We start from the raw sequence: 54,854 nt of genomic DNA, 5'->3' as shown, positions 1-54,854 counted from the left end.
CGGTATTTTGTTCGGTCCGCTTCGGCAATGTGCTCGGTTCACGCGGTTCCGTTATTCCTATTTTATTTGAGCAGTTGATGGCAGGCGGTCCGCTCACCATTACGGATAAAAACATGACGAGGTTTTTTATGTCGATTGATGACGCCGCAACGCTCACCCTGCAATCTGCGGCGATCACAAAGGGCGGAGAAACGTTTATTTTTAAAATGGAGTCCCTGAGGCTTGAAGAACTGCTTCACGGGTTTGAAGAATATGCGTTCCGGCACGGACTGCCGCGCCCCGCCGCTGTTGAAGTGGGAAAACGCCCCGGTGAGAAGCTTCATGAAGAACTGACCTCTCCTCATGAGACGGAATCTTTATATGAATGGGGCAATCTTTACGCGATATTGCCGGATCCCGCCAAACATCCGGAATTTCAGAAGGTCAATCTCCCCAGATATCAATCCGATCAGGCGCCGCTCATCACAAAAGACACAATCGTAAAGATTATTGAACAATTACATGAAGAAAAAAAAACATAGAAAAAAGGCCTGTCTGATAGGCAGGCCTCATTGCTGAGCTTTATTTTTCAAATAAATGCAGACAGGCTTCATAGCCCTCTTCCTTCAGCTTGTCTTTCGGAATAAACCGGAGTGCCGCAGAGTTAATGCAATAACGGAGACCGCTTGGCCCCGGACCGTCATTAAATACGTGGCCTAAGTGGGAATCAGCTGTTTTGCTTCTCACTTCCGTCCGGATCATCCCGTGGCTTGTGTCCAGTTTTTCGTCAACCTCTTCTTCCTCAATCGGTTTTGTAAAACTGGGCCAGCCGCAATGAGAATCGAATTTATCCAGAGAAGTAAACAAGGGCTTTCCCGATACGATATCAACATACAGCCCCTCTTCTTTGTGATCCCAGAATTCATTTTGAAACGGCGGCTCCGTTCCGTTATTTTGTGTGACTTCATATTGCATGCGGTTTAATGATTTGATTTTTTCTTCTTTATTAAAAGCCATCTTATCTGTCCCTCCAATGCTCATCCAGAAAGCCTTGACGTCCGGAACCTACACGGTAGCGCCCGTAGTGATCAGGATTTTTCTTATAAAAGTGCTGATGATAGCCTTCCGCTTCATAAAAAGGCTCAGCCTTCAAAATGTCTGTCACGATCGGCTTTTTAAATATGCCGCTTTCTTCAAGCTGTTTTTTTGAGGCTTCAGCGATTTGTTTTTGTTCATCATTATGGTAATATATCGCCGCCCGATATGAACTTCCGCGGTCTGCAAACTGGCCGCCTGCATCAGTCGGGTCGATCTGCTGCCAAAACAGCTCGACAAGCTTTTCATACGGATAAATGTCAGGTTGAAATGTGATTTGAACGGCTTCTCTGTGTCCGGTCGTTTCACTGCACACTTCTTCGTAAGTCGGATTCTCAGTATGACCTCCTGTATAGCCGGACACCACCTTTTCAATCCCGGGCTGTTCGTCAAACGGCTTCACCATGCACCAAAAACAGCCGCCTGCAAATGTGGCGATTTCTTTTTTTTCTGACATACGGGTGCCCTCCTTTGTTCATACGTGGTATTATTATATTATAGCATGTATAAACAGAATAAAAATAATTCTGCTTTCAGGGGAAGCTGAACGAATGCCACGCTGACTACATATTGGAGGTTCATGATTTGAAAGTAAGGACACAAATGATGTATGATATGGAAGCTTTGCTTCGAAAAGTGTTTAAACAAATCAGAAATGAAGTTAATGAAATTCTAGATAAAGAGCTGTCCAGGAACGAATTCACCATTTTGCGGATTCTCAGTGAACAAGGGCCTAAAAAAGTAACGGAATTCGCCCCCATTCTTGAGGTCTCCGCAAGCCATATTACCGCAGTGACCGACGCTTTAGTAGAAAAGGAATGGATCACCCGCATCCGTTCTAAAGAGGACAGGCGAATTATCAGAATCCATATTACGGAAGCCGGGGAGAAAATTGTCGATCATTTCAACCAGAAAAAAACAGAATACTTTTTTAAACGGTTTGACTGCTACTCTGATGAAGAGCTTGCAACGTTAATCAAACTGTTCAGCAAGCTGGACAAAAAACGCTGACACGAAAAAACACAAATCCCTGAAAGGATCTGTGTTTTTTTTATGAAAACTTATTGTTTCGGATGATAATAGGAAAATTCAATTTCATCCGTGTCGAGATTGATTTTATCCGCTTTTACATACATGCCGTTGTCTAAAGGCATTTCCGACAGACGGATCTCGATGCTTTTATCCCCGGAATGAACGTGCACAAATGACGGGAGTTCATAAAAGCTGTCCATATAATTCAGCACAAAGCTGATCGGCAGGCTTAATTCGCCTAATGAAAACTTCGTCACTTTCAACATCACATCTCCGTTCTCCTGTACGGACGGTTCAAATGTGACGACCGCGTTAATGGAGGTTGAGAATGCTTTGATTTTACCTGCCACGTGCACATCGTTATTGATGTCCACTTTGTAGTCAAGCTGATTCGATGCCTTCTCTTTTAAGTACGCATTCACAAACCTGGCAAGAGATTCTTTCGAGCTCGTGATATGAAAGCCGTACTCACTTTTTGTCTGATCTTGTATTTTCGCCTGCTCTCCCGGCATAACCAATAATGTCACAATTACCGCGGCGGCAATCACATTGAGTGCGAGAAGAACAAAAAACAGCGATTTCCACTTTTTCATCATTTCACCCTATTCTGCTGGTAACCCTTGTTTTTCAATGATGCCGTACAATCGATCGGCGATAAGTGCATACCCTTTTGCGTTCGGATGAAAATCATCATCCTTTGAAATCCGTCTGCTGCCGCTTTTTTGACTGAACAAGTCTTCAACATTCACCGCGGCGGCGTGAGGATCTTTTTCCAGCTCTTTTGCGGCGATCTTGTTCCAATCCGTTACAACCCCATTAATTTCTTTTAATTCAGGCAGCGTAAACGTGAATGGATTATACATGCTGACATACACCAGCTCTGCGTTTTCATTATATTTGCGGATTTTTGAAACGATCGCCTTGAATCGTTTTTCAAAAGGTTTCTCTTCCTTTTGGAACGGCTGAACCGTCAGCTGCATCATATTCTGGCGGAGCACCTTCATTAATTCATTACCGCCGATGGTAAAAAAGATATAGTCGGCGCTCTTTAATGATTTCTGAACTTTTTTATTATCAAGCTTTTCCAGCAGGTCAGACGTTTTGTCACCCTGCACCGCATAATTTTTAATATCAACCGTTTTCACATGTCCCTTTTTCTTAAGAGACTCCGCTGCCCTGCCGACGTATCCTGAACCGTCAGGATCTCCTACTCCTTCAGTCAATGAATCACCGACCGCAGCTATGACAATATGATCTTTCGTTTTCGGTTCTTCAGTGTCAGAACCGGTGCGCTGGACAGAACATGCTGATAAAAGCAAAGCCAGTCCGGCGATCAATGAGAACATTCGCAGCTTCAATCTGGTTGCTCCTTCCCCGTCTACTAGTGGAAAGTGTAACATGTTTTTTCAGATTTGAAAATGTCTAATCTGCCAGTTTACTTGAGCTCCTCAGCCGCTCTGACATCTGAGAGGATGTCATCATACGGAACCTTCTGCACGCCGTCATAATCTTTAAGCACCTTGCCATCAGGTCCGACTAAATAAAAAGAGGTTTGATGTATGACCTGGTCCTCTCCCTCAGGCTTTTTGACGATTGCTTTAAAGCTGTTCAGCGCAAAATCTTCAATGTCCTTTTGGCTGTAACCGGTTAGAAAATCCCAGTTGCGAAGTGAGAGCGGGTATTTGGCAGCAAATGCTTTCAGCTGTTTCGGCGTATCCTTTTCAGGATCTACACTGAACGACACAATCCGCACGTCCAGATTCTCAGCCTTCAGTTTTTTTTGCAGTTCGGTCATGTGGGCCGTCATCGGCGGACAGACCGTATTACAATTTGTAAACATAAAGTCGGCAATCCAGACATGCCCCTTCAGGCTTTTCAGTGACACTGTTTTTCCATCTTGGTTTTGATATGAAAACGGTTCAATCTGATAGTTCAGCGGGTCTTTTATCGTTTTCCCCCCGCAGGCGCACAAGAGCAGCAAACAAAAGACGGCAGCGAAGATTTTCATTTTTTTCATTTCCATTCCCCCCCATGGATAAAACGCTTACAGCATTCATCATAAAAAAATTCCCGCACCCTCCCTTATCAAAAGGAAGGCGCTAAGGAATATGCACCGTTATGCGTTATGTTTTAAAATCTCTTGGTTGAAAACGGCCTCGTAATCTTTCCACTTCATACGGCGCTTGACATATTGTCGGAATGAATACACTGTTCTCACACTTTGTGAAGCAAAAACCTCTCTCAAATAAAGCTCAAGGTGCTGATGAATTTGAAAAAAATAATGTTCACCTTCCGTGACAACCGGTATTTCTGTCACTTTTACCTGAATCCCGTCCTGTCGTTTGAACTCTAGGCTTTTGAGTAACAAGATATCAATCCTTCTTTTTCGATTGTTTTCTTTTTATTATATACAATCTGAGAAAGCGTGTCTGTCATTTTGCGCGGCCGTTCTAAAAAAAGTCAGATTAACAGGTGGAACAGATCCTGATCTTTATTCACCTCTACGTAATGAAATCCTTTTTGATTCATCCGGGCAATGAGCGCGCCGTAATCTTCCCGATGCTTGAGCTCAATGCCGACCAATGCGGGGCCGCTGCTTTTGTTATTTTTTTTCGTGTATTCAAACCGGGTGATGTCATCATCAGGCCCAAGCACTTCATCTAGGTATTCGCGAAGCGCTCCCGCCCTTTGCGGGAAATTAACGATAAAATAATGCTGCAGCCCCTCATAAATCATGGAGCGTTCCTTCATCTCCTGCATTCTGCCGATGTCGTTATTCCCTCCGCTGACCACGCAGATGACGTTTTTCCCTTTAATCTCTTCCTTGTACAGATCAAGGGCTGACACGGACAATGCCCCCGCCGGCTCCGCTACGATGGCGCATTGATTATATAATTCGAGAATCGTGCTGCACACTTTTCCTTCCGGGACAAGCACAACGTCATCGACGACGGTTTCGAGCGTTTGAAAGGTTTCGGCGCCGATTTTTTTTACGGCCGCCCCATCGACAAATTTATCAATTTTCTCAAGTTCAACCACTTGTCCGGCTTTTTTCGATTCAAAATAGGAGGCTGCGCCCTTCGGCTCTACCGCTATGATTTTTGTATCCGGCGATATGTTTTTCATGTACGTGCCGAGCCCGGACAGGAGTCCTCCTCCCCCTACGCTTGCAAAAAGAAAATGCGGTTCAACGTCAATGTCATTTAAAATTTCGATGGCAGCCGTTCCCTGTCCGGCCATGACATCGGGATCGTCAAACGGATGAATAAACGTGCGGTTTTCTTTTTCACAGCATTCCGCAGAACTCTTATACGCATCATCGAAAGTGTCACCCGTCAATATGATTTCTACAAATTCTTTTCCGAACAGTTCCACTTGGGATACTTTCTGTCTCGGTGTGGTTGACGGCATAAAAATCTTGCCGTGAATGCCGAGGTGTTTGCATGAAAACGCAACCCCCTGCGCATGGTTTCCCGCACTTGCGCATACAATTCCGTTTTCAGTCTGCTCTTTTGAGAGCTGCCTCATTTTATTATAAGCCCCTCTGAGCTTAAATGATCTGACCACCTGCAGGTCTTCCCTTTTCAAATAGATGTTGCAGCCATACCTCTCAGAAAGTCTGTCATTCCTCTGCAAAGGCGTATGTATCACAACGTCCTTTACATTTTGGTGCGCTTTTAAAATGTCTTTTACCTGGATGAGAGAGTCTTCTTTAAGCAACGGTTTCATTTACAGAGTCCTTTCTTATTTAAATCCCTATTTAATATGCCATTATAACATGAATATTCAAATAATAAGACAATTATTTTAATTTTGTAAATAAAATTAAATGAACCGATACAAGAGAAAAAGATATTTTCGATCGCACAAACGTGTTATACTTAAACCAATTAGAACCAAAAGGAGCCAATTCATGAGTGTAATTGAACAAACTGATCCTTTTTATCAGCTAGCCGGCGAACATCACACCTTTTCAGAAGCGAAACGATTGGCCTCGCAATTTGCTTTATCTGATTTGCCAGTCTTCATAACGGGTGAAGTCGGAACCGGAAAAAAACAAATGGCCAGAGCGATCCACCATAAATCCCGCAGAAACAGCGAACTATTTATTACCGTTCACTGTAGCCAAAGCGAAGAGCGGCTCGAATATGAACTGTTCGGCGCTGAAGGCGCATTAAACAGGGCCCGCCGCGGAACATTATTCTTATATGAAATCGGAGACATGCCGCTCTCGGTACAGGCCCGCCTTCTTTCCGAGCTGGATGCCGGGCTTTCCGCCCGCATCATTGCAAGCAGCACGGCGGATCTTGGTGATACCGGCGCAGAAAATACGTTCAGCCAAGATTTATTTTACAGGCTTCACGTGTTATGCCTTCCGCTCCCTGCTTTATCTGAACGAAAAAGCGATATACCGCTTCTTCTGCAGCATATGCTGACAGCCTCGGGGCAGCATGTTCATATCGATCCGTCCGTTTATCCGCTGTTTGAGCGGCACACCTTTAACGGCAACATCAGAGAACTTCAAAATGCGGCGTACTATATGGCCGCGGCAGCATCCGGCAACACGATTTATCCCGATGATGTCCCGCTGTATATCAAAAACAGCCAGAAAGCGAAAACAGCTAAGAAAAAAGAAAAACGGCTGACATTGATGGAGAAAGAAGAGTTTTTGTTTATTTTGGAATCAATTAAAGACTTAAATACAAAAGGCGAACCCGCCAGCAGACGGAGCATATCCGAATTAAGCGAAAACAGCACAATGACATTATCGCCCCAGCAGGTCAGAAACAGGCTTGATTACTTAGAAAAGATGAACTATGTGACAAAAGGCCGAGGACGCGCTGGAACAAAAATTACATTAGAAGGGTTGAGCTTTTTGCAGTCACTGCAAAAACAAATCCTTTAAAAAGGAGGACATTTGATTGTTCACAATAAAAGAAGAAATCGCAAATGCCGTCACACACGGAATCGGTGTATTGCTGTCGATTCCGGCGCTTATTTTTCTCATTATCTTCGCGGTGAAATACGGCTCGCCGACAGACATCGTCAGCTTTTCAATCTTCGGCGCTTCAATGCTGCTGCTGTATCTCAGCTCGACTCTTTTGCACAGCATTCAGCATAAAAAAACGAAAGACATTCTTGAGATTGTGGATCATTCCGCGATATACGTATTAATAGCCGGAACATATACGCCATTTTTATTAGGACCCCTTAAAGGGGCGCTCGGTCTGACCCTTTTAATTATTGTTTGGTCGCTTGCCATCGGAGGCATCGTGTTTAAAATCTTTTTCGTGAAGCGGTTTATCATTTTTTCAACGCTTGTCTATTTAATGATGGGCTGGCTGATCATCGTCGCCATTAAACCGCTGTACGCTTCGCTGTCAGGTCCCGGTTTCGGCCTTCTTCTTTTCGGCGGCTTATTGTATTCCGCCGGCACAATATTTTATATTTGGAGAAAGGTTCCGTATCATCACGCCATTTGGCACAGTTTTGTTTTAGGCGGCAGCGCCTCGATGTTTTTCTGTATTTTATTTTATTGCGTCAAAGTCCCCTTTATCTGAAATAAAAAGCACAGCCTCTCTATAGAGACTGTGCTTTTTTTATGCACGGAGCCGTTTCTGACCGGCCGGATAATAAGCGGGCTTTATATGTAATTCAATGTCAGCCGGTTTCAGCCGTTTCAGTAATCTGCCCCGCAGCAAGCGGTCTGTTCCCGAAGTGCTGACAGGCACAATCGGGAGGTCGAAACGAAGGGCCAGTTCCTCCGGATTGATTTTGCCGTCTTCGGACAGAATCAGACTTTGCCCTTTTTGCAGACGGACTTCCGCCTCATGAAGCACTGCATCCCGGCTGTCTCCGCCACAAATGACACCCATCAGACGCAGCCAATTTCCGAGAAACGGCATCCGGAAAGCTTTCTCGCCAGCGATAAAACCAGCCGGCTCTTCAAGATGTCCCGCAAGCAGCAGAAGATCAGCCGGGCGCAATCTGGGATGCACATACAATACGGGGCCGTCCGGTATCGGCTGATCATGATGAATGCCGATTGCCGATCCCGACACGTCAATGCAGCCTCTCATAAAGGCTTTCGGCCGCTCATACACCAGCCTCATCTGTTTTTGAAAAGAAAGCCGCGGGTCAAGCTCTTTTTGATTGATATATTCCTGAATATTTTTCATGAACATAAATACAACGTACATCACAAGGCAGCCGTAACGAATCAATTCTTGTCCCCCTGCTTAAACTCAATTCTTTTTCTCGTATACAAGGTACTCATAATCGTAAGGGTTTTTTTCATCTTTTACTCCCTGTTTGCGGGATGTCAATTCCCATTCAGCTTCATTAAATTCCGGAAAAAAACGGTCTCCTTCAAAGACATGGTGAATTTTTGTCATGTAGAGTCTGTCCGCATAAGGAAAGAGCGCACTGTACAGCTGGGCGCCGCCGATCACAAAGCATTCTTCATCTGCCGGGATCAGCTTGAGCACTTCCTCAGCCGAGTCGGCGGTAATACAGCCCGGGAATAAAGATTCGTCCCGTGAGGTTACAACGATGTTACGCCGGTTCGGAAGCGGGCGTCCGATTGATTCAAACGTTTTCCGCCCCATTACAATGGTGTGGCCCGTCGTCACTTTTTTGAAATATGCGAGATCATCGGGAAGGTGCCAAGGCAGATCGTTATCTTTTCCGATCAGCCGGTTTTCATCCATCGCAAAAATAAACGAAATCATACGCTGACAGCTCCTTTTATGTGCGGATGCGGGTCATAATCCTCAATGATAAAGTCTTCAAACGTAAAATCAAAAATAGAATCAACATTTCGCGCAAACCGCAGTTTCGGCAGCGGACGGACATCCCTTGTCAGCTGCAAATTCACCTGCTCCACATGGTTTTGGTAAATGTGGACGTCTCCGAATGTATGAACAAACTCACCCGGTTCAAGCCCCGTCACATGCGCGATCATCATTGTTAAAAGCGCATAAGACGCAATATTAAACGGCACGCCGAGAAAGACATCCGCTGAGCGCTGATAAAGCTGACACGACAGTTTTCCGTCCGCGACATAAAACTGAAACAGGCAGTGGCAAGGCGGAAGCGCCATATGATCAATTTCGCCGACATTCCAGGCGCTGACGATTAAACGTCTGGAATTCGGGTTTGTCTTGATGTCATGAATCAGCCGGGAGATTTGATCGATGGTCTCGCCGTCCGCTCCGCGCCATGAACGCCATTGAGAACCGTAAACCGGTCCGAGCTCTCCGTTTTCATCCGCCCATTCGTTCCAGATGCGGACTCCGTTATCCTGAAGGTAGCGGACATTCGTATCTCCTTTTAAAAACCAAAGCAGCTCATGCGCGATGGATTTAAAATGGAGCTTTTTCGTCGTAAGCATCGGGAAACCTTCCTGAAGGTTAAACCGCATTTGGTAGCCGAACGTGCTGATCGTACCCGTTCCCGTACGGTCTCCTTTTTTTTCTCCGTTTTCTAACACATGACGGCACAAATCTTTATATTGTTTCATTTTTTTCATCCTTTTAAAGTAGTCTTTTAGTAGTGTAACACAATAAAAAATCATTTCTGCAAAATTTCTCAGAAATGATTTTTTTATTTCTTCTCGCTATTACACGCTCATCCAGTCAGGCGGCGTATTGCGGTCCCAGTAAATGCTGCCGAGCTCATGATGTGATTGAAATCCGTCTTCAGCGGTATGGTAATGAAAATTAAACCAGTAGCCGTCTTGCGGAGGATGGTCCCGGCGGACGTGAAACCTTAAAAGGTCTTCACCCGTCAGCCTGTTATACACATGAAAAATTTTTTCGGTTTTTCCGGCCGACGGTTTACTGGAAATAACCACATCCTGATACGCTTCATCATCTTGAAACTTGGCTAAATGTCCTGTGATCACATCTTCGATTTTCGGCAGAATTTCACTTCTGTAATCATCTTCAATGACCGGAGAGATTTTGCTGCCGAATTTTAAAAATGATTGATTTTCAGCATCACCGAGAAGCTGCTGCTGATACGATTGAAACAGTAATTCAGGCTCTCGCCCTGCCTTCTCTTCTCCCGGCAGGGCATGTTCATCATAAAAAGCGGTGTAATCATTCTGCTCAAGACTGCTCGACTGTCCTGAAGGCTTGTCTGTCATCAAAGCAGCCGGAGGAGACACGAGACCGAACGTTACAATGGTAAACAGAACCACAAGGGTCTTTTTCATCCACAATTTCATGACAGATTGTTCCCCTCTGTTTTATTGTCCTCTTTTCCTTTATTTTAGCATAGATGAAAGCGCGGCGTCATGTCCGGCAGCGTATTATCATGCAATATGGGAAATTGGTAACTGTGACCGAGCGGATAAACCGCTTACAATAAGAAGGAGAAAAAGGAGGGGATGAGATGATTAACGCTTTATTTGCGACTGTATCACTTCTCACGCTGCTTTATTTTGTCGTTATGGAAATCACTGATTAACGAAAAAGAAGCCCATGATATCATGAGCTTACATGGATGACACCGAAGTGGAAAAGCGCCGTCTTTCTTTTCAGCACCTTGAAGCCGTATCGTTCAAACCGCGGGCTTTTCCAATGGTCTTTAAGCACTACGCATTTTTTCGCCGCCCGGACGGCTTGCGTGATGCACTCTTCGTTAAAACCCTCTTCTGCCAGCGCGCGGAGCGGTGCAATGCCGTCTGACGTTTCAACAGGTTCGTGAAACATCGGGTCAAAATAAATGACATCTACCGATGAATCAGGAAGCTCCCGCAAATAATCGGCGCAGTCGGCATGTTTGACCTGAATGCGTTTCATGGCGGTTTGGAGCTGCTCCATTCCGGTTTCCCACGTTTGAAGTCCTGTTTCTACAAGCAATGAGACAAGCTTGTTTTTCTCCAGGCCGATAACTTGTCCGCTTTTTCCGACTGCCAGGCTTGCCAAAATCGCATCAGATGCCAGGCCGAGCGTACAATCTAAAAAGGAATCCCCCTCGCGTAATCCGGCTGCTTTTAACAACGGCTCGGCTTCCCCTCTCAAAAACCGCTTTGCACGGAACATCGCTGTATTCGGGTGAAAAAAGAACTTCTCCCCTTGCTTCGTGTAAAGTTCGAACCGTTCCTTTCCGATGACTAAAAGATCACCAGCCGCTCGTTCCAGCATTTTTTCAATGGGCTGTTTATTGCGGCTGCAGTAAGTGTCACCCAGCCTGACACTGAGTGACTGCGCTGTGTGTATCGTATATTCGCTTGGTCTGTAACTCGTTGTGATCATTTTTTTCTCCAAAAAGAAAATGCCCGGAAATCGGGCATTTCAGCAGTGCGCATCGAAGGCATCCGTCAGATTTTTCATAATTTCCTCCATGTCATGCCCTTCAATTTCGTGGCGGGGAATAAAATGAACGACCTCTTTCCCTTTTAACAGCGCCATTGATGGCGATGAAGGTTCCTGCCCCGTAAAATATTCACGCATTTTTGCAGTTGCGTCTTTATCTTGACCGGCAAATACGGTAACCGTATGATCAGGCGCTTTTTCATGCTGTAAAACAGCCTGAGTCGCAGCCGGACGGGCAAGACCGGCTGCACAGCCGCACACGGAGTTGACAACGACCAATGTCGTGCCCTCTGCCTGTTCCATAAAACTTTCTACTTCTTCAGCAGTCGTTAATTCCTGAAAACCCGCACCCGTCAGCTCACGGCGCATCGGCACGACCAGCTGGCGCATATATTCTTCATAAGCCATTGACATAAAAAAGCCCCCTCTAAAATCCTTATATGAAGTCAAGGATACTATAGAGGGGGCCGGAATTCAATTGTTCAGGCCTCTGTTTTATATTTTCATGATTCCGCCTGTATTGGCGCTTGTTACGAGTTTGGAATACCGGGCCAGATATCCTGTTTTTACTTTCGGCTCGAAGCCTTTCCATTCGGCCTTGCGTTTTTCCCATTCTTCTTCAGGCACTTGTACGTCCAAAATCCGTTTTTCTATGTCAACGATGACATGGTCGCCGTTCTCTACGAATGCGAGCGGGCCGCCTTCAGCCGCTTCAGGCGATACGTGCCCGATTGAAAGGCCCCGGGATGCTCCTGAAAAACGGCCGTCTGTAATAAGCGCCACTTTCGGGCCAAGCCCCATTCCGACAATCTGAGACGTCGGAGCAAGCATCTCCGGCATGCCCGGGCCGCCCTTTGGCCCTTCATAACGGATAATGACAACATCTCCTTCTTTTACTTTGCGGTTTATAATGCCTTCAAGCGCGGCATCTTGGGAATCAAAGACGACAGCGGGACCTTCATGTCTTGTAATCCCATCCTGTACGCCGCCTGTTTTGATAATGGCGCCGTCCGGAGCCAGATTCCCAAACAGGACGGCCAAACCGCCTTTTTCGGTAAACGGATTGTCAAGCGGATGAATCACGTCATAATCCTTTACTTCATGACCCGCAATTGTTTCTCCGAGTGTGCGGCCTGTTACAGTCAGCGCGTCAAGATGAAGCGCCCCTTCTTTTTTCGCCAATTCATTAAGGGCCGCCGAGACTCCGCCCGCTTCGTGCAGATCTTCAATGAAGACGTCCGAGGCCGGCGCCAATTTCGATAAGTGAGGCACTCGTTCAGCCACTTCGTTAATGCGTTCTAAAGAGTACTCAACCCCAGCTTCATTGGCAAGCGCAAGCGTATGAAGCACCGTGTTGGTTGAGCCGCCGAGAGCCATGTCTAACGCAAACGCGTTGTCAATCGCTTTTTCGGTGACGATATCGCGCGGCTTAATGTCTTTTTTGATGGTCTCCATCAATTGGGCCGCTGATTTTCTCACAAACTCTCTTCTCTCCGGTGAAGTTGCTAGAATTGTTCCGTTGCCCGGAAGCGCCAGACCGAGCGCTTCAGACAGACAGTTCATGGAGTTTGCCGTAAACATGCCCGAACAAGATCCGCATGTCGGGCAGCCGAACTGTTCCAGCTCCTGCAGGTCGCTTTCACCGATTTTCCCGGCTTGATATGCGCCGACGCCTTCAAATACTGAAGAAAGCGAAATTTTGCGGCCGTCGCTTGTACGGCCGGCTGCCATCGGCCCCCCGCTGACAAAAATGGTCGGAATATTAATCCGCATAGCCGCCATCAGCATTCCCGGCGTAATTTTGTCGCAGTTCGGAATGCAGACCATTCCGTCAAACCAGTGCGCCGAGACGACCGTTTCAACTGAATCGGCAATGATTTCGCGGCTCGGCAGCGAATATCTCATGCCGATATGCCCCATCGCGATTCCGTCATCTACTCCGATCGTGTTAAATTCAAAAGGCACACCGCCCGCTTCCCTGATTGCTTCTTTTACGATTTTTCCAAATTCCTGCAGGTGAACATGCCCGGGAACGATATCGATGTATGAATTACAGACCGCGATAAACGGCTTGCCGAAGTCTTCTTCTTTTACGCCGGCAGCGCGAAGAAGGCTGCGGTGCGGCGCTCTGTCAATTCCCTGTGTGATCATGTTGCTGCGTAATTCTGCCATGGTGATCCCCCTACTGTTTTTAGACTGTGCATTATTTTTAAAATTTTCAGTTTATTCTAGGGCGCGTTCTGCAAATTTTACAGTATCTTTGCCCTGTCTCGCTTTTCTATTCTTTCTGTATTTCGATAAAAACCCTCCAACAATTAATATTGTACTTACTATATAGAGTTTTGAATCATTTTTCAACAATATTCTAAATAATTTTTATAAAAAGTGAATTCAAATAAAAAAGGTGCATGGCGCACCTTTTTGTTATAACTGTTCTTTTTTTCTGCTTTCAGTCATCTGTTTCCAGACTGAACCTTTCGCCTCTTCTCCGTGCTCAATCCGTTCAATCGCCATTTTGACTTGCAGGCTGACTTCGAATTCCGGATCGTCTTCCGCCGCTTTTAATGCTTCCAGCGCGCTTTCATCGCCGACTTCATATAAAAACATGGCCGCGCGCCAGCGCACAAGCTTGCTTGAGTCACTGAGCGATTTCATCATGGCCGGGATGGCGCTCGCATCGCCGAGATCCGACAGACAGTCACCCGCCGTCCTTCTGACCGTCACCGTTTTGTCTTCAAGCGCTTTGTATAACAGCGGAAGCACAGACGGCTTTTCGATCATTCCCAAATAAACGACGGCTTGTCTTCTGATCGAAGTCTTCGGATCATGCAGCGCCTTTTCCAATACTGGTAAATCGTCTTCATCCGGATCCATTTGCTCCAGATGGGCATAGCGCTGTTTCCAGTCTTCATCATCGAGCATCTCCAATGTCACTTTATAAGCTTTCCGCTGCACTGCCGGTTTGGCCTCACCCTTTTGCTGTGCGGCTGCTTCTGTCAGACGTTTGAGCCGTTCATCACTGTAGGCGGCCTGAAGCTCTTCTGTGACATCATGTCCGATTTCGGTAAAATCTCCGAAGCGCACACCTTGTTCTTTCCAAGCCCGCTCAAATACGACATTTGAAGCTTCGGAACGCAGCTTTAAAATGGCTTCTTGGAAACGTTCCGGAAGGCCGAAGCGTTCTTCACGTTCGCCGTCCGTCAATTTGACCTGCATCGGGATTCCGCTGAACATTTGTACGAAAACCTTCACTTCACCGAACGATTCCTGTTCAGAACGGCTCTCAGACTGCTCCGTATGTTCCATTCCGAAAGCGGAACGGACCTGAGGCAGAATTTCCTTCCAGTCAAAACGGGCGTTTCTCTCCACAGCCAGGAAATCGGCAACGTGATAAACGCCCTTTACTCCTTCAATGTTTAAAATATCACGTACGACAGCCGGAGCATCATCTGCCTGATCGGGCTTGTAATTGTTGCTTTTCCCTGCCGGAAGCTCTTCAGTCAAAATCACTTTCATCGTGTTCGGACTCGGCGTCGGTTCTATTGATTTAATCTTCATATTGGTCCTCCTATGCGCAATCTGACACTTATTCTAACATAGTCGGCACAAGCGTTCTATTGCGCCGCTTAGCTTTTGCAAATGCCGGCCTCTTTTTGGATACGGGCGGCGAACTGTAAAAGAAATTGATGCCGCTCCTCTGCTAAACCGGCCCCCGTTTTTGTATTCATTAAGCCTTTAAGCTTGATTAATTTATCCTCTATATGGGCCAGCACACTTGTTTGAGTTCCGTACATCGGATGACCCTTCGCCCCGGCAAACATAAAAGCCCTGCCGATGCCCGCTGCGCCGATCGCATCAAGCATGTCTGCATCCTGAACAACTTTCCCCTCCAATGAAAGCGGCCGCTTTTTCAGCAGTTCCCTGTGTCTGAATGACATTCTCGTGATAATATCCGTAATCTCCTGAATGGGGCCATCCGCGATGTTGAAAGCAGCCAGCCGTTCTGTCACTTCGCCTGCCGTCAGCCTTTCGCTTTTTTCGAGCTTGGCGTCAATCAGATCATGAACCAGCGCAGCCGTCTCAGTGATAAATAAGTCGGCGCCTTCTTCTTTTGCCATATAAACAGAAAGTGTTGCGACCCGGGAAATATGAAGCCAGTCATGGCCCGTTCGTTCATTGATAAGCTTTTCTCTGACCCAATTCCTGACGCTTTCCAGCTGCTCTTTTTCGTTCACCGTATCACCTCTTATCGGGCCAAAAGCTTCTGCACCGTATCTTCAAGCTCTTTTGGGTTGACGTTCGGTGAAAAACGCCCGGTGACTTCACCGTTTCGGTCCACGATAAACTTAGTGAAATTCCATTTGACCGCTTTTGTGCCGAGCATCCCCTTCGCCTGTTCCGTCAGATATGTGAAGAGAGGATGAGCGTCTGCTCCATTGACATCAACTTTCGCAAACATCGGGAATGTGACCCCGTAGTTTTTCACACAGAACTCTTGAATTTCCGCTTCGTTTCCAGGTTCTTGGTTCATGAATTGGTTGCAGGGAAATCCTAATATTTCAAGACCTTCCTCCCGATATGTATCATAGAGCTCCTGAAGCTGCTTGAGCTGGGATGTGAACCCGCATTTGCTTGCTGTATTCACAATGATCATCACCTTGCCTCTGTAAGCCGATAGTGTCATGTCTTCGCCTGTTATGGTCCGTACGTTTATATCGTAAATTGTCATCTGCGGCCCTCCTTTTTACATTCTTCATTTATTTTACCTGTTTTACACTGCAAAACAAACGGTAACCGCTTTTTCCTTCCACTTAACGGAAAACGTTTTTTTCGAGGAACCAAACGGCTCTTTACCCGTCATAATAAAGAGCCGCTCCGAATTTATGCCCATTTGCCGCTTTTATCCCTGTCATTATGCGTTAAATACGGTTTATTACGCCGGGATGGATTGAAAAATGGCTTAAAAATTTCTATAATGAAGAAAATTAACGGGGAATAACGGAGGTGGCATGTTGCCTATTAATATACCAAATCACCTGCCCGCTAAGCAGGTGCTTGAAAGTGAACACATCTTTGTAATGGATGAAAGCCGGGCTTTTCATCAGGATATCCGGCCGCAGAAGATCGTGATTTTAAATCTGATGCCGAAAAAAATCCAAACGGAAACCCAGCTCCTCAGGATGCTTGGGAATTCACCTTTACAAGTTCACTTTACGTTCTTAATTCCGAGCACACATACTCCAAAAAATACGGCAAGGCAGCATCTGGATGAATTTTATACGGATTTTTCCAGCATCCGCCACAAACGGTTTGACGGAATGATTATTACCGGGGCTCCGATTGAGCACCTGCCGTTTGAAGATGTTTCTTACTGGGAAGAATTGAAGGAAATCATGGAATGGAGCAAAACGAACGTCACTTCAACACTCCATATCTGCTGGGGCGCTCAAGCCGGTTTATACTATCATTACGGCATTGAGAAAGTGGAGCTGCCGAAAAAAATCTTCGGTGTGTTTGAGCATACCGTTCTTAAAAAACATGAGAGATTGGTAAGAGGATTTGACGAGCTATACTATGTGCCCCACTCACGGCATACAGATATTAATACGGAGCAGCTGCAATCGGCTTCGGATCTGGATGTGCTCAGCGTTTCAGAGGAAGCGGGGGTCTGTTTAATCGTTTCAAAAGACGAAAAACAGATTTTCTTAACGGGTCATCCGGAATATGATACCGATACGCTACTTCAGGAGTATGAGAGAGACATAGAGAGAAATCTTTCAAACGTAGAAGCTCCTAAGCACTATTTTGCGCCCGGCGGGAAAGAACCTGTTAACCGCTGGAAAGCTCATGCAACGTTATTGTTTATGAATTGGCTGAATTATTACGTATATCAGGAAACCCCGTATGAATGGGATTAATTTTTGTTTTGAGTGATACGGTGACAAAAATATGATAAAATACTCTTGATTCAGTATGCGTATAACAAAACTTTAAAATAATGGAACATATCAATTAAATTTAGTTTAAATATGTTGCCGCGCTTATTATAAAATGATGCACTTGTGTTATGTTTATCTATAGACAATAACTCCTTACGATGCATGAAGCTTGCTTGTTGTTGATTACATTGAGGTGAATTTACTTGAATACCAATAAAAAAGTATTAATTTTGACTGCAAATTACGGAAACGGGCATGTTCAAGTGGCCAAAACGCTCTACGAACAGTGTCTGCGTCTCGGCTTAGATGTGACGGTTTCCAATTTGTATCAAGAGTCAAATCCGATTGTTTCAGAGGTTACTCAATACCTTTATTTAAAAAGCTTCTCAATCGGGAAACAGTTTTATCGTTTGTTTTATTACGGAGTTGACAAAATCTATAATAAACGCAAATTCAATATTTATTTTAAAATGGGAAATAAACGTTTAGGCCAGCTCGTCGAAGAGCATAAGCCGGACATTATTATCAATACATTTCCGATGATTGTCGTACCGGAATACAGACGGAGAACCGGAAAAGTGATCCCGACGTTCAACGTTATGACCGATTTCTGCCTTCACAAAATCTGGGTTCATGAAAATGTTGATAAATATTATGTCGCCACAGATTACGTGAAGGAAAAACTGATTGAAATCGGCACTCACCCGAACAACGTAAAGATCACGGGCATTCCCATCAGGCCTCAATTCGAGGAATCGATGCCGAAAGAGCCGATTTATAAAAAATACAATCTCTCTCCCGACAAAAAAGTTCTTCTTATTATGGCGGGAGCGCATGGTGTGCTGAAAAACGTAAAAGAACTGTGCGAAAATCTCGTTCATGACGATCAGGTGCAGGTTGTGGTGGTATGCGGCAAAAACAGCTCGCTGAAAGAATCCCTCAGCAGCTTGGAAGGTGACAATGCCGACCGGCTGAAAGTTCTGGGCTATGTAGAAAGAATTGACGAGCTGTTCCGTATTACAGACTGCATGATCACGAAACCGGGCGGCATCACACTGACGGAAGCAACGGCGATCGGAGTACCCGTTATTTTGTACAAACCGGTTCCCGGACAGGAAAAAGAAAACGCCATTTTCTTTGAAGATCGCGGTGCGGCTGTCGTGGTCAACCGCCACGAAGAAATTTTAGAGTCGGTCACCTCCCTTCTTGCGGATGAGGAGAAGCTGAACCGGATGAAGGACAATATTAAAAGCCTTCACCTCCCCAACTCTTCTGAAGTCATTTTGCAGGACATTATAAAAGAATCTGAAATGATGGCCGGGAAGGCAGATATGGCATTATCGTAAAAGAAAAGCACACGAACGATTCGTGTGCTTTTTGTTTTTTTCCGGTTAAGCTTTGTGACTGGAAAAATAAAGATAAAAAATAGGGAGCGGCTGCTTGACGTCCGCTCCCATATGGTGTATAGTTGAACCATCATTTAACAACGTTTACATACGTACGGTTGGATGATGACAAAATTTTTTTTAGCACGAAGGTGCTACAGTACTAGGAGGAATTAAGCAATATGCAAAACGGTAAAGTAAAATGGTTCAATAACGAAAAAGGATTCGGCTTCATCGAAGTTGAAGGCGGAGACGACGTATTTGTTCACTTCACTGCTATCGAAGGAGAAGGATACAAATCATTAGAAGAAGGACAAGAAGTTTCTTTTGAAATTGTCGAAGGTAATCGTGGACCTCAAGCTTCTAATGTTGTAAAACTCTAAACTCAATACATGTTGATCAGATGACAAATAGAGGAGAGGCGTATGCCTCTCCTATTTGATTGCCGTCTGAATCTCAATTGCGACAAGATTCTGCTTGCAGCGCTGCTCGATTTCTTCAATTTGTTTCTCCATTGACGGCATTCCTTTTTTCGCCATTTTTGCTAAACTTCCCAAATCACCGTATATTTCTTTAAATGTCTGCTGAAGGATTGTTTTTAAATCATTATCATTCACGGCTGGTTTTTCCCTTCTCTCCCAAGATACCCTGAATAATAGTAAATAAGCCCTAATTAATCAGGTTCAATAGTTATATCGGCTTATTTTCTATATTTTTTTCTATTTTCCGTACATATTTCTAAAAAAAAATCTCCAAACTATTTGCGGAGGTGTTTTTTAATGGACTCTGAATTTTTTCCAAACGGACTGACGGATAAACGCCAGCTTGAATTAGCGGTGGAAACGGCCCAGAAAACAACGGGAGCGGCTACCCGGGGCCAAAATTCAACTTTGGTGGAATCTGCTTACCAGGCGATTCAGGATGCCAGAACAATGTCACAATCCAGTGAACTGCAAGCTCTCGACCAGGATTTTCTGCAAAAGCAGCGAATGCTTCTCGACGATTGCCAGCATCAGCTCGATGAATTCGAAAAATAAAACCGCAGAAGCTGCGGTTTTATTTTTTATTGATTTGTCAGCACCTTGCCGTAGGCTTTCAGCTTCTCCCCCACCGTGCATTGCTTGATGCAGAAAGAATGAGCGTGCGTTTTTCCAAACTCTTTGCGGAAATGCTTTTTTACGAAACAGTCTTTGCAATATTCATCCTGAAGCTCTGTCAATTCTTTATAAATGCTTTTTTTATCCAATATCAGTCATCTCCGTTACCTTCTAATGTTATACGGCTTTCAATCTGCCGGTCCGAGAGAATTTTTCTGGCAAGGTCATCCGCTTCTTGATTTTCCTTTCGGTTTACGGCTTCATATGTCGGTGTCAGCTTTAAGGATTCGAGCAGCGCTTCAATTTTATCCAGCCATTCGTTTTGCGTTTCATCATAACACGGCCAGCTGCCGTCAAGCTGATGTAAAACGACGAGGGAATCCCCTCTTATCGTGATTGAATTTCTGCTTGCGCCAAGTTCCTGCACTTCCTTAAGCGCTTCGTACAAAGCGGCATATTCCGCCTCATTGTTCGTCTGAAACGTTAAGCTTTTGTTTTTTCGTATGCGGTGCCGCTTGCCGCCGAGAGAATAATACACGACAATTCCGAGTCCGGCGCGTCCGCTTGTTTTGTCAAAGCCGCCGTCGAAATACACTGTAATGTCGTCAGGTTCGTGCGCAAGCTCTTCAGTAAGCTTTTCTAATTCTTTAAGCGTCCAGCTCGCGCCTTTTTCATCCTCAAAATAAATGTCTTTTATATAAGGAAAGCGGCTGACTTCTCTTGCAAGCATGCGCGCTTTCGGAACGGTCAGCCAATCTTCGGAAAAAAACGCGACAGGGCCTGTTCCTTTTGCTTCTATTTCGATATACGGCTTAAGATTCATTGAAATCACCTTACCATTCATTAGTTGACGGGCGTGTGCTATAATCAAACCATTCTCAAATTGAAAGGAAGTCAGCAGGTTTTGTTTAACGATGTGTTATGGATCTTATTTGCGGTCATTCATTTTATCATTGTTCTTCTGTTTTATAAAGGATTTGGCAAAACGGGCCTATTCGTATGGATCGGTTTCGCCACGGTGTGCGCCAACTTGCAGGTTGTCAAAACAGTCGAGCTGTTCGGGCTTACGGCGACACTGGGAAATATCATGTACGGCACCGTTTTCTTCGCAACGGATGTGCTGAATGAAAAATACGGTCCCAGGGAAGCGCGCAAAGCCGTCTGGCTCGGGTTTTCCACTCTGCTCGCTTTGACATGCGCCATGCAGGGGGCTCTTTTATATAAACCGGCTGCATCAGATATCGCACAGCCTGCCCTTGAGACGATTTTCGGTTTTCTGCCGCGTGTTGCGCTCGGAAGCCTCTTGGCTTTTATTTTCAGCCAAACGATAGATGTTTATGTATATTCAGCCATTCGGAGAATCTTTCCTTCAGACAGGCTTCTCTGGCTCAGAAACAGCGGAAGCACGGCGCTCAGCCAGCTGCTGGATACATTTATCTTCACTGCCGTGGCCTTTATCGGCGTTTATTCCGCGGGAGTATGGTTCAGCATCTTCATTTCAACTTACCTGATTAAATTTGCGGTATCACTCATTTCTGTCCCTTATGCGTATGCGGCAAAACGAATGACACCGAATGGAGAGTGACGGATGATGCCCGCTGAAATTTATGTAGACGGTGCAAGCGCCGGAAACCCGGGCCCGTCCGGTATCGGTATTTTTATTAAACATGACGGGAAAACAGAATCTTTCTCAATTCCGATCGGCGACCAATCAAATCAGGAAGCTGAATTTCTCGCTTTAATTGAAGGAATGAAGCTGTGTGCCGCCCGCGGATTTGAGTCCGTGTCATTCCGGACGGATTCGGATATCGTGGAGCGGGCCGCAGATCTTGAAGCGGTTAAAAACAAGGCTTTCCAGCCGTTTGTTGACGAAATCATCCGCTTAAAGGCCGAATTTCCATTGTTTTTCATTAAGTGGATTCCCGGCAGACAAAACCAAACAGCCGATCAGCTCGCAAAAAAAGCGATTCGGCTGAATAAATAACCGGAATGAAATTGCGTCTCACTGTTCATCCTACAAATGAGGTGAACAGCTATGAGAAAAGAAAATAAAGGCCGGCTGACCGGGGGCGTGAATCCTCAGGGAAATATGGAAGGAAATGCGCATAAAGACCCGAAATCAGCCCTTGAAAACAACGCAAAAAAAAGCAATACAAAACGCTAGAGGGATCAGCTGATCTCTCTGGCGTTCAGCTTTTCGAGCATCCTTTCAATTCCTTTTATCTGATGACGTCTGAGCATTAATGCCGCCTCTTCCATCTTTAATGAAAAAAGCGCTTCTTCAAGCGTACAGACTAACGGCACCTCGCAATGTATTTCAGCAAGCTGCCTTGACAGCTCCAATTCTTTCAAGCTTTGCTGAATTTTCGTTTGCTGGCCCTTCGGCAAGAGAGCGAGGCTTTCTAATAAGCTGTCTATGTTTTGATATTCACGGATCAGCTTGTACGCCGTTTTTTCCCCGATCCCTTTAACGCCGGGATAGTTATCGCTCGTGTCTCCCATCAGCGCCTTAATGTCAATCAGCGCTTTTGGCGGAACTCCCGTTTCTTCTCTGAATATCTCATCTGTATATACCTTATAATTGCCGATACCCTTTTGCAGCAGCGCTACTTGAACTTGATGATTCAGCAATTGAAGCAGATCTTTATCACCCGTTACAATCGTAATTTCCGCTTCCCCGGAAAATAGGGCAGAAAGCGTACCGATACAGTCATCCGCTTCATAGCCTTTTATGCCGATGTTTAAAAAACCGAGCTCTCGCGCTGCTTCTTTCGCTAGGTCAAATTGCGGAATCAGCTCTAGCGGCGGTTCGCTTCTGTTGGCCTTATAATCTTGAAACAAATCATTGCGGTACGTTTTGCTTCCCATATCCCAGCAGCAGACGACATGTGTGGGCTGAAACGTATCAACCGCCGTAATAAGATGCTTTAAAAAACCGTTGACGCCGTTTGTGGGAATTCCGTTTTCATTTATCATAAAATTGCGATGAACGGCCGTCGCGAAAAACGAGCGGAATAAAAGCGCCATGCCGTCAACGAGCAGTAATTTGTTATTCATATATCGAAACTCCTTTTTATTCAATGTTCCTATTTTACCAAAGAAGGCGGTAAAAAAACAGCATCCCCCCATTTGGAAGATGCTGCCGTCACGTTACTCACCGTGTCTTTTATTGCTTTCCATCAGCTTTTCAGCTTCACGGCCGGCATAAGAATCAAATTTCTGTCCGAAGCCGTTTTTCTTTTTGGCATTGTTATTCTGCTGAGCATTTCTGTTTCCCAGTTTTGTTCTGCCCATGGTCATATCCCCCTTTAGAGAAGATACGAATAGTATGTACAGCAAGCGCTGATGACACACGCGGCAGGTTCATCCATTACTGTCTGCTGACGAATTCTTTCACCATCTCTTCACTTACGAATCGTCTTTGCGGCACGATGCCCTTTTTCGCCAGCTGGTTCATTTTTGCGGTGATGCCATTGATGGCATCTGTCGTGAACGGTTTATTCTGTCTGCATTTTACAATGGCTTCTTCAATGGCCTGTTCACGCTCATAATCAAGCTGTACAAATGTTTTGACGTGCTGATGCTGTTTTGCGGAATGTGCTGAAATTGCTTTATGGACTTCTGACATAAAAGGTTTCATCTCGCTTTTTTCATTTTAGTCTACCACGACTGATATCTGCCCGCCAACCGGATTTTTAAATTTTCAGCATTTCATCTTTCTTTTTCCATGCTTTTTCGGCTTCGTAAAGGTGTTCAATTTCCCTTGCACTCGTATTTTCCGCAAGACCTTGTAAATAAGTGTCCCGCTGCTCGCGGATCTGGGACAGGCTTTTATCCGCCATTTCTTCTTGCAGACGGCGCACCTGCTCAGCATATCGCTCTGAAAGGCTTTCTTTCTCCTGCTCAAGCCACTTTTCTGTCACTTTTTGCAGGCTGAGCCTGAGCCCTTCTACAAACGCTGCTTTTCCGTTCTGTTCAAAAAACTGCTTCGGTGATTTAACTTCCTTTACGTGATGTGAGAATGCCGAGACGTCAATGACCGGAGCGACCTCTTTCAGCTGAACGGCAAATTCGTTTTCACCGCTGACATAAATGGAGAAATCTCCGTCTTCCATAAGCTTCTTCTGACAGTTTTCCATCCATTCCTCAGTCATATGGCGCTCAATAAAACCGGTCATCCGGATATCGAGCGTTTTCAGCTCTTGAATATATTCAAAACGGAATTCCTTGAGCGCTTCATTCAGCGCCGCTGATATATTTTGTTTCCAATCACCGTTTTGAAGACCCGGATGGAAGGCGGTTTTCAGCATATCATTCGCATAAAACGTCAGGCGATGTTTAATGTGATAGAGCTGTTCTTCCGTATCTTTCATCACTTTTCGAATGATGACCTCAGACGTACGGCGCTTTGAAATGTCACCGAGAGCTTTTTCATAGGAAGACTCCAGACGCTGTTTCTTTTTCTCTTTTTCTTCTGCCGACTGGTGAAGAGATTCGTGAAGCTGTTCCACCATACCGCACAATTTGTCCGCCTCTGTTTTCAGCTGGGCGCAGCTGGCCCTCATTACATCTTCCTCAATAAAGTGCTCAAGCCCGGTTCTTACATCAGAGAACCTGTTATAAAAAGCTTCTTTTTTACCCGCAAGCTCTTCTTTACTTGAGACATGATATAATTTCGGCCGGTTAATTCCCTCTTTTGAGAGTTCTGAGCGGACATAGTCTTTGACGGTTTCCAGCTCGCTTTCGGTTTTGGCCAGATCGGCGGCGTTAATGACAAAAAACATTTTATCCATGCCGAATGCTTCTTTGACGAGGCCGAGTTTCTTCAGAAAAGACCTGTCTCCTTTTGAAAAAGAATGCTGATAGTACGTCATATAAAAGAACGCTTCAGCATCTTTTATATATTGAAAGGCAAGCTCCGTATGGCGCTTATTTATACTGCTTGCTCCCGGCGTATCAACAATAGTGATGCCTTTTTGCGTGAGAGGCGAATCATAATACACGGTGACTTCTTTTACGCAGCAGGCCGTTTTTTCTTCGGCTGCGTACGGTTTTACATCTTCAACCGGCACCGTCAGTGTCAGCCTTTGACGGATCTGTACTTCGTACGTATCAAACGCCTGCAGCATCGTCTGAATCACCGGGATAAGTTCATCCGGAACTTTTCCCTTTTTAATGGCATAATTCCATCTCTCTTTCAGTGAACGCCCCTTTACATCAGCGTCTTTCAGCTCAGTCAGCTGAAGCATTTCAGCGTCCAGCTCCTCCTCCGTTTTAAAAACGATCTCCGCAGATTTATGCGGTTTGCCGTCTTGCGGTTTCGTTATTTTGTTGATCGTAGCCGTTGTGGGCGTCGGTGATGACGGAAGCACGTATTCACCGACAAGCGCATTTGCAAATGATGATTTACCGGAACTGAATCCGCCGAATAACGCCAAGGTAAACTGGCGGTTTTCAAGCCGCTCAATCCTGCTTCGAAAGGCTTCTGCCTGTTTTCCTAATATGCTCGAGGACTCAAGAATCCCGGCAAGTTCATAGAACCGATCAGTCTGCTCTTTTATAGAAAGTTCCTTCATCGCATTTTTTTCGGACTTGCTTACTTCATGCTGTACAGCCTCTTTTGGTTTCTCTTTTTGGACGGGCGCTTTCGCAAGGCGTTTTTTTCGCGTATACCAGTCGCCGCTTCCCGTATCACAAATCAATTCTTCTTCCCACAAAGCGCGGACTCGGGCTGCTTTTTCCAAGGCATTGCGTTCTTCTTTTGCCGATTGCGCGAGCTCATCCCTTATTTTCTTTTCTTTTTCGAGCCGGTTTTTCAAGTTCTCAATGAGCGGTCCGTTTTTTGTCTGAACATAAGCGGTCAGCTCCTCAATGAGTTCCGCTGTCTGTCTTTTGGCTTCCCTTCTGATCATTTCAGCGAGGTCTTTCGTATAAGTTAATACGTATTCAGATGAAAAGGCCGCTCCCTGCTTAAGGGCCTGAGCGGTGATATCATCAGAAAGCGGTGTACGGTACGCCTGGATTTTCCTGATCAGTTCGTCCGAATCCGCTTCATACCGCTTGGCCGCTTTCGTAAATGTGTCGATAATATGCCAATCCGCTTCCCCTTCCGTTCTTTTTTTAATATCGGCAAAAAATTCAGCACGCCTTCTTTCTTTTTCCGAAGCCGTTTTCGCTTTTGAAAAGAATAATCCGGTTTTAAATGAGGGCTGCTGTGATTCAATATAAGCAGATGCAAGCTCCCTCATCTCAAAGGGTGTCAGATTAGCGTTTTGCAATATGTTCTGCACGTCTTTTCTGATGTCTTTCTCTGCTGTTTCAGCCTGTTGAACGGCTTTTTTAAGCTCATCTTCAACAGAACGGACAAGTGCTTCTTGTTTGTCAAACTGCTCTCCGCTGCCGTTTTTATCATCTTTTATGAGCATCTCTGTATGCTCTTTGACTAAGTGTGCGACTTTTCTCTCCGTTAAGGACCATAAATTTGTTTTTGCCTGCTGTTTCAGCTTCTGCAGATGTTTTTTCAGCTGTTCCATGCCGTTTAAAGGATGGTCAGGCTCAGTGACAGACGTAAAGAAAAGCGATTCTTTCGGTATTCCCGCGTCTTCAAGCATATCTTCCACCTGCCTGCGGTACGCTTCAAACTTCGTTTCAGTTTCATCATGCCTGTCAATTTGGTTGACGATCAGAAACAAATTCGGAATACGGTCTTTGATGGAACTGAGAAACATCATATTTTCTTCTGAATGAACGTGATTATAATGAACGACGTAAAATAAAGCGTCAGCCTGATGGAGAACCGAAGCCGCAGATAAAAAATGCGCTTCGTCCGTCGAATCAATTCCCGGTGTGTCGATGTAGGCCGCATAAGGCTCTGACTCCTTAAAGCCGGCATAGACTTCCACCGTCTCAATTTGCTCACCATCTTTACAGAATTGCTGCACTTGTTCTTTATCGTAACTTCCTTTAATTTCTGCATAAGCCCCGTCCGTCGTATGAAGCACGACTTTATCTTCACCGTGCCGGATGACAACGAGGTTGGCGCTTGTGGGAATCGGGCTTGTCGGCAGTATGTCTTCACCGAGCAATGTGTTTAATAAAGAGGACTTTCCGGCCGAATAATGCCCGGTAAACGCGATATAAACCTCTTCATCAGCCGCTTTTTTCATAATGGCCGCGAGCTGATCGGCCCGTTTTTCATCCTGATGATCCAAAAATTGTGCGTATAAGGCACCCGTTCTGCTGAAAATCTCCCTGTTATGGCGTTCTTCTTCTGTCATGTGTCTTTACCCCTTTGTGTCTGTCGCATCAAATGACGTTTTCATTTTTAGAAAGCTCTGAAAAAAACCTCTCCCCCATTTTACACAAGAATGGCACACTTTTCTTCAGGAAACGCAAAAAAGCCGCCGATATCGGCAGCTGATAAAGAAAAAACACCCGCGGCAGGAAAAACCGCAGATGTTTAAGAAGACATCGATTTATTCGAAACTTTTTTCAATACGAAACCAATTAAAACACTGTATGTACAAACGGCTGCAAATAAAAATAACATTGTCATTTTCGGCACCACCTTGAATGAGAATCATTTTCATATTTATATCTTATCATGAGTGAGAATGATTTTCAATCTCTATTTTGCGGTGTTTTCTTCTAGCGCTTTCTCTTCGGCGCGAATCCTCACAGTGAGCATGCAGGCATTGAGAATCGAAAAGAGAAACAGTGTCCAATACGCTCCGTATAACAGCGGCAGAAAAATAAATTCTAAGATGACGACCGCGTAGTTCGGGTGTTTCATCCACCTGTACGGCCCCTTTCTGACAAGCTCCGCATCCGGCACGACAAGGATTTTCGTATTCCAATACCGTCCTAATGATAATAGCGCCCAATACCTGATCCCCTGTACAAATAAAATGATACATATAATGGCGGCCCACCTTGGAGAAAGCGTTTTTTGAAACGCCGCCACCTCAGCTGTAAGAGAGACAAAAAAGAGCACATGCATCAGGACGAGAAAGGGATAATGTCCTTCTCCGTATTCGACTGCGCCTTGCTTTTTCACCTTTTGCTCATTGCGCCGAGCCACGATCATCTCCGCAATCCGCTGGGCCGCAAGCAGCATGATAAACAGCCAAAACATTAAGAAGCCCCCTTTTCCCAGCCGAACAGCAAAAGCTCAGACGAAAATCCCGGCCCGAGAGCGCCGATCAGCCCTTTTTCGTTTTCTTTCTGCCGTCCGTGGAGCAACTGTTCTTTTATCACATGAAAAATAGTTGCGGAAGACATGTTCCCGTGTTTTTGCAGCACCTTCCGAGATGCCGCAAGCTGCCCAGTGTCCATTGAAAGACTCGTTAAATAGGCGTCAATGACCTTTTTCCCGCCTGGATGGGCAAGAAAGGTTTTAATGTCGTGAGGACTGACACCATATTCAAATAAAAATTCATCAACATTGTCCTTCAGCCACTGTGAAACCAGGGTGGGAATATCTCTTGAAAAAATGACTTGAAAACCGCTGTCGGTGAATTCCCAGCCCATCACATCTTCCGCATCCGGCATCATCACCGATTGAGTGGCGAATATCCGCGGAAGAAGCGGCTGTTTGACGTCGTTTCGGTTCGCCTTTTCTCCTCCGATTAGTACTGCGGCAATTCCGTCCGCAAACAGGGAAGTTCCGATTAAGTTGCTTTTTGACTTGTCGTTCGGCTGAAACGTTAAGCTGCAGAGTTCAGCCGCGATGACAAGCGCGTATGCTTCAGGATACGCGCGGCAGTATTCGTACGCCCTGGACAGGCCGGCCGCTCCGCCCGCGCATCCTAAACCCCAGATCGGTATCCGTTTTGTTTTCGCAGAAAACGGAAGCTGATTCATCACTTTCGCTTCAATGCTGGGTGTCGAAAGCCCGGTGCTGGAAATAAAAAAGATCGCATCCACTTTTTCATACGGAAAGGGATTTGTTAAACAATCCGGGTTTGTTAAACAATCAAGTGCCGCATCCGCACTGTGCTTGACGGTTTCTTCCGTATACAGCCGGTTTTTTTCTGAAAAACCCCGTGCCGTTTTATACCATTCAATCGGCCGGACAAACTGCCTTGATTCAATTTCGCCGTTTTGAAAGGCTTTTAACAGCCGGTCAATATCCTTAAATGAATCGGCAAACATCCCTCTCGCAAAATCCGCCGCCGTTTCTTGCGAGACATGATACTTCGGAATGCTCGTTCCGACAGATAACACATATGCCATGCCCATCACCTCTTTACATAAAGGTTTCCGCTTTTTTCCTGAATGTATGCATAAGTTTGAATCGAGAATTTCACTGACATGCCATTTTAATAGGAAATTGGCCCTTTTGAATAAGAAACCGTTCGACTATACTTGATCCATTCATAAAAAAAAGGTTGTGATAGGAATGCTGAAGCCTGTCATTCTTAAAGGGTCACTCGTTCAGTTAGAGCCGCTGGCGATTGATCACACTCAGGCACTTTGTGACGCTGCTTCAGAAAATAGGACGACTTACGCTTACACCCATGTTCCTGACGGAATCGAAGAAACAAAGCGTTATATTGAGCGCGCGCTTTCCGATTATGAAAAAAGACTTGCATTGCCTTTTGCAGTACGGAGTCTTGAAACAGACCGAATCGTCGGGAGCACGAGGTTTATGGATGCGGAAGTGTTTACGCGGCCGACAGATGCATCTCCGGAAGTGTGTGAGATCGGCAGCACTTGGTATGCCTCTGCCGTGCAGCGGACCGGTGTCAATACGGAATGTAAACTTCTGATGCTGACCCATGCGTTTGACGTGTGGCAAGCTGTCAGGGTGACGCTGAAAACCGACGTTCGCAACCAGCGCTCACGGACTGCGATTTTGCGGATCGGAGCCCAATTTGAAGGGATCCGCCGCGCACACATTCCGGCTGTCGACGGCGGCCTCAGAGATACCGCCTACTACTCCATCCTTCGGGAGGAATGGCCTTATATCCGGCAAAACCTTTCTGGCCGGCTCAAAGCATATAACTGAAAAACCTGCCGATATACGGCAGGTTTTTTTACATATTCGGATCATAGACGTATAAATTGAGATCGATCCGTCCGTCTGACGTGACCGCTACCCCCTCAGCTTCAAGAGACAGCTTCTGTACGGAAAACATCTCTTCATCTCTCAATCCGATTTCGCCCTTTGCATTGATGACCCTGTGCCAAGGAAGATGATGCTTTTTACTCATGGAGTGAAGAATCCGCACAACCTGCCTCGCTCCCCGCGGACTTCCCGCAAGACCGGCAATTTGACCATACGTCATCACTTTTCCTTCAGGTATCTGTTTGATAATGGCTACCGCCCGTGCCGTAAATGTCATGCAACTCCTCATTTCGCAAGAGCAGATGATTTTTGAGAAAATCAGCTACTTCCTGATCTTATTTTTATAGATGATAATTGCTTCATCATCATACTTATTTCAACTCTGCGTTTAAATAGATTATCTGTTTGTTCACAAAAAATTAACAAAGATAAGCATGTACTTATTTAACATAATATGTAATAATACAATTGTATTAAAAAAAGAAAAGGAGTGTTTACAATGAAAATGAAAAAAACTTTAGCCGGCTCAGCCCTATCACTCGCTTTACTCTGTTCTGCCGCCCCTGCTTTTGCCGCAGGTCCTGCTGATACACCTTCTGCAGAAAGTAAAACGAAGGAAGTATCTGCTTTGGCGACGTTCATACTTAATGGTTCTGGCCCTGATTATCCTACTTCAATTTACCGGAATGGAATCACCTATTATTTAGACAACATCACCTTCCATGGTGCTGATGGCACTTGGACAGCCGTCTACAAAAGCTGATTTTTCATGACGGGCGGAAAGTTTGTCTTAAGTAATAACTAAAAAAAATCCGTATGTTACCGTGCAGATGAGAGAATAAATGATTGCTAACATGTATCTAAGAAGTGTCAAAATTGAAAATTATGACAGATTCTGTATTATCTCTTGCTCTACTTGTATCAGCATCTCCTGCTTTTGCAACTGCTGGACGGTATCAACAATTGGTATCTAAAAGGAGTTTCTTTCTGGAACGGAATCTGGTATGGGAATGATGAGCGCTGTTACGAATATGAAGGGGCTCTGTCCCCTTTTTTTAGTTTCACTGACCTTAATAATTGATCGATATATATGCCACTTTAGAAACTAATGGACAATTAGGCTACGAATTAAAAGATGACTGTAAGCCTTTAACCATCAAAGATCTTAAAAATGTGATCGATCCAAAATGTCTTAACAAAGAGCCTCGGCCTCAAAAAGATGATCAAGCCAATATATTCGAGGAAATCAAAAAACATCAGACTCAGCACAAGCCAAAAAATCTTGAATAATTCGCTGATTAGTAAAGCCTTTTGTTATTCAAAACCGAAGCCGAATCAGCCCGTTAACCGCCGAGCATTTTTACCGAAACCGGTTTACAAGAAACAAAAAAAGCATCTGAAGCAGATGCCTTTTTTCAATCGATATTGCGACGATGAAAAGAGTCGGCAACCCCCGTATTTTCCGACGAGGCCCTTGTATGCGCCTGAATATGCTTTTCAGCCGCCTATCCCTACCGCCGGGCTTAGCCATAATGTTAATCAGTTTCTTTTTTTAAAATCATTGATTAATTGATCAGTCGTTAATATTGTGGCGAATTCATCATGCAATGTTGCCAGAGATATATTGTGAATAGTCTCTGCATCATAATATGTATCATTTTGGTCTCTCATTCCAAAGGCTGCTGTTGCATCTGAAATCAGGTATGTATCAAATCCTAAATTACCGCTCATCCTTGTAGTTGTTGAAACACAGTGCGGCGTAGTCAAGCCAGTGATTACGACAGTTGTTATATCATTTGCTTTTAAAAGCTCTTCTAGATTAGTACCAATAAAGCTGCTGTTTACTTTCTTGGTTATAATGACTTCTTTATCCATAGGTTTAACGATTTCCTTTATAGCAACCCCCTCATTTTTTGGATAAAATAAAGAACCAGGTTTATCAGAAATATGTTGTATGTATATGACTGTCCATCCTTTTTCTCTCCATAATTTCAGTATTTTGCTGATATTTTCTTCCGCCTTTACGTTATTTCGTTCTCCCCACTTTTTATCATCAAAGGCTTTTTGTACATCCACAATGATTAAAGCTTTTTTCTTTTCTGCCATCAGATAACCTCCTATATTGAAAATTCTTATTTATAACATTTTAAATAAAGATTTTACTTTTGTACAATTGTTTCAGTGTTAAATTTCATATCGCACCTTCCCCGTTGGAAAAGCGCTGGAATAGCTAAAGCAAACAACTCACTCAAAGGCTGCAGCTCACCAAAGGCCAGCAATAATCAACTCTTTTTCTCTATATGCTTATCAATATCCTGACATAAACCGCAACAGTGAATGAGAGGATCGCCCCTAACTAAATTCACGCTCACAAAATATTAACAAAAAAACCCTTGGTTATTTTTGTATTGTATGAAATAATACAAGTGTATTAAAAAATAAAGGAGTGTTTTAAATGAAATTGAAAAAAGTTTTAACTGGTTCTGCCTTGTCTTTCGCTTTACTCGTTTCCGCTGCCCCTGCTTTTGCATCCAGCCCTGGCAATACAAATAGCGACTCAACTCAAACAAAATTTTCGACACAAGCAACCAAAGATTCCTTTACAATGGATTACCTTCATAGATGGGATATCCCAAATACAACTGTTAAGAATGGTGTTACATATTACCTTAAGAAAGTAGAGATAATCGAAGGGTTCTATCGCGCAACTTTTGAAGGATGGATTAATTAAAAGAAGGGGCATTCCCTTCTTTTCACTCTCTTTTGTAAGGATCTGTGCACAAAATACTCGTTCACGTACATATAGTGCGGGACGGTTTTTCGGCGAAATAAGGCGGATGCCTCATCACTCAATTTAGTTTCTTTTTCAAAAAATGAAAGAGGATGCCTCACAAAAAGTTCAGCAAACTTTCGGAAGCATCCTCGATCTCGGGATTTCATAAAGAAATGTTATTAAAATGTTATTTTTTAAGAAAAACGGGTGACTAACCCTCTTGAACCCTTGTCACATCAAGGGTTTTTTTCGTTTTAGGAATCATATTATAAACAATATTCAAAATCACGGCGGTAAAGCTTCCGGCGACGATTCCGTTTGTGGTCAGCAGATTTAAGTAAGACGGCAAGTGCTTAAACATATCGGGAACGACGGTTACACCGAGTCCCAATCCGACCGAACACGCGACGATCAGAAGGTTTTCCTGCTTTTTAAAGTCAATTTGACTGAGCATTTTAATGCCATAGGAAATGACCATGCCGAACATGGCCACCATCGCGCCTCCCAATACCGAAGACGGGATGATGGTCGTGAAGGCTGCGATTTTCGGAAAAAGGCCGAAGAGCATTAAAAGTGCACCCGTGACACCGATGACCGCGTTTTTCTTAATTCCCGTCAGCTGGACGAGGCCGACGTTTTGGGAATAAGCCGTGTACGGAAAAGCATTAAAAATGCCGCTGATGAATACCGCCAGGCCTTCCGCGCGGTAGCCTTTTGCTAAATCACGTTCAGACAGGCGCCGGTTTGTCAGGTCACCGAGAGCGAAATAGACGCCGGTTGACTCAACAAGGCTGACAATGGCAACGATGGACATCGTAATAATCGGTGCCGCATGAAATGTCGGCGTCCCGAAGTAAAACGGTTTAATCATTTGAATTGCGTCAGCATTCGCCACATTGTCAAATTGCACTTTTCCCATAAAATAAGCGATGGCCGTCCCGATGAAAATGCCGATTAAAATCGAAATGGATTTCAAAAATCCTTTTGTAAACCGATAAAGCAGCACGATGATGACGAGCACCGTAAATCCGAGGGCAAGGTTAGACGGATCACCGAAATCCTCGCTGCCTTCCCCGCCGGCAATATGATTCATCGCGACCGGCATTAAGGTCATCCCGATAATCGTCACGACAGATCCGGTTACGACAGGCGGGAAAAACGATACGAGCTTACCGAAGAAAAACGACAGCAGAATGACAAGCAGACCCGATGCCAAAATGCTTCCATAAATGGCTGAAATCCCGTACTCCTTACCGATGGAAATAATCGGCGCTACCGCGGTGAACGTACAGCCGAGCACAACGGGCAAGCCGATGCCGAAAAATTTATTCCTCCATACTTGAAGCAGCGTAGCCGCCCCGCACATAAAAATATCAATTGATACGAGATATGTCAGCTGTTCTGCGTTCAGTCCCAATGCCGCTCCTACAATTAAAGGAACGACGACGGCGCCGGCATACATGGCAAGCACGTGCTGGATACCGAGGGAAAGTGTTTTGGCATAGCCGTTTTTCATGAACGGACCTCCTGTACAAATGTCACTTTTCCGTCTTCAAGCGATTGAATTCTCGCCAGCGATTCGACCCGGCATCCTTTTTTCACCAGCTCATCTCTTCCCGGCTGAAATGACTTTTCAATGACGATTCCGATCCCGCAAACCTCTGCGCCTGCTTGTTTTACGATGGATAAAAGCCCTTCTGCCGCCTGTCCGTTCGCTAAAAAGTCGTCAATGATTAACACGCGGTCTTCTTTCGACAGATGATTTCCGGAGATTGCAATCTGACTTTCTGTTTTTTTCGTGAAAGAATAGACGGATGCCGTCAGCAGATCTTCCGTTAATGTGAGAGACTTCCTTTTTCTCGCAAAGATGACGGGAACGCCGAGTTCAAGGCCGGCCATCACCGCAGGGGCAATGCCCGAAGATTCAATTGTGACGATTTTGGTTATCTCGTCTTTTTCAAAACGGCGCGCAAATTCCCGGCCGATCTGCTGCATGAGAACCGGATCAATTTGATGGTTTAAAAAAGAATCCACTTTCAGCACTTGATCAGAAAGAACAATTCCGTCTTCTGCTATTTTTCGTTTTAATGCTTCCACAATGATTACCCCCGCTTATAAAAAATAAAAAAAGCATTGCCCGCTCTCAATAAAAAGAGCAAGCAATGCCGAATGATCTACACGCAACGGCCGAATAAAGCCGTTCCATTGCTCACTCATAGTCGGACATTTACGGTGACCGGTAGAAACTTGCGTGCCATATCCACGCGATTATATGAGTGTTCGTATGATATTAATCAAATTATAACAAGATACACTTCTTTTGCATAGTGAAATTTGAATATTTCCGAACTTTTACAAAGAATTGGTTTTCGATTATTCGTCTTTTTAGAATTTTTAGAAAAACACCCGGTGTATACCAGGTGTTTCGTTTATAAATATAAATTTGAATATTTACCGACGAGATACTCAATGAGATATTGAACGTTCAGCTCTTCTCCCGTTGCATCTTTTATGATGTCAAGCGGCATTTTGCGTCTTCCGTGCTGATGAACCTTTTCTGTCAGCCATTGTTTGATCGGCTCAAAGTCGCCCCGTTCTATTAATTGATCAAATTCAGGCAGATCGTCAAGCATGGTATGCTTCAGCTGTGCCGCATACATATATCCGAGCGCATAGGAAGGGAAATAGCCGAAATCGCCGCCCGCCCAATGTACGTCCTGCAAAATGCCTTTTGCGTCAGATGGCGGCGTAATGCCTAAATAATCATGATATTTTTGATTCCACAATGCAGGCAGTTCTTCCACTGTCACTTCATTACTGAAAATTGCTTTTTCAATTTCATAACGGATAATAATATGAAGCGGATATGTCAGCTCATCGGCTTCAATTCGGATAAAGGTCGGTTTCGCCTCGTTGACAGCGCGTACAAAATCTTCTCTTTTCACATCTTGAAATTGATCAGGCGAAGCCTCAACCATTTTTTCATAATAGGCGGTCCAGAAATGTTGATTTCTGGCGATAAAGTTTTCATAAAATAACGATTGGGATTCATGAATTCCCATGGATGCACCGTCAGATAAGTTCGTTCCGCTCAGCGCTTCGTCAATATTCTGCTCGTAGATCGCATGCCCGCATTCATGAATCGTTCCGAAAATTGCCGTGCGGAAATCGTTTTCGTCATATCTGGTCGTCACCCGCACATCGCCCCGGTTGATTGTCGTCGCAAACGGATGCACCGTCTCGTCTAGGCGGCCGCCGTCAAAATCATACCCGAACTCTTTTAAGAAATACAAGGAGAGGTCTCTTTGTTGTTCTTTCGGAAACGTTTTCGTTATAAAGGAAGTGTCCGGTTTATTGCCGGATTCCGTCACTTTTTTGATAAGCGGAATGATCGCTTCCTTCAATTCAGAAAACAGCTGATCCAGCACCTTTACCGTAACACCCGGTTCGAAAATATCGAGCAATGCGTTGTACGGATGATCTTCATAGCCCCAATACGAAATAAACCGCTTATTAAAATTAATCAGCTTCTCAAGGTACGGAGCAAACATAGAGAAATCAGAGGCCGCCTTTGCATCCTCCCAAGCCGTTTCAGCTTTCGATGTTAAAATGACATATTCTTTATACTCATCTTCAGGAATTTTTTTATTATGATCATAATCTTTTTTCGCAAGTTCCGCCGCTTTCACTGTATCTTCAGGCAGCTCTTCTGCATGCGCGAGAAGGATGTCGATCAGCTCTTTCATCCGGTCGGATGTCTGGATTTGAAAAACGTCAGCCGACAGCTGTCCGATGCTTTCCGCCCGGTCATCAGAGCCTTTTTTCGGGGCTCCCGTTCTTAAGTCCCAATGCATAAGTGCAATGGCTTCGACATAGTGGGATACTCTTTTTAACAGATCAAAAAACTCTTTTTCATATGTATGTAAATCCATATCCGTTTCCCTCCCTTTTCACTATCAATTACAGGCTAATGGAATGCCGTGATAAAGTCAACTTCCCGGATTTAAAAAAGCCGCAGGATAAGAATCCTGCAGCTTTTGTTTTTATACGATTTTCGGTGTAACAGGCAAGATCTTTTTGACTTCGGCCAGGACCCGTTCACTTTCTCCGCCCGCATAAATGGATATGGTTCCGCTGTCCTGATTAGAACGGATAAGGCGGCCGATTCCCTGCCTGACTCTCAAGAGCATGTACGGCAGATCAACTTCCTCAAACGGATCTTTTTTCGCTCCGTTCCGCTTTGCGGTGAACACGGGGTCATGAGGCGGATACGGCAACGCCCAAATGGTCACATTCCGGAGCGAGTCACCGGGAATGTCAAGACCTTCCCATAAGTGGACGGAACAAAGCACGGATTCTTCATCCCGCTGGAACTTTTCGACCAGACTGCTGATCTCTTCGTCACCTTCGTAGTATATCGGATACGGCAGCTCCCACGCGGCAGCCTGTTCTTTAAATTCCTTCATGTCTTCAAAGGAAGGGAAAAGAACGAGGGTGCGTCCTTCATTCTCCTTAATGGTTTCAATCGTTTCGGCTGTTTTCTGCTCAGACGTCATGTCACCGTGAAGCGCAACAGACATTTGCTCCTCGTAATCGTACGGAGATTCAACGGTGAACGATAAAGGATCACGGATTCCGAGGCTGTCAGCGATATAATCAAATGAACCGCCCTCAGAAAGAGTGGCCGATGAGAAGATATAAGGAATCTTTTTAGAAAAGACCTTTTCTCCCAGCACTTCGGCTACAGTTCTCGGCATAACGACAAACGTTGAGTCTGTATCCCGCGTTTCAAGCCAGCTGATGGCATCCTTCTGATACAGCGACAGCGAATATGCCATTTGTTCGACGTATTCTTCTACAACTGACAGCTCGTACTTATCGATCGTATACATTTCCGATTCAAATACGAGCGCCTCGCCGATTTTATCAAGCAGACGGCACAGTTCGTCAGCCGCACGCTTAACACGCTGGTCGTTTTGGATGTCCAATCGGTGAGAGCCGGCGATTTCCTTCGATTCCTCTGACAGCACATAGAAAAACTCATCGTTTGCGGCAAGGGCATCTTCAATCAGTTCGGCGAATTCCTCTCTGATGTCATTTTGAAGCAGACGCTCTAAAAACAGCTCAAGCGTCGACTGCTTCACGCGATAGGTTAACGCTTTTTGCGCGGCGAATTCCAGCAGATGTCCTTCATCAAACACGACGGCGCTGTGATCCGGCAAAAGCGGCAGCTGTCCTTCCCTTTTGCGTGATTCTTCCGTCCATACATGCTCCATGTAGAAATCATGGGAGCAAACAATCAGATCCGTTGATTTTCTGTAATGATCTCTTGAAAGTGTTAAACCGCATCTATGTCTCATATCACAAGTTAAACAATCTTGGAAGGAATCATAGCTGACGCCTGCCCACTCTTCATTCGTCAAATCAGCGTACTGTTTGCGGTCGCCGTACGGATAAAAGCGCTGCATCGCTTGTGATTCGTGTACGAATGAAGGCAGCGACTCATAAAGATCCAGCCACTTTTCATCATCAGAACGCTGCATTGTTTTCTCAAGCTTTTTCAGACACAGATACTGCTCATGGGATTTGGACAGCCGTGTATCAATCTGCAGATCCAAATGTTCTGTCAGCTTGGAAATGTCGCCTTCTTTTTTAACAAGCTGTTCAATTAACGTTTCATCGGCGCATGCGATAATGGCCGGTTTACCCGTATATCTGGCATAGCTGATGGCAAACAGCAGATACACCAGCGTTTTCCCCGTACCGACTCCTGCCTCAGCGAACATGACCTTTTTCTCTTTAAATGCCCGTTCAAGCTGAAACGCCATAAATACCTGCTCATCCCGAAGGTCAAAGCCTTTCTCGGGAAGGATATCGTAAAACACGTCACCAATCCAATTGTTCAATTCTTCGTAAAAATTCTTTTCTTTTGTTAAAGCAAAAGGCAAACGTGATGTTGTCACCCAACTCCAACCCCTAACTATTCGGCATTCAGACCATCTATAATATCATTTAACCCTTTTCAATACAACAAAAAAACTTGGCCTCGCCAAGTTTTTGTCATGATCATTTCCGGTTAATGATATGTGTACATAGGAACGGATGGTCTGTTGAATGTGTATGTTTTACCGCATTTTCAAGTTCTTCCTGTGCGTGTGTCACAGCGGAAGGACCGAACTCCGCTCCAGCTTCCTCCAGCCGGAAAGCAGTTGCGTCTAACGCCTTTTGTATTTTACTGAAGTGCTCGCTGTTCAGCATAAAATAAGATCACCTCTCAAATAGAAATAATCATCATTCTATGCCGATGCTTCACTTTCTATACATGCCATTCTGAATGATCCGCACCTGACCTGCACAAACTACAACAGATATTCGATCGAATATCCATCTTGACAAATTTATTCTACCCGGGAGTGATGGTTACATGAGTTATAAAGATCGATTAGATCAGCATTCTGAATTGTTTCATCACAATTGGACGCGGCCGAAACGCTCTAAATCACAAGTGAACGGCCACACCGAAATGTCCCAGACCAACATTATTTTACGGAGCAACGCAAAAGCGCACCGCTGGTAATGGCAGAATAAAACGTAAAGATGCCGGAGAAGACGCTGTTTCAGGCGTCTTCTCTTTGTTGCGGCTTTTTCCGCTGCGGCCGCACTTTAGCCCAGTACTGATAATAATCCGTTTTGATAAAACCGTTAAAGAGCTTCCGTTTTTTGGTTGCTTTTCTCCCGTAGGCCTCTTCAAATTGTTCATTTGACGTTAACATGTAGACAGACCATGTATCAAGAAATTCAAATGCCCGGCCCATTTCTTTATACATCTGCTCGACTTCTCTTTTTTCGCCGAGACGTTCGCCGTACGGAGGGTTTCCGACGATTACGCCGAATTCGAGTTTTGTCGTAAAATCCTGCACCCGCATTTGCTTGCATTCGATCAGGTCACCAAGTCCCGCTTCTTCTGCGTTTTCTTTGGCGATGTTTACCATCCGGTGATCCACATCACTGGCAAAAATCTGCAGCGGCTGATCATAGTTCGCCTTTTCTTCCACTTCAAGACGCGCCTTGTCCCACAGTTCTTTTCCGATCCATTCCCAGTCTTCTGAAACAAAATCACGGTTAAAACCGGGAGCAATGTTTTGTCCGATTAAAGCGGCTTCAATGGCGATCGTGCCGGAACCGCAGAACGGATCGACGAACGGACGGTCAGGCGTCCAGTTGGTTAACTGAATTAACGCGGCAGCGAGCGTCTCTTTAATCGGAGCTCCTCCCTGATCAACCCTGTATCCCCGTTTGTGAAGGCCTGTTCCTGATGAATCCAGTGTAAGTACGGCTTTATCTTTTAAAAGGGAAATCTCCACCTTATACTCGGGTCCCGTTTCTTCAATCCATTCATTTTGTTTTCCTGATTGCAGTTTCAGCTTTTCCGCTATCGCCTTTTTGACGATCCGCTGGCAGTCAGGCACACTGGCAAGCACTGATTTCACGGATTTTCCGATAACGGGGAACTTTGCGTTTTCCGGAATGTACGCGCGCCAGTCAATCGCTTTTGTTTTTTCAAACAGCTCATCAAACGTTTTCGCCTGAAACTCGGCGACCTGTACTTTGATGCGGTCAGCCGTCCGCAGCCATAAGTTAGCGCGGCAGATCGCAAGCGCATCTCCTTCAAAAATGACTTTTCCGTTGTCTACTTTGCATTCATAACCTAAATCACGCACTTCTTTGGCGATGATCGCTTCAATTCCCATCGGCGCCGTCGCTATTAGTGTGTACTTCTTCATCGTATCACCCTGTCTCTTTTAAGCTTTCGTTTCATTCAAGATAAAAGCTCCCCTTTTAAGGAGAGCTCTAATTTGTCATATCAATAATGTTTAACGTTCTGTAAGCCATGTTTTGTTCCGTCGTACTGCAATCGGCTCATCACCTCGTACTCAGGCGGCAATCATCTATCTACAGAAAGTATTCTGTCCTTCTATCTGTTCAGTTCCTTCAAGAAGGTTCCCCTACCAAAATTTGGGTTTCTCACTCGAGGGGTTTACCGCGTTCCACTCTCACCATTTCTGATGAGACTTCGTCACTGTGGCACTTTCAAGGATACTCAGCCATATCCGGAGACGTAGGCTTTTTTCCTGCCGTCAGCCTATCAAGGCTGCCCTAGCTTATTTCTTCGCTAGGCACGAACACTACGGGCATCTCAGCACCGTGCGAGCATGGACTTTCCTCTACAGATTCAAAGATCTGCAGCGATTACCCGAACGTTAAGAACACTTGTTCATTATAAAGCAACTTGTCTCATTTGACAAGTGCATCTGCCTTATTCGTCATAAAGTTTGCTGCCGAATACATGTTTCTCAAGGTTGGACAGCCTTTTCAGAATGTCAAAGTTGGTCGTATTGGACTGCACCGGCTGTTTTTTACTTGCTTCTTCAAGCTGTTTTTTCAGCTGCAGATTTTCCTGCTGCAGTTCTTCAATTTCTTGATGAAAGGTTTCATAATCCTTAATAATCATATCTAAAAATTTGTCAACGTCTTCTTGTCTGTAACCTCTAACGCCTGTTTTAAATTCTTTTTCCAAAATGTCTTTCGCAGAAAGCTTTACTTTATCAGCAAGCATCTTTTTCACCTCATATCGTGAATCATCATGTTATATTTTATTCAGAAACACGTCCCGTTGTCAAATATTCTCTGACGTGTTATGTAAAGAAATCTTCTTCTTCAACGGCGGCACGGAGATCATCCATCGTAATCGAATAAATCGGATATCCGTCTGTTTCACGGCGTTTTTCTGCCTGCTGCAGCATATATTTCGGCGATCCTTCCATTTCAGGATCATATAAAAGCAAAAGCGCATCTGACTTTTCAATAAAGAACGCGTTTTTCTGCCGGAATTGAAGCGGACTTTCGTACGGCCGATGCGTCAGGCTCTCCTCATAATCTGCCTGAGCAAGCACCGCTTCATACATTTCTTTATTCGGCTCCTTCCACTTTTCCTCCTGGCCGTAGAAAGGCGTGATAACGGCAACCTTTAATTCCGGATACTCTTCTCTGAGATCGTACGCCGTTTCTGCCGCCCAAAGCTCAGTCCCCAGCTGTCCTGATATGAGAATCCATTCCAAGCCTTCGTCAAGGAAGCTTCTGAGTCTGGTTTCTATCGCCTTTTTTATATAAACAAGCGCCCGGTCATCCTGTTTAAAAATCCCGAGTTCAAACGGCTTGTATCCTGTTACGGCTAATACTTTCAATTGATCACCTGCTTAAAAAATGGGGCTCCCCATCGGGCCCCATTTTGATTTGCTGATATCCTAACCGATCTTGCTTAAGCGTTCAATACTAATGATCGCAGCAAGGGCTTCCGCACTGAAAATGCTGGTGAGTTGTCGGGTCAACATTTGAAAAAGTGTGCGGATAGTAATGAACGTGCTCAAAGTTGTGGTGATTTACGTTAGTTGTATGTTGCGGATGAATATGCGGCACAACCGTGTTAGAAAAGCAATGGTGTTCACAGCAATGAGTCGGATGGACAATCGGCGGCATCACGTTTGGTCTGCAACAATGATGATGAAACATGCTAAATCCCCTCTCCATTAACTTTTATTACACTGTTAGGTTATGAAGAAAAGAGGGTACATGTTCTAATTCAATCACCCAATTTAAAAGTGCGTCAGCAAGCTGTCTTTAAAATTCGAAAACACAAACGCAATCAAAAAAACCACGACAAAGAACAAGTAAAAAACACCTTTATACATACCAACTCTCCCCTATAAATAACTAACGCTATTTTACAAGATGCGGCACCATTCTACAACAAAATCGATGCGGATTCAGAAAAAAATATTTTTGGCGAAACAGCTCGGCTTTTGCGCTTTCCCGGGCAATATTTCAAGAGGAATATTTCCTCTTGAGCCGGGCAATTCTCACATGGAGCTTCTCGGCTTCTTTTTCCGATATTTCCTCGTCTTCTGCCGCCTGCTGCGCGGCCTGCAGAGCTTTTTTGTAATCTTTTGCGTGATGCTCAAAATAGATCGCCAGCTCTACCGCTGATTGGTGTCTGCATATGTGAAGATCAGAGCCCGTCAGTTTCTCCCAAAGGGGCACGGCGTCTTGCCTGCGGTTTTGTTTTTTATAAAGCATTGCTAAGTCAAAAAGGGCCCGATCTGAATCTTCAAAGGCTTTGCCTTGCAGCGCTTCCAGCTGTGAAACAGCCCGATCGGTTTCTTTATGAGCGATAAACCATTTCGCCATGGCGTATGCTTCCTGACGTTCTGACGTCTGATCAGAAGATGCAAAAATCTTTTTTGACATATGGATGTAAAGAGCGATGAGGGAAAGCACATCTTGTTCATTATGCGAGAGCACTCCCTTTAAAAGAGCCGGGTCCTCCGCCTTTAAAAATTGAAAATACAGCATCGGCGCCAAATAACCAGGTGTGTCTTCGTCCCTTTTAAAAGCAAGCTCTTCATTTTCAACCGCCGAAAGCGATACACGCTCTAATTTATGTTTCCAAAGCCGTCTCGCTCCGTGCAGAAGATCAAAGTGTCCGAAGTCAGGAAGTTTCGGAAGCCTGTCCCGCAGCAATGTATGCCTAGTTTTTACCTGAGGCCAGTCAAAGGCTTTTCCGTTATACGTAACAAGAGACGTAATGTCAACCTCACTTAAAAAGCTTTTGTAAAGAGCCGTCTCGTTTCCCGGTTTAGGAAGCAGATGCTGTTTAACCGCGACACGGTCTTCATACACTCTTGCATGACCGAGCAAAAAGATCATATTGCCGGCCCCGCCGCCGAGGCCGGTCGTTTCAGTATCAAAGAAGAACAGCTGGCTTTTTTCGTATCCTTCTGCTGATAAAGTATGTGTCAAACCGCCTTTATTCCATAATGCCATGACGTCATCAAGTTCACTGAAGCTGTACCGTCCGTGACGGTGCGAAAGCGGATAGACGGTTTCGCGGATAAGACAGAATTCATCCTCAAAAAAGAAAGGCTTCACTCCGAATGCCTCCCATTCTTCTCTAAATGGGACTTGAATATCCGGGACCGAAAGTTGTGAAGCTGCCGGCTTTTTTTCAGCTTCCGGCACATTCAGGTGGTTTTTCATCCGCTTTAATTTATTTTTCAAGGACATCTTTCGTCCCCCTTTTCTTTTACACGTAATTCAAGAGCCGGAGTATCGCTTTCTTTGCATCTATTCCTTCTATTTCGGAGCCGATGCAGGAAGGACATCCGTCTTGACATGGACATTGTCTGATCAGGCGCTCAGCCCCTTCATTGATTTCATCAAATCGCTTATATACTTCATCAGCAAGTCCGATTCCGCCCGGATAATGATCATACAGAAAGATTGTCGGAAGTCCGGTATGTGCGGCTTTGATTTGCGGCACGACATGCACGTCATTTCGGTCGCACATGACGTATACAGGCACGATATGCTGCAGGACGTGGGCAATGCCTAAAAGCAGCTGTTCAAGCGTTTTTTCGCCGATCTCCGAATCCGTCTCTTTCAATTCAAGCCAGGCAGCACTGGTATGCAGTTCTTCTTCTGGAAGATGAATCGGCCCTGATCCTATATTTTCAAATGTCGTCATTTTAATTTTTTTAAATATTGTCGGAAGTGCGTTCACGGTTACATCGCCGAAATGTAAGGCCGTTTTCTTTCTGCTGTCCGTTCTGTCAATGTCCAGCACTTTCAGCTGCACCGCTAAATTGGCATCTGTATAATATTCGACATCGACCTTTCGTACGTACGCTTTTTTATGGTCCCAATCAAGCTTTTCAACCTGGTACTGCACCCCTTCATGAAGATAAATCGCTTCATCATGAAGAAGCGTCATCGCGCTGAAACGGTCCATTTCTCCGATGATTTTTACATCAGCCGTCTCTGACCGGTCAACGATGACCACGTTTTCCTGTGACGCCGAACGGAGACTGATGTTGGAGGCGGGAAAAGATTCGCTCGCCCAGTGATAGCGTTCGCGGTTTTCGTGAAGCACCCCTTCTTCTTCTAAATACTCGAGAATGTCTCTTGCATCATTTTCTCCGAATGTTTCATCGGCTCTGAAAGGCAGCTCATACGCAGCGCATTTCAGGTGATCGACCAATATAATGAGATTATCAGGATTAATCCTTGCAGATTCAGGCGAGCGTTTAAAGAAATAATCAGGATGGCGCACAATATATTGGTCAATCGGATCAGAGTTCGCCACCATCACGATAAGCGCCTCTCCCTGCCGCCGTCCGGCCCGGCCCGCCTGCTGCCATGCGCTCGCGACACTGCCCGGGTACCCCGTCATCACGCAGACCTGAAGCTGGCCGATATCAACGCCAAGCTCCAGCGCGTTTGTGCTGACAACCCCGAGAATGCTGCCGTCTCTTAACCCCCGCTCTATATCTCTTCTTTCTTTCGGAAGATATCCGCCGCGATAACCTCTGACAGACTTCGCGCCGATTTCCTTTTTTACGATCTCCTGAATGTGGCTTAAAATAATTTCAACCCGCACACGGCTTCTTGCAAAAACAATCGTCTGGATCTTATTTTTCAAAAAAGTTTTGGCAAGTTCGTTCACTTCCACGGTGGCGCTTTTTCGAATATGCAACGGTTTATTTATAATCGAAGGGTTGTAAAAAGCAAAATGCTTTCTTCCGGCCGGGGCGCCGTTGTCGTCAATCAGGCGCACTGATTTTCCCGTCAGCTGCTCCGCCAATTCCATCGGATTGGCGATTGTGGCGGATGTGCAGATAAATGACGGCTTGCTTCCGTAAAAAGCGCAGATTCTCATTAAACGGCGGATGACGTTCGCCACATGGCTGCCGAATACGCCGCGATACGTATGTAATTCATCAATGACGATATATTTCAGGTTTTCAAACAGACTCACCCATTTTGTATGGTGGGGAAGAATGGCTGAATGAAGCATATCGGGATTTGTGATCACAATATGCCCGGCTTTTCTGACTTTCTGCCTGATGGCCGGAGACGTATCTCCGTCATAGGTGAAGCTTTTAATGTCCATGCCCGTCTCGTCTATGATTTCGTTCAGCTCGCTTTTTTGATCCTGTGCGAGCGCCTTTGTCGGAAATAAATAAAGCGCGCGGCTTGAGGCATCTTCCGCGATAGACTGAAGAACCGGAAGATTATAGCACAGTGTTTTTCCGGAGGCCGTCGGTGTGACAGCCACAATGCTTTCTCCGTTTTGAACCGTCTGAAAAGCGGAGTATTGATGTGTAAAGAGCCGCTCGATCCCCCTCTTTTCGAGAGCCGCCCGAATGTTCGGATCTACTTGCTCCGGCATCGGCATGGTTTTCGCCTCCCGCGGTTCCTCTTCATGCCAATGCACAATATTTTCATGATTTTTTAATTCCTGTATCAGTTCGCTCAGTGATTTTTTCTTCATCGTTCACACCTCTTTATGAGGTACAGTTTACCGAATATTTGTTTGCCTGGCTAGATGAAAATCCTGCACAAGAAAAAAAGCAGGGAATCAGCCCCTGCCTACTTCATTTTTATCGTAAAAAGCTCTGTTTGTCCTTTTTTCGCTTCATTTGCGCCTGCAAATTGCAAAGGTTCTGCGGCATCGCCATTCATAATCACCATAGGGATGACGGTGCTGCTTGCTTTTTCTTTTATTAAATCCAGCCGGCACGTTAAAAGCAGATCGCCTGTTTTCACTTTGTCGCCTTCTTTTACATGCGCTTCAAAGCCTTCACCGTTCATATTGACGGTATCCAAGCCGACATGTATCAAAAGTTCCGCTCCGGAAAGGGTGCGGATGCCGACAGCATGTTTTGTATGGAACAGCTGAATCACTTCTCCCTCAACCGGTGAAACAATGTCTCCGTTTGCAGGCTCGACGGCGATCCCATCCCCCATCATTTTTTGTGAAAATACAGGATCCGGCACTGAAGCCAAATCCATCACCGCTCCGTCAGCCGGAGAAAAAATCACTTCTTCGGCCGGCTTTTTCCGGCTGTCTCCCAATCCAAATAATTTTTTCAGCAATGTGTTGTGCTCCCCTTCCTAAATGTGAATCCGTTACCAGTTTATTCTCCACTATTTAACCATACTTTCTTTTTTCCTTCAATTCTTAACCATACGGCATAACATCGCATAGTCTGTTTGTAAAAAGGCGGTGGTCATATGGATCAATCACAAAACGATAAACTTGATCCGCAAAGAAATGAGGACATCATCAGCCATGCGATGGACCAATTTTTTCACTCAGGTCCCTTCGCAGAATTGATGCAGGGTTTTCAGCACCTTGTCAATTCGGCTTTTACTGAAGCGCAAGTGACGATTGACGTCAGAGAAGAGCCGACGGGCCTCGCGGTTGATATCGGCGTTCCCGAGACGTTCCGTGACGGGGATATGCTGGTGGAAACGAAAGGGTGCTACCTTCACGTTACAATCCGCTACGATCATAAACAGGCTCATTCATCCCACGTGTCTTCAAGCATGACAAGAACCGTTGTCCTCCCGTATAAGGTGAGTGAAGAAGATATGGAAACATCCTGGAATGAACAGACGCTTACCCTCTTTTTCCCTAAAAAATAAGCATGAATGATGGATATCATTCATGCTTTTTATTTGAAGATACTGGTGAAGCCTTTCACCAGCGATCCGACCTGATTTACGGCGCTTACCATCTGCCCCGTTGTATCCATCATTTTATTAAAGTCAAACTGTCCGTTCGTTTTTTTAAACTGGGAGAGTATGCCTGAGAATTGGGAAGACTGCTGCTGATTCGGTCTGGGAACGGGGTAAGGATTCACAAACCCCGGCTGCCCCCCGGGCATGGCTGCCTGAGGAGGAGGGGGAGCAAACGGCTGCTGCATATGACCGTATTCCTGATTCGGATAAAATTGCTGCGGGTACTGCCCTTGCTGATGATATGGCGGCTGCTGCAATGGCTGTATCTGCTGCGGATACGGTTGCTGTAATGGCTGTATCTGCTGCGGACTCGGCTGCTGCAGCGGCTGTATCTGCTGCGGGTAGAAATATCCCGCCGGCTGCTGGTACATATTTTGATAGGGCTGCGCTCTCCATTGCATATGACATTCCCCCTTGTCTCTCACTAAGTTTCTGCTATATATGTATGAATTCCGCCTTGGTTATGTGCTTTCGGAGATTCTGATCTTTGTCAAATGCTGTCGAAAGTCTTAATTTTTTAAAAACAGAAAAAAGTCGAATCGTTATGTTACCATAATCTCAACATACATGAGAGGGGATGCACCATTATGAACGTATCATACTTAAGAAAGCGTTTTGCTGAAGTGAAAAAATATGAAACAGATTGTGCAGATAAACTGATGGACTTTGCAAAATTCCTCTATATTCAAGGCCATCTCACCGCAACCGAATTTCGAAACAGTATGAAGGTTCTCGAAGCAAGTGGAGCAGAAAACCCGGCGTATGAATAACATACCCGACCCCTTTATATAAAAGAAGGCAGCCGTTTTCAGCTGCCTTCTTTTTCAATTTCATCCCTTAATATACGAAGCGTATATAAAACAGATTCAGTTAAATCCCTGTATCTTTTTTTATGAATATGATGAACATATGATTGGAGCATCAGCTCTCCGAAATTTTCTGTAACGGCCTGAATTTGTGCGTGATGAACGTATTTCGGACGGTTTTCCTGAATAAACGCAAGCGCTGCTTTAGTCCAAAGCGCGCAAAGCCGGTCTCTTTTTTCAACATCGGGTTTAATAATCTCAAAAAAATCATATGAACGGCCTGACTCTTTTCCATCCTGATATCTTTTTTCAGCTTCCAGAACCGCCTCTATCATTTGTTCTGTCAGCTCCAATAACGACTGTGTCTGCAAACGGACTCACCTCAGTACATATGGTACCAAAGTTTTTGCATAAAATCAGCTGATCCGGCATGCTCTCGGCAAATCCTTTTTACGCCGGTCAGCCAAAAACAGGTCATCAATACAAACATGAAGCTCCCGCGCCTCTTCCTCAAGGCGGGAAAGTTTCTCCTGTCTGATTTCTTCAGCTTCCGCCTGACAGGATCTGACTGCTTGGGTAAGCGTTTTTTCAGCAGCAGAAATCCGGATTTCAATATCAGAAAGCAGACGGAGAATATCAGCCTTGCTCGTGTAAACAGACATTCATGTTCCTCCCTTTTATCACTTGCGTCTCTTTAGAATATAATTCTCGTTTTCATACCGCTCTCCTCTGCACATGACAAAACTAGAAGCAGTTCGGCAAACAAACAGAGATTATCCTAAAAGGCGTGCCTTTCGACAAAAAAGTGCCGCAAACTTTGTATGAACCGGCACGTTAATGCAAACGATACAGTTGAGGAGGTGCCGTATGAAAACGAGACCGAAAAATGCAGGTAAACAGCAAAAAACCGAAGCAAAAACGACTGATACGCTTGATAAAAAATTAGGCGGCCCAAACCGCCCTTCCACGTAACACATCAGCAGCCCGAAACCCCAGCGAACGGTTTCGGGCTTTTTCATTTCTTCAGCCACTCTTTAACCGCGAAGAGCGCATGGAGCTCCCGTCTTTTTTGGAAGTACCAGTCCGTCAGTTCAAGCTGTTTCGGCATTTTCTCCTGTAAGAAAGCCCCTTTTCTTAACCTTTTTTGAAACCAATCCGCCCTTTCGCCGTCTAATGGGTGGGCAACAATGGGATAGGTTGTCCTCAGCATCGGTGATGTTCTTTTTTTGATGCCGATCATTTTCTCCATATCAAAGCGCGAACCGGTATGAGGAACGGTATCAAGAAAACGGTAAAAAGAAGCGTGCAGATCAGGACTGAACAGAAGGCGGGCCAGCTGTTTTCCGAGCGTAATTCTTTCTTCGGTTTTCGAAAACCGTTTGACGGAAATTCCGTATAAATGTCCGTCAAATGAAGGGAATATCACCGTATTAAAGTGAAACCAATCACTTAAATAAAAAGGAATCGTGCCAAAAACATTCTTTTTAAACGAAGGATTTTGTATAATAGGTGCTTGGATAGTGTTTTGTTCATTTATAATAAGAGCATACATGAGCCGTTCCGTATCTCCGTCACGCCAAAAGCGAAACCATTCTTCCTGCATAAAAGCCGAGACGCGGAAATGAGGAAGATGACGGAAAAGAGGTTCGCCGATTTGTTTTGACCACTGGTAGACCAGAAGCTGAGGATAGGCATCAGAAAAAATCAGCCAATTCGCCCTTTCATACGAAAGGAAAAACCAGTTTTTCTGACTGCTGTCAAGGCCCTCCTGATAAAGGACGCCTCTTAAATCAGTCATCGACCAGCCCGCATTGCGGGACACAAAGGATGCCAAAAGCGGCCACTTGATCTCAGGATGGCGGTCATAATATGCTTTATAGGCATTCGTCCGGGAAATATTATCGGCATTTTTTATTTTTGTCTCTTTTTCGATCAGGCGAAGAATGGCGGTTACGGTCTGTCGTTTATGCACGTTCATTCACTTCCGTCACTATTAGTTTGATAAGGAGGATGGAAAAAGTGATTCGGTACCCGAATGGAAAAACTTTTCAGCCGAACAAAACGGTTTCATCCCAAAACAGCCAGAAACGGACCCATTCATACAGTAATCGCGGCATGACCCTCGAAGACGACCTGAATGAAACGAATAAGTATTATCTGGCTAACCAAATTGCTGTCATTCACAAAAAGCCGACACCCGTCCAGATTGTAAACGTCCACTATCCGAAAAGAAGCGCCGCAGTCATTAAGGAAGCTTATTTTAAACAGTCTTCAACAACTGACTACAACGGCATTTATAAAGGACGCTACATTGATTTTGAGGCAAAAGAAACAAAAAACAAAACGGCATTTCCCCTGCAGAATTTTCATGATCATCAGATTGAGCATATGAAGCAGGTGGTCAGGCAAGACGGCATTTGTTTTGTTATTATATCCGCTTTCGGAAAGGTTTATTTCCTCGAAGCCGACAAGCTGTTTGTCTTTTGGGACAGAAAGGAGAAGAACGGCAGAAAATCGATTCGCAAAGACGAATTAGAAGATGCTTCCTTTCCGATTTCCCTTGGATACTCACCGAGAATTGATTATATTAGTATTATTGAACAGCTTTATTTTTCGCAGGAACAGTAGACTGAGCGAAAGGTTGATAAACGAAAGGTTGAGATGTTATGTCAGATCAATTTATGAGCCGTGAAGAACGCCGTAAGGCAAGGCAGACGAAAAGCACTAAGCCCTCTTCACCGAAAAAAGGCAAGAAACAGCGTAAAGGCGGTTTATTCAAAAAGATTGTGCTGTCCTTGGTTATTCTGTTTGTCCTTGGCATAGTCGGCGGAGCGGCGGCATTTGCCGTTTTGGTTTCCGGCGCGCCCTCTTTAGACGAAGCCAAGCTGAAAACGCCTTACTCTTCAACGATTTACGATAAAAACGGCAAAGAAATCGCGGAAGTGGGCGGTGAAAAACGAACCTACGTCCCGATTAAGGATATACCCGATGTTGTGAAAGAAGCATTTATCGCAACTGAAGACGCCCGTTTTTATAAGCACCACGGTATAGACCCGATCCGGATCGGAGGCGCCTTGGTCGCAAACTTTACGGATGGATTCGGTTCAGAGGGAGGAAGCACAATCACCCAGCAGGTTGTGAAAAACTCGCTTTTGACCCATCAGAAAACGATTAAACGGAAAGCACAGGAAGTGTGGCTTTCACTGCAGCTGGAGCGCCATTATTCTAAAGATGAAATCTTAGAAATGTATTTAAACAGAATTTATTTCTCACCGCGTGCCTATGGCGTCGGTAAAGCGGCTGAAGAATTCTTCGGCGTAAAAGACTTGAGCAAGCTTACGGTTGAACAGGCGGCAACGCTTGCCGGAATGCCGCAAAGCCCGACCGGATATAACCCGGTTAAAAATCCGAAGGCTTCCGAAAAGCGCCGAAACATTGTTCTCAGCTTAATGGAAAAACAAGGATTCATTTCAAATTCTGAATACCAAAAAGCAAAGAAAGTGTCCATGAAAGATGAAGGCGTCGTCAGCCAAAAGGAATACGATAAAAAGGACACAAATAAATACAGCGCTTTTGTCGAAGAAGTTATGAAAGAAATTGAGACAAAAGAAAAGAAAGACGTCGATATTTCAACTGACGGACTGAAAATTTATACGACTCTTGATACGAAAGCACAAGATTATCTTGATCAATTGATGAACGGCGACACAGCCGGATTTACCGAAGGCATGCAGGGCGGCGTCACGCTCCTTGATACGACAAACGGAGAAATCCGCGCCATCGGAGCAGGCAGGAACAGAACTGCCGGGGGATTCAATTATGCAACACAAGGTAAAACCCAGCCCGGTTCAACGATAAAACCGATCCTTGATTACGGCCCGGTTATTGAAAATAAAAAATGGTCGACGTATGAGCAGATTGACGACTCGGCTTATACGTACTCTGACGGCACTCCGATTCACGACTATGACAATAAATACAGAAATATGATATCAATGCGAGAGGCCCTCTCAGACTCGCGTAATATTCCGGCTCTGAAAGCATATCAAGCAGCCGGTAAAGATAATGCCGTCGACTTTGCAAATGACTTAGGACTAGGATTAAACAAAGAGAGTGTAACCGAATCTTATTCGATCGGAGGATTTGGTGAGGATAACCGCGGTGTATCTACTATGACAATGGCGGGCGCCTACAGCGCTTTCGGAAATAACGGAACGTACAATGAACCGCACGCGGTCACATCGATTGAATTTAATGACGGCACTAAGCTTGATTTAACACCGAAACCGAAAAGTGCTATGAGCGATTACACGGCATTCATGATTACCGATATGCTCAAAACAGTCGTGCAGTCAGGAACAGGCAGACTGGCTCAAGTACCGAACGTGGAAGTCGCCGGTAAAACGGGTACGACAAACTTTACTAAAGAGGATATTCAAAAATATAATATCGCACAAGGCGGAGTTCCAGACTCATGGTTTGTCGGATACACCCCTCAATATACAGCAGCGGTTTGGACCGGAGTTGAGTCTGGCAACAAAGCAGGTAAGAAATCACTGTCTTCTGCTGACCAGCAAGTCGCAAAACGGATTTTCCAAAAGCTGATCTCATACGTTGATGACGGTAAAGGAAGCTTCAAGCAGCCTGACAGCGTCGTCAAAGAAACGGTTGAGAAAGGCTCGAATCCTGCCGCTTTAGCCGGACCGAATACACCGGATGATAAAAAAGTGACGGAGTACTTCGTGAAAGGAACGCAGCCAACTGCCGTTTCTAAAACGTACACGAAAGAAAAAGCCGATAAACCGACAGGATTGCAAGTGAAATACGACAAAGATAAAAAATCATTAACCTTAAGCTGGAATTATGACGGTGATGCAACATTCAATGTCAAACAATCCGTTGACGGCGGAAGCTACAGTGACATTCAAAACAGTTCGGCAAAAGAAGCCGTCGTCTCAGATGTCACGCCAGGCTCCACATACAGCTTCCAGGTGACAGCGGAAAACGATGACGGAAAAAGCGATACGGCATCAGCATCTTTCAAAGTCCCGAAAGATGAAGAAGACGATGCAGATAAAGATAAAGCGACTGACGATGAACAGAAGTCTGATGAAGATAAAGATAAAGACAAGACGCAAACCGATGATTCAAACACAGATGACAATCAGACAGATACGTCTGACGGATCGGATCAAACACCCACTGATGACTCAGATAAAAATCAGGATCAATCCGATAAGGATCAAACGGATGACAACAATCAGAATCAGCCCGGTAACGGGACGGATAACAACGGACAGCAAGATAACGGCTCTGATAATGATTCCGATTCCGGTTCAGACGGCACAAATAAACCTGACAGCGGTCAAACGGACAAAAACCAAGACTCATCTTCAAATATCAACGGGCAGTCCAATTCGTCAACCATCCAGTCAAATTCCGCTCATTAGCGGACGAAATCCTTCACCTCAAACAGGTGAAGGATTTTTTTCATACAAAAAAACCTCCTTATGAGAAAAGGAGGTTTTTAACATTTGTTCATGGCTTCATATTTATGATATTGTTTCTTCATCTCCGTCATCAATTCATCCAGCTGAATAAACGAGTGAAATTGAGTCGGTTTCGTTAAAATAAACGCCATTCGCTCCGCCCAATTGATCGGTTCGGCGGGAAAATGTTTTGTTTCAAGCACAGTCCAGTCGAGTGATGTAACCCGCTCCCCTGCCGTCCAGTGAAAAGCGGCAATCAGACAGGCAATTCCCTTCAGCATGTCATTTTGATCACATCTCGATTTTCTTGTTTGAAAAACGGGAAGCAGCGTTTCTTTCGTTTCGTTCCAAATCTGAAACAGAAACGGGACATATTCGCCCCTTTCCCTCCATGGCTGCACTGTTGGCTGACCGCTGAAATCCATATACAGCGGATGGCGGCGCAGCGCCGTTTTGATCTCGAGGCTTTCCAAGTCCGTAAGGCTTCGCAGGTATGTTTCATAGCCTGCCAGAATGTCAATCGCCGTCACCGTTTCACCAGCCCTTTTTTGTCACGCTTCTGCCCTTCTCTGCAAAGCGGAAGCAAAGGACATTCCGCACAGCGGGGAGATTGCGCTTTACAATGATACCTGCCGAAAAATATTAATCTGTGATGCGTAACAGACCAATCCTCTTTCGGCACTTTTTTCATTAATGTTTTCTCTACTTCCAAAACAGAGTCCTTCCAGCGGCAGATACCGAGCCGTTTAGAGACCCGCTCCACATGAGTGTCTACTGCAATCGCAGGTACGCCGAAAGCAACAGACACGACCACATTTGCCGTTTTCCGTCCGACACCCGGCAGATTCACAAGCTCATCCCGGTCTTTCGGCACTTCTCCTCCGTACTCTTCGATGATCATTTTGCTCAGCTTTTGAATATTTTTGGCTTTATTACGGTACAGGCCGATTGATTTAATATCCTGCTGGAGTTCTTCCAGCGATACGGCAAGATAATCTTCGGGCCGTTTATATTTTTGAAATAGCGTTTTTGTCACTCTGTTGACGAGAGCATCCGTACATTGCGCGGATAATGCGACTGCCACAACCAATTCGAAAGGATTTGAATGGACAAGTTCACATTCTGCGTGCGGAAACATATCGCCGATTTTTTCAAGACAATATTCAATCTGCTTTAAATTTAACACGTTTCTCCCCTTCTCATGTTATTGTTCCAGCCAATTGTAAA

The 54,854-nt window shown here is 45.0% G+C and carries 67 protein-coding genes, 1 other RNA gene, 3 pseudogenes and 1 riboswitch (2 of these 72 cut by a window edge); of the genes and pseudogenes, 21 read left to right on the top strand and 50 right to left on the bottom strand.

The annotated features are described in order from the left end of the window. A pseudogene (locus ACNFN4_RS04840) lies at positions 1-521 on the top strand (polysaccharide biosynthesis protein); its annotated part reaches 100 nt to the left of the window's first position; the annotation flags it as partial. A gap of 40 nt (positions 522-561) precedes the next feature. Here the strand turns inward: ACNFN4_RS04840 and msrB are convergent. Together msrB and msrA are read right to left on the bottom strand one after the other, a co-directional pair. Beyond that, a complete protein-coding gene (gene msrB, locus ACNFN4_RS04835) occupies positions 562-996 on the bottom strand; it encodes a peptide-methionine (R)-S-oxide reductase MsrB (RefSeq protein WP_007409536.1) in 435 nt (144 codons plus the stop codon). A 1-nt stretch (position 997) separates the two neighbouring features. Continuing rightward, complete coding sequence (gene msrA, locus ACNFN4_RS04830) at positions 998-1,531, bottom strand: peptide-methionine (S)-S-oxide reductase MsrA (RefSeq protein ID WP_003153641.1); 534 nt, start codon at positions 1,529-1,531, stop codon at positions 998-1,000. A gap of 128 nt (positions 1,532-1,659) precedes the next feature. Here msrA and ACNFN4_RS04825 point away from each other — a divergent pair, with 128 nt between their 5' ends. Then, on the top strand, positions 1,660-2,085 hold the full coding sequence (locus ACNFN4_RS04825) for a MarR family transcriptional regulator (protein WP_003153639.1): 426 nt from the start codon (positions 1,660-1,662) through the stop codon (positions 2,083-2,085). 50 nt (positions 2,086-2,135) lie between these two features. Here ACNFN4_RS04825 and ACNFN4_RS04820 read toward each other — a convergent pair whose 3' ends face one another. The 5 genes from ACNFN4_RS04820 to ilvA form a co-directional block, all read right to left on the bottom strand. Further along, positions 2,136-2,699 (bottom strand): YpmS family protein, encoded by a 564-nt coding sequence (locus tag ACNFN4_RS04820; RefSeq protein ID WP_007409535.1) that lies wholly within the window; start codon positions 2,697-2,699, stop codon positions 2,136-2,138. Between the two features lie 9 nt (positions 2,700-2,708). After that, positions 2,709-3,464: an SGNH/GDSL hydrolase family protein gene (locus tag ACNFN4_RS04815; RefSeq protein ID WP_182071770.1), complete on the bottom strand. Its 756-nt coding sequence runs from the start codon at positions 3,462-3,464 to the stop codon at positions 2,709-2,711. Between the two features lie 77 nt (positions 3,465-3,541). Then, on the bottom strand, positions 3,542-4,123 hold the full coding sequence (locus tag ACNFN4_RS04810; protein ID WP_032870010.1) for an SCO family protein: 582 nt from the start codon (positions 4,121-4,123) through the stop codon (positions 3,542-3,544). A 99-nt stretch (positions 4,124-4,222) separates the two neighbouring features. Beyond that, a complete protein-coding gene (locus ACNFN4_RS04805; RefSeq protein ID WP_007409532.1) occupies positions 4,223-4,474 on the bottom strand; it encodes a DUF2535 family protein in 252 nt (83 codons plus the stop codon). A gap of 92 nt (positions 4,475-4,566) precedes the next feature. Next, positions 4,567-5,835, bottom strand: a complete 1,269-nt coding sequence (gene ilvA, locus ACNFN4_RS04800; RefSeq protein WP_014418155.1) for a threonine ammonia-lyase IlvA — start codon at positions 5,833-5,835, stop codon at positions 4,567-4,569. Positions 5,836-6,019: 184 nt separating this feature from the next. Here ilvA and ACNFN4_RS04795 point away from each other — a divergent pair, with 184 nt between their 5' ends. Next, positions 6,020-7,012 (top strand): sigma-54-dependent transcriptional regulator, encoded by a 993-nt coding sequence (locus ACNFN4_RS04795; RefSeq protein WP_020955961.1) that lies wholly within the window; start codon positions 6,020-6,022, stop codon positions 7,010-7,012. Positions 7,013-7,028: 16 nt separating this feature from the next. Next, on the top strand, positions 7,029-7,667 hold the full coding sequence (trhA, locus tag ACNFN4_RS04790; protein WP_007409529.1) for a PAQR family membrane homeostasis protein TrhA: 639 nt from the start codon (positions 7,029-7,031) through the stop codon (positions 7,665-7,667). A 39-nt stretch (positions 7,668-7,706) separates the two neighbouring features. On the opposite strand, the gene ACNFN4_RS04785 is transcribed toward trhA, so the two are convergent. The 10 genes from ACNFN4_RS04785 to ACNFN4_RS04740 all read right to left on the bottom strand — a co-directional run bounded on the left by ACNFN4_RS04785 (position 7,707) and on the right by ACNFN4_RS04740 (position 16,158). Beyond that, a complete protein-coding gene (locus ACNFN4_RS04785) occupies positions 7,707-8,330 on the bottom strand; it encodes a lysophospholipid acyltransferase family protein (protein WP_020955962.1) in 624 nt (207 codons plus the stop codon). Between the two features lie 21 nt (positions 8,331-8,351). Next, complete coding sequence (locus ACNFN4_RS04780) at positions 8,352-8,837, bottom strand: dihydrofolate reductase (protein ID WP_007409527.1); 486 nt, start codon at positions 8,835-8,837, stop codon at positions 8,352-8,354. Next, the gene (locus tag ACNFN4_RS04775) at positions 8,834-9,628 is read right to left on the bottom strand and encodes a thymidylate synthase (protein ID WP_015417677.1); all 795 of its coding nucleotides are present in this window, start codon (positions 9,626-9,628) and stop codon (positions 8,834-8,836) included. Before ACNFN4_RS04775 ends, ACNFN4_RS04780 begins: the two co-directional genes overlap by 4 nt. Positions 9,629-9,727: 99 nt before the next feature. Continuing rightward, the gene (locus tag ACNFN4_RS04770; RefSeq protein ID WP_007409526.1) at positions 9,728-10,336 is read right to left on the bottom strand and encodes a YpjP family protein; all 609 of its coding nucleotides are present in this window, start codon (positions 10,334-10,336) and stop codon (positions 9,728-9,730) included. 262 nt (positions 10,337-10,598) lie between these two features. Next, on the bottom strand, positions 10,599-11,369 hold the full coding sequence (locus ACNFN4_RS04765; RefSeq protein WP_017418003.1) for a class I SAM-dependent methyltransferase: 771 nt from the start codon (positions 11,367-11,369) through the stop codon (positions 10,599-10,601). 39 nt (positions 11,370-11,408) lie between these two features. Then, complete coding sequence (locus ACNFN4_RS04760) at positions 11,409-11,843, bottom strand: BrxA/BrxB family bacilliredoxin (RefSeq protein ID WP_003153619.1); 435 nt, start codon at positions 11,841-11,843, stop codon at positions 11,409-11,411. 81 nt (positions 11,844-11,924) lie between these two features. Continuing rightward, positions 11,925-13,601 carry a dihydroxy-acid dehydratase gene (ilvD, locus tag ACNFN4_RS04755; RefSeq protein ID WP_007409524.1) on the bottom strand — a complete coding sequence of 559 codons (1,677 nt, stop codon included), beginning with the start codon at positions 13,599-13,601 and terminating at the stop codon, positions 11,925-11,927. A 252-nt stretch (positions 13,602-13,853) separates the two neighbouring features. Further along, positions 13,854-14,987 (bottom strand): conserved virulence factor C family protein, encoded by a 1,134-nt coding sequence (locus tag ACNFN4_RS04750; protein WP_032873313.1) that lies wholly within the window; start codon positions 14,985-14,987, stop codon positions 13,854-13,856. A 68-nt stretch (positions 14,988-15,055) separates the two neighbouring features. Beyond that, positions 15,056-15,664 carry an HD domain-containing protein gene (locus ACNFN4_RS04745; protein ID WP_014418162.1) on the bottom strand — a complete coding sequence of 203 codons (609 nt, stop codon included), beginning with the start codon at positions 15,662-15,664 and terminating at the stop codon, positions 15,056-15,058. Between the two features lie 11 nt (positions 15,665-15,675). Next, on the bottom strand, positions 15,676-16,158 hold the full coding sequence (locus ACNFN4_RS04740) for a glutathione peroxidase (protein WP_014418163.1): 483 nt from the start codon (positions 16,156-16,158) through the stop codon (positions 15,676-15,678). Positions 16,159-16,441: 283 nt separating this feature from the next. Here ACNFN4_RS04740 and metA point away from each other — a divergent pair, with 283 nt between their 5' ends. The 4 genes and pseudogenes from metA (at position 16,442) to cspD (ending at position 19,136) form a co-directional block, all read left to right on the top strand. Continuing rightward, positions 16,442-17,347: a homoserine O-acetyltransferase MetA gene (metA, locus tag ACNFN4_RS04735; protein WP_003153608.1), complete on the top strand. Its 906-nt coding sequence runs from the start codon at positions 16,442-16,444 to the stop codon at positions 17,345-17,347. Between the two features lie 224 nt (positions 17,348-17,571). Further along, entirely contained in the window at positions 17,572-18,714 is a 1,143-nt protein-coding gene (locus ACNFN4_RS04730) for a diglucosyl diacylglycerol synthase (RefSeq protein WP_007409520.1), read from the top strand. A 94-nt stretch (positions 18,715-18,808) separates the two neighbouring features. Next, a pseudogene (locus ACNFN4_RS04725) lies at positions 18,809-18,920 on the top strand (hypothetical protein); the annotation flags it as partial. Between the two features lie 15 nt (positions 18,921-18,935). Further along, positions 18,936-19,136: a cold-shock protein CspD gene (gene cspD, locus ACNFN4_RS04720; protein WP_003153604.1), complete on the top strand. Its 201-nt coding sequence runs from the start codon at positions 18,936-18,938 to the stop codon at positions 19,134-19,136. A gap of 51 nt (positions 19,137-19,187) precedes the next feature. On the opposite strand, the gene ACNFN4_RS04715 is transcribed toward cspD, so the two are convergent. Next, on the bottom strand, positions 19,188-19,370 hold the full coding sequence (locus tag ACNFN4_RS04715) for a hypothetical protein (protein ID WP_020955965.1): 183 nt from the start codon (positions 19,368-19,370) through the stop codon (positions 19,188-19,190). Positions 19,371-19,532: 162 nt separating this feature from the next. Between ACNFN4_RS04715 and ACNFN4_RS04710 the strand changes: the two genes are divergently transcribed. Beyond that, positions 19,533-19,790, top strand: a complete 258-nt coding sequence (locus tag ACNFN4_RS04710) for a DUF2564 family protein (RefSeq protein ID WP_007409519.1) — start codon at positions 19,533-19,535, stop codon at positions 19,788-19,790. Positions 19,791-19,816: 26 nt separating this feature from the next. Here ACNFN4_RS04710 and ACNFN4_RS04705 read toward each other — a convergent pair whose 3' ends face one another. Together ACNFN4_RS04705 and ACNFN4_RS04700 are read right to left on the bottom strand one after the other, a co-directional pair. After that, complete coding sequence (locus ACNFN4_RS04705) at positions 19,817-19,999, bottom strand: zinc-finger domain-containing protein (protein WP_033574700.1); 183 nt, start codon at positions 19,997-19,999, stop codon at positions 19,817-19,819. 2 nt (positions 20,000-20,001) lie between these two features. Further along, complete coding sequence (locus tag ACNFN4_RS04700; protein WP_020955966.1) at positions 20,002-20,673, bottom strand: ribonuclease H family protein; 672 nt, start codon at positions 20,671-20,673, stop codon at positions 20,002-20,004. A gap of 81 nt (positions 20,674-20,754) precedes the next feature. Here ACNFN4_RS04700 and ACNFN4_RS04695 point away from each other — a divergent pair, with 81 nt between their 5' ends. From ACNFN4_RS04695 to sspL, 3 genes are read left to right on the top strand one after another with little or no spacing between them, the layout of a single operon-like run. Then, a complete protein-coding gene (locus ACNFN4_RS04695; RefSeq protein ID WP_012117815.1) occupies positions 20,755-21,435 on the top strand; it encodes a queuosine precursor transporter in 681 nt (226 codons plus the stop codon). Between the two features lie 6 nt (positions 21,436-21,441). After that, positions 21,442-21,834, top strand: a complete 393-nt coding sequence (locus ACNFN4_RS04690; protein WP_039255083.1) for a reverse transcriptase-like protein — start codon at positions 21,442-21,444, stop codon at positions 21,832-21,834. A 51-nt stretch (positions 21,835-21,885) separates the two neighbouring features. Then, entirely contained in the window at positions 21,886-22,014 is a 129-nt protein-coding gene (gene sspL / locus ACNFN4_RS04685; RefSeq protein ID WP_003153575.1) for a small, acid-soluble spore protein L, read from the top strand. A 5-nt stretch (positions 22,015-22,019) separates the two neighbouring features. On the opposite strand, the gene ACNFN4_RS04680 is transcribed toward sspL, so the two are convergent. From ACNFN4_RS04680 to ACNFN4_RS04650, 7 genes are all read right to left on the bottom strand, one after another. Then, positions 22,020-22,907, bottom strand: coding sequence for a 5'-3' exonuclease (locus ACNFN4_RS04680; RefSeq protein ID WP_020955969.1), 888 nt, complete (start codon positions 22,905-22,907; stop codon positions 22,020-22,022). A 93-nt stretch (positions 22,908-23,000) separates the two neighbouring features. Continuing rightward, a complete protein-coding gene (locus tag ACNFN4_RS04675; RefSeq protein WP_017418007.1) occupies positions 23,001-23,144 on the bottom strand; it encodes a hypothetical protein in 144 nt (47 codons plus the stop codon). A gap of 76 nt (positions 23,145-23,220) precedes the next feature. Next, entirely contained in the window at positions 23,221-23,478 is a 258-nt protein-coding gene (locus ACNFN4_RS04670) for a YpbS family protein (RefSeq protein ID WP_012117818.1), read from the bottom strand. A gap of 67 nt (positions 23,479-23,545) precedes the next feature. Continuing rightward, positions 23,546-27,127 carry a dynamin family protein gene (locus tag ACNFN4_RS04665; RefSeq protein WP_448200020.1) on the bottom strand — a complete coding sequence of 1,194 codons (3,582 nt, stop codon included), beginning with the start codon at positions 27,125-27,127 and terminating at the stop codon, positions 23,546-23,548. A gap of 182 nt (positions 27,128-27,309) precedes the next feature. After that, on the bottom strand, positions 27,310-27,405 hold the full coding sequence (gene fbpC, locus ACNFN4_RS04660; RefSeq protein ID WP_025284905.1) for a Fur-regulated basic protein FbpC: 96 nt from the start codon (positions 27,403-27,405) through the stop codon (positions 27,310-27,312). A 72-nt stretch (positions 27,406-27,477) separates the two neighbouring features. After that, positions 27,478-27,984: an isoprenylcysteine carboxyl methyltransferase family protein gene (locus tag ACNFN4_RS04655; protein WP_003153565.1), complete on the bottom strand. Its 507-nt coding sequence runs from the start codon at positions 27,982-27,984 to the stop codon at positions 27,478-27,480. Then, positions 27,984-29,084, bottom strand: coding sequence for a type III polyketide synthase (locus ACNFN4_RS04650; RefSeq protein WP_182071776.1), 1,101 nt, complete (start codon positions 29,082-29,084; stop codon positions 27,984-27,986). The genes ACNFN4_RS04655 and ACNFN4_RS04650 overlap by 1 nt, the downstream gene beginning before the upstream one ends. Before the next feature lie 166 nt (positions 29,085-29,250). Here ACNFN4_RS04650 and ACNFN4_RS04645 point away from each other — a divergent pair, with 166 nt between their 5' ends. Next, entirely contained in the window at positions 29,251-29,859 is a 609-nt protein-coding gene (locus ACNFN4_RS04645; RefSeq protein ID WP_014418173.1) for a GNAT family N-acetyltransferase, read from the top strand. 28 nt (positions 29,860-29,887) lie between these two features. Here ACNFN4_RS04645 and ACNFN4_RS04640 read toward each other — a convergent pair whose 3' ends face one another. Then, a complete protein-coding gene (locus tag ACNFN4_RS04640) occupies positions 29,888-30,196 on the bottom strand; it encodes an MGMT family protein (protein WP_014418174.1) in 309 nt (102 codons plus the stop codon). A gap of 222 nt (positions 30,197-30,418) precedes the next feature. On the opposite strand from ACNFN4_RS04640, the gene ACNFN4_RS04635 reads away from it, so the two are divergent. After that, positions 30,419-30,682 carry a hypothetical protein gene (locus tag ACNFN4_RS04635; RefSeq protein ID WP_017418009.1) on the top strand — a complete coding sequence of 88 codons (264 nt, stop codon included), beginning with the start codon at positions 30,419-30,421 and terminating at the stop codon, positions 30,680-30,682. Between the two features lie 776 nt (positions 30,683-31,458). Here the strand turns inward: ACNFN4_RS04635 and ACNFN4_RS04630 are convergent. Beyond that, positions 31,459-32,025 carry a cysteine hydrolase family protein gene (locus ACNFN4_RS04630; protein ID WP_014418176.1) on the bottom strand — a complete coding sequence of 189 codons (567 nt, stop codon included), beginning with the start codon at positions 32,023-32,025 and terminating at the stop codon, positions 31,459-31,461. 349 nt (positions 32,026-32,374) lie between these two features. On the opposite strand from ACNFN4_RS04630, the gene ACNFN4_RS04625 reads away from it, so the two are divergent. Beyond that, positions 32,375-32,650, top strand: a complete 276-nt coding sequence (locus tag ACNFN4_RS04625; RefSeq protein WP_448200019.1) for a hypothetical protein — start codon at positions 32,375-32,377, stop codon at positions 32,648-32,650. Between the two features lie 253 nt (positions 32,651-32,903). Here ACNFN4_RS04625 and pbuX read toward each other — a convergent pair whose 3' ends face one another. The 5 genes from pbuX to ACNFN4_RS04600 all read right to left on the bottom strand — a co-directional run bounded on the left by pbuX (position 32,904) and on the right by ACNFN4_RS04600 (position 38,950). After that, positions 32,904-34,208, bottom strand: coding sequence for a xanthine permease PbuX (gene pbuX, locus ACNFN4_RS04620; RefSeq protein WP_014418222.1), 1,305 nt, complete (start codon positions 34,206-34,208; stop codon positions 32,904-32,906). Then, positions 34,205-34,789, bottom strand: coding sequence for a xanthine phosphoribosyltransferase (gene xpt, locus ACNFN4_RS04615; RefSeq protein ID WP_014418223.1), 585 nt, complete (start codon positions 34,787-34,789; stop codon positions 34,205-34,207). Before xpt ends, pbuX begins: the two co-directional genes overlap by 4 nt. Before the next feature lie 99 nt (positions 34,790-34,888). After that, a riboswitch (purine riboswitch) is annotated at positions 34,889-34,988 on the bottom strand. A 133-nt stretch (positions 34,989-35,121) separates the two neighbouring features. Beyond that, entirely contained in the window at positions 35,122-36,624 is a 1,503-nt protein-coding gene (locus ACNFN4_RS04610) for a carboxypeptidase M32 (RefSeq protein ID WP_014418224.1), read from the bottom strand. A 111-nt stretch (positions 36,625-36,735) separates the two neighbouring features. Next, positions 36,736-38,655 carry an ATP-dependent DNA helicase gene (locus tag ACNFN4_RS04605; protein WP_014721409.1) on the bottom strand — a complete coding sequence of 640 codons (1,920 nt, stop codon included), beginning with the start codon at positions 38,653-38,655 and terminating at the stop codon, positions 36,736-36,738. Between the two features lie 103 nt (positions 38,656-38,758). Beyond that, entirely contained in the window at positions 38,759-38,950 is a 192-nt protein-coding gene (locus tag ACNFN4_RS04600) for a hypothetical protein (protein ID WP_014418226.1), read from the bottom strand. 166 nt (positions 38,951-39,116) lie between these two features. Between ACNFN4_RS04600 and ACNFN4_RS04595 the strand changes: the two genes are divergently transcribed. After that, complete coding sequence (locus tag ACNFN4_RS04595; protein ID WP_003153548.1) at positions 39,117-39,269, top strand: YpzG family protein; 153 nt, start codon at positions 39,117-39,119, stop codon at positions 39,267-39,269. 40 nt (positions 39,270-39,309) lie between these two features. Here the strand turns inward: ACNFN4_RS04595 and ACNFN4_RS04590 are convergent, their stop codons facing one another. From ACNFN4_RS04590 to ACNFN4_RS04550, 9 genes and pseudogenes are all read right to left on the bottom strand, one after another. Beyond that, the gene (locus ACNFN4_RS04590; RefSeq protein ID WP_448200018.1) at positions 39,310-40,476 is read right to left on the bottom strand and encodes a THUMP domain-containing class I SAM-dependent RNA methyltransferase; all 1,167 of its coding nucleotides are present in this window, start codon (positions 40,474-40,476) and stop codon (positions 39,310-39,312) included. 96 nt (positions 40,477-40,572) lie between these two features. Continuing rightward, an RNA gene (gene rnpB / locus ACNFN4_RS04585) (RNase P RNA component class B) lies at positions 40,573-40,954 on the bottom strand. A 55-nt stretch (positions 40,955-41,009) separates the two neighbouring features. Continuing rightward, on the bottom strand, positions 41,010-41,309 hold the full coding sequence (gpsB, locus tag ACNFN4_RS04580) for a cell division regulator GpsB (protein WP_003153541.1): 300 nt from the start codon (positions 41,307-41,309) through the stop codon (positions 41,010-41,012). 79 nt (positions 41,310-41,388) lie between these two features. Next, positions 41,389-41,937, bottom strand: coding sequence for a DUF1273 domain-containing protein (locus ACNFN4_RS04575; RefSeq protein WP_014418228.1), 549 nt, complete (start codon positions 41,935-41,937; stop codon positions 41,389-41,391). Positions 41,938-42,025: 88 nt separating this feature from the next. Then, positions 42,026-42,262 (bottom strand): spore coat protein CotD, encoded by a 237-nt coding sequence (cotD, locus tag ACNFN4_RS04570; protein WP_003153539.1) that lies wholly within the window; start codon positions 42,260-42,262, stop codon positions 42,026-42,028. 83 nt (positions 42,263-42,345) lie between these two features. Beyond that, positions 42,346-42,453, bottom strand: a pseudogene (locus tag ACNFN4_RS04565) (hypothetical protein); the annotation flags it as partial. A 121-nt stretch (positions 42,454-42,574) separates the two neighbouring features. Next, entirely contained in the window at positions 42,575-43,813 is a 1,239-nt protein-coding gene (locus ACNFN4_RS04560; protein WP_014418229.1) for a ribonuclease H-like domain-containing protein, read from the bottom strand. 19 nt (positions 43,814-43,832) lie between these two features. Further along, on the bottom strand, positions 43,833-46,079 hold the full coding sequence (locus ACNFN4_RS04555; RefSeq protein WP_448200017.1) for a DEAD/DEAH box helicase: 2,247 nt from the start codon (positions 46,077-46,079) through the stop codon (positions 43,833-43,835). Between the two features lie 98 nt (positions 46,080-46,177). Continuing rightward, positions 46,178-46,684: a PTS sugar transporter subunit IIA gene (locus ACNFN4_RS04550; protein ID WP_012117833.1), complete on the bottom strand. Its 507-nt coding sequence runs from the start codon at positions 46,682-46,684 to the stop codon at positions 46,178-46,180. 138 nt (positions 46,685-46,822) lie between these two features. Between ACNFN4_RS04550 and ACNFN4_RS04545 the strand changes: the two genes are divergently transcribed. Beyond that, the gene (locus ACNFN4_RS04545; RefSeq protein WP_007612169.1) at positions 46,823-47,236 is read left to right on the top strand and encodes an Hsp20/alpha crystallin family protein; all 414 of its coding nucleotides are present in this window, start codon (positions 46,823-46,825) and stop codon (positions 47,234-47,236) included. Between the two features lie 29 nt (positions 47,237-47,265). On the opposite strand, the gene ACNFN4_RS04540 is transcribed toward ACNFN4_RS04545, so the two are convergent. After that, positions 47,266-47,733 (bottom strand): YppG family protein, encoded by a 468-nt coding sequence (locus ACNFN4_RS04540; RefSeq protein ID WP_061862316.1) that lies wholly within the window; start codon positions 47,731-47,733, stop codon positions 47,266-47,268. A 186-nt stretch (positions 47,734-47,919) separates the two neighbouring features. On the opposite strand from ACNFN4_RS04540, the gene ACNFN4_RS04535 reads away from it, so the two are divergent. After that, complete coding sequence (locus ACNFN4_RS04535) at positions 47,920-48,102, top strand: YppF family protein (protein WP_003153532.1); 183 nt, start codon at positions 47,920-47,922, stop codon at positions 48,100-48,102. A gap of 38 nt (positions 48,103-48,140) precedes the next feature. Here the strand turns inward: ACNFN4_RS04535 and ACNFN4_RS04530 are convergent, their stop codons facing one another. Beyond that, positions 48,141-48,509, bottom strand: coding sequence for a YppE family protein (locus ACNFN4_RS04530; protein WP_014418232.1), 369 nt, complete (start codon positions 48,507-48,509; stop codon positions 48,141-48,143). A 45-nt stretch (positions 48,510-48,554) separates the two neighbouring features. Beyond that, positions 48,555-48,800: a DUF5446 family protein gene (locus tag ACNFN4_RS04525; protein ID WP_014418233.1), complete on the bottom strand. Its 246-nt coding sequence runs from the start codon at positions 48,798-48,800 to the stop codon at positions 48,555-48,557. A 205-nt stretch (positions 48,801-49,005) separates the two neighbouring features. On the opposite strand from ACNFN4_RS04525, the gene sspM reads away from it, so the two are divergent. Then, positions 49,006-49,110 carry an acid-soluble spore protein SspM gene (sspM, locus tag ACNFN4_RS04520; RefSeq protein ID WP_003153525.1) on the top strand — a complete coding sequence of 35 codons (105 nt, stop codon included), beginning with the start codon at positions 49,006-49,008 and terminating at the stop codon, positions 49,108-49,110. Between the two features lie 43 nt (positions 49,111-49,153). Here the strand turns inward: sspM and ACNFN4_RS04515 are convergent, their stop codons facing one another. After that, positions 49,154-50,116 (bottom strand): DUF2515 domain-containing protein, encoded by a 963-nt coding sequence (locus tag ACNFN4_RS04515; protein ID WP_014418234.1) that lies wholly within the window; start codon positions 50,114-50,116, stop codon positions 49,154-49,156. 41 nt (positions 50,117-50,157) lie between these two features. Here ACNFN4_RS04515 and recU point away from each other — a divergent pair, with 41 nt between their 5' ends. Together recU and ACNFN4_RS04505 are read left to right on the top strand one after the other, a co-directional pair. After that, on the top strand, positions 50,158-50,766 hold the full coding sequence (gene recU, locus ACNFN4_RS04510) for a Holliday junction resolvase RecU (protein ID WP_014418235.1): 609 nt from the start codon (positions 50,158-50,160) through the stop codon (positions 50,764-50,766). 38 nt (positions 50,767-50,804) lie between these two features. Then, the gene (locus ACNFN4_RS04505; protein WP_029973655.1) at positions 50,805-53,588 is read left to right on the top strand and encodes a PBP1A family penicillin-binding protein; all 2,784 of its coding nucleotides are present in this window, start codon (positions 50,805-50,807) and stop codon (positions 53,586-53,588) included. Between the two features lie 77 nt (positions 53,589-53,665). Here the strand turns inward: ACNFN4_RS04505 and ACNFN4_RS04500 are convergent, their stop codons facing one another. The 3 genes in view from ACNFN4_RS04500 to dnaD are tightly spaced (at most 18 nt apart) and all read right to left on the bottom strand, a layout consistent with a single transcriptional unit that may run on beyond the window. Continuing rightward, the gene (locus ACNFN4_RS04500) at positions 53,666-54,157 is read right to left on the bottom strand and encodes a YpoC family protein (protein ID WP_012117839.1); all 492 of its coding nucleotides are present in this window, start codon (positions 54,155-54,157) and stop codon (positions 53,666-53,668) included. Continuing rightward, the gene (gene nth, locus ACNFN4_RS04495; protein ID WP_007612187.1) at positions 54,154-54,813 is read right to left on the bottom strand and encodes an endonuclease III; all 660 of its coding nucleotides are present in this window, start codon (positions 54,811-54,813) and stop codon (positions 54,154-54,156) included. The genes ACNFN4_RS04500 and nth overlap by 4 nt, the downstream gene beginning before the upstream one ends. An 18-nt stretch (positions 54,814-54,831) precedes the next feature. Beyond that, positions 54,832-54,854, bottom strand: partial view of a DNA replication protein DnaD gene (gene dnaD / locus ACNFN4_RS04490; protein ID WP_003153516.1) — the final stretch only. The gene runs 676 nt beyond the window's last position; 23 of the gene's 699 nt are visible here — the last part of the coding sequence; its start codon lies beyond the right edge, outside the window; it ends in the stop codon at positions 54,832-54,834.

The sequence above is a fragment of the Bacillus sp. N1(2025) genome, assembly GCF_053470005.1.
Note: the sequence above shows the minus strand (reverse complement) of the source record. Positions and strands in the feature narration are given on the sequence as shown.

Bases quoted from the DNA above. Each gene is read 5' to 3' on its own strand.
- msrB (WP_007409536.1), bottom strand. From the start codon at position 996: ATGGCTTTTAATAAAGAAGAAAAAATCAAATCATTAAACCGCATGCAA.
- ACNFN4_RS04765 (WP_017418003.1), bottom strand. From the start codon at position 11,369: ATGATCACAACGAGTTACAGACCAAGCGAATATACGATACACACAGCG.
- ACNFN4_RS04795 (WP_020955961.1), top strand. From the start codon at position 6,020: ATGAGTGTAATTGAACAAACTGATCCTTTTTATCAGCTAGCCGGCGAA.
- cspD (WP_003153604.1), top strand. From the start codon at position 18,936: ATGCAAAACGGTAAAGTAAAATGGTTCAATAACGAAAAAGGATTCGGC.
- ACNFN4_RS04680 (WP_020955969.1), bottom strand. From the start codon at position 22,907: ATGAATAACAAATTACTGCTCGTTGACGGCATGGCGCTTTTATTCCGC.
- ilvD (WP_007409524.1), bottom strand. From the start codon at position 13,601: ATGGCAGAATTACGCAGCAACATGATCACACAGGGAATTGACAGAGCG.
- ACNFN4_RS04750 (WP_032873313.1), bottom strand. From the start codon at position 14,987: ATGAAGATTAAATCAATAGAACCGACGCCGAGTCCGAACACGATGAAA.
- ACNFN4_RS04525 (WP_014418233.1), bottom strand. From the start codon at position 48,800: ATGTCTGTTTACACGAGCAAGGCTGATATTCTCCGTCTGCTTTCTGAT.
- ACNFN4_RS04590 (WP_448200018.1), bottom strand. From the start codon at position 40,476: ATGAAGAAGTACACACTAATAGCGACGGCGCCGATGGGAATTGAAGCG.
- ACNFN4_RS04770 (WP_007409526.1), bottom strand. From the start codon at position 10,336: ATGAAATTGTGGATGAAAAAGACCCTTGTGGTTCTGTTTACCATTGTA.
- ACNFN4_RS04655 (WP_003153565.1), bottom strand. From the start codon at position 27,984: ATGTTTTGGCTGTTTATCATGCTGCTTGCGGCCCAGCGGATTGCGGAG.
- ACNFN4_RS04670 (WP_012117818.1), bottom strand. From the start codon at position 23,478: ATGTCAGAAGTCCATAAAGCAATTTCAGCACATTCCGCAAAACAGCAT.
- gpsB (WP_003153541.1), bottom strand. From the start codon at position 41,309: ATGCTTGCTGATAAAGTAAAGCTTTCTGCGAAAGACATTTTGGAAAAA.
- ACNFN4_RS04540 (WP_061862316.1), bottom strand. From the start codon at position 47,733: ATGCAATGGAGAGCGCAGCCCTATCAAAATATGTACCAGCAGCCGGCG.
- fbpC (WP_025284905.1), bottom strand. From the start codon at position 27,405: ATGACAATGTTATTTTTATTTGCAGCCGTTTGTACATACAGTGTTTTA.
- cotD (WP_003153539.1), bottom strand. From the start codon at position 42,262: ATGTTTCATCATCATTGTTGCAGACCAAACGTGATGCCGCCGATTGTC.
- ACNFN4_RS04595 (WP_003153548.1), top strand. From the start codon at position 39,117: ATGAGTTATAAAGATCGATTAGATCAGCATTCTGAATTGTTTCATCAC.
- sspM (WP_003153525.1), top strand. From the start codon at position 49,006: ATGAAAACGAGACCGAAAAATGCAGGTAAACAGCAAAAAACCGAAGCA.
- ACNFN4_RS04760 (WP_003153619.1), bottom strand. From the start codon at position 11,843: ATGTCAATGGCTTATGAAGAATATATGCGCCAGCTGGTCGTGCCGATG.
- ACNFN4_RS04665 (WP_448200020.1), bottom strand. From the start codon at position 27,127: ATGACAGAAGAAGAACGCCATAACAGGGAGATTTTCAGCAGAACGGGT.
- ACNFN4_RS04710 (WP_007409519.1), top strand. From the start codon at position 19,533: ATGGACTCTGAATTTTTTCCAAACGGACTGACGGATAAACGCCAGCTT.
- ACNFN4_RS04545 (WP_007612169.1), top strand. From the start codon at position 46,823: ATGGATCAATCACAAAACGATAAACTTGATCCGCAAAGAAATGAGGAC.
- ACNFN4_RS04625 (WP_448200019.1), top strand. From the start codon at position 32,375: ATGAAATTGAAAAAAGTTTTAACTGGTTCTGCCTTGTCTTTCGCTTTA.
- msrA (WP_003153641.1), bottom strand. From the start codon at position 1,531: ATGTCAGAAAAAAAAGAAATCGCCACATTTGCAGGCGGCTGTTTTTGG.
- ACNFN4_RS04515 (WP_014418234.1), bottom strand. From the start codon at position 50,116: ATGAACGTGCATAAACGACAGACCGTAACCGCCATTCTTCGCCTGATC.
- ACNFN4_RS04645 (WP_014418173.1), top strand. From the start codon at position 29,251: ATGCTGAAGCCTGTCATTCTTAAAGGGTCACTCGTTCAGTTAGAGCCG.
- ACNFN4_RS04610 (WP_014418224.1), bottom strand. From the start codon at position 36,624: ATGGATTTACATACATATGAAAAAGAGTTTTTTGATCTGTTAAAAAGA.
- ACNFN4_RS04635 (WP_017418009.1), top strand. From the start codon at position 30,419: ATGAAAATGAAAAAAACTTTAGCCGGCTCAGCCCTATCACTCGCTTTA.
- ACNFN4_RS04630 (WP_014418176.1), bottom strand. From the start codon at position 32,025: ATGGCAGAAAAGAAAAAAGCTTTAATCATTGTGGATGTACAAAAAGCC.
- ACNFN4_RS04675 (WP_017418007.1), bottom strand. From the start codon at position 23,144: ATGGGCAGAACAAAACTGGGAAACAGAAATGCTCAGCAGAATAACAAT.
- ACNFN4_RS04780 (WP_007409527.1), bottom strand. From the start codon at position 8,837: ATGATTTCGTTTATTTTTGCGATGGATGAAAACCGGCTGATCGGAAAA.
- pbuX (WP_014418222.1), bottom strand. From the start codon at position 34,208: ATGAAAAACGGCTATGCCAAAACACTTTCCCTCGGTATCCAGCACGTG.
- ACNFN4_RS04775 (WP_015417677.1), bottom strand. From the start codon at position 9,628: ATGAAACAATATAAAGATTTGTGCCGTCATGTGTTAGAAAACGGAGAA.
- ACNFN4_RS04535 (WP_003153532.1), top strand. From the start codon at position 47,920: ATGAACGTATCATACTTAAGAAAGCGTTTTGCTGAAGTGAAAAAATAT.
- sspL (WP_003153575.1), top strand. From the start codon at position 21,886: ATGAGAAAAGAAAATAAAGGCCGGCTGACCGGGGGCGTGAATCCTCAG.
- ACNFN4_RS04810 (WP_032870010.1), bottom strand. From the start codon at position 4,123: ATGAAAAAAATGAAAATCTTCGCTGCCGTCTTTTGTTTGCTGCTCTTG.
- ACNFN4_RS04820 (WP_007409535.1), bottom strand. From the start codon at position 2,699: ATGAAAAAGTGGAAATCGCTGTTTTTTGTTCTTCTCGCACTCAATGTG.
- ACNFN4_RS04555 (WP_448200017.1), bottom strand. From the start codon at position 46,079: ATGAAGAAAAAATCACTGAGCGAACTGATACAGGAATTAAAAAATCAT.
- ACNFN4_RS04700 (WP_020955966.1), bottom strand. From the start codon at position 20,673: ATGAATCTTAAGCCGTATATCGAAATAGAAGCAAAAGGAACAGGCCCT.
- ACNFN4_RS04650 (WP_182071776.1), bottom strand. From the start codon at position 29,084: ATGGCATATGTGTTATCTGTCGGAACGAGCATTCCGAAGTATCATGTC.
- ACNFN4_RS04505 (WP_029973655.1), top strand. From the start codon at position 50,805: ATGTCAGATCAATTTATGAGCCGTGAAGAACGCCGTAAGGCAAGGCAG.
- ilvA (WP_014418155.1), bottom strand. From the start codon at position 5,835: ATGAAACCGTTGCTTAAAGAAGACTCTCTCATCCAGGTAAAAGACATT.
- ACNFN4_RS04740 (WP_014418163.1), bottom strand. From the start codon at position 16,158: ATGACAATTTACGATATAAACGTACGGACCATAACAGGCGAAGACATG.
- ACNFN4_RS04600 (WP_014418226.1), bottom strand. From the start codon at position 38,950: ATGCTGAACAGCGAGCACTTCAGTAAAATACAAAAGGCGTTAGACGCA.
- ACNFN4_RS04690 (WP_039255083.1), top strand. From the start codon at position 21,442: ATGCCCGCTGAAATTTATGTAGACGGTGCAAGCGCCGGAAACCCGGGC.
- ACNFN4_RS04560 (WP_014418229.1), bottom strand. From the start codon at position 43,813: ATGTCCTTGAAAAATAAATTAAAGCGGATGAAAAACCACCTGAATGTG.
- ACNFN4_RS04640 (WP_014418174.1), bottom strand. From the start codon at position 30,196: ATGACATTTACGGCACGGGCGGTAGCCATTATCAAACAGATACCTGAA.